Origin of the sequence: Pedobacter insulae, from assembly GCF_900113525.1 — a bacterium.
GTDB lineage: Bacteria > Bacteroidota > Bacteroidia > Sphingobacteriales > Sphingobacteriaceae > Pedobacter > Pedobacter insulae.
Genome location: NZ_FOPP01000010.1, coordinates 115,344 through 173,014, shown reverse-complemented (window position 1 = coordinate 173,014; position 57,671 = coordinate 115,344). Strand labels below are relative to the sequence as shown.

51 protein-coding genes (2 of these 51 cut by a window edge) are annotated in these 57,671 nt (G+C 36.9%); 28 read left to right on the top strand and 23 right to left on the bottom strand.

Annotated features, from left to right (window positions below; all coding sequences use genetic code 11):
* Positions 1-47: the 3' end of a M16 family metallopeptidase gene (locus tag BM207_RS16080; protein ID WP_090996666.1), read on the top strand. It extends 2,887 nt beyond the left edge of the window; only the last 47 of its 2,934 coding nucleotides appear in the window; its start codon lies off the left edge, out of view; its stop codon occupies positions 45-47.
* An 83-nt stretch (positions 48-130) separates the two neighbouring features.
* On the opposite strand, the gene BM207_RS16075 is transcribed toward BM207_RS16080, so the two are convergent.
* The gene (locus BM207_RS16075; RefSeq protein ID WP_090996663.1) at positions 131-316 is read right to left on the bottom strand and encodes a CsbD family protein; all 186 of its coding nucleotides are present in this window, start codon (positions 314-316) and stop codon (positions 131-133) included.
* A 67-nt stretch (positions 317-383) separates the two neighbouring features.
* Positions 384-2,288, bottom strand: a complete 1,905-nt coding sequence (gene acs / locus BM207_RS16070; protein ID WP_262497211.1) for an acetate--CoA ligase — start codon at positions 2,286-2,288, stop codon at positions 384-386.
* 104 nt (positions 2,289-2,392) lie between these two features.
* Between acs and BM207_RS16065 the strand changes: the two genes are divergently transcribed.
* The 8 genes from BM207_RS16065 to BM207_RS16030 all read left to right on the top strand — a co-directional run bounded on the left by BM207_RS16065 (position 2,393) and on the right by BM207_RS16030 (position 8,894).
* Positions 2,393-2,887, top strand: a complete 495-nt coding sequence (locus BM207_RS16065; RefSeq protein WP_090996660.1) for a hypothetical protein — start codon at positions 2,393-2,395, stop codon at positions 2,885-2,887.
* 90 nt (positions 2,888-2,977) lie between these two features.
* Complete coding sequence (gene rpmB / locus BM207_RS16060) at positions 2,978-3,211, top strand: 50S ribosomal protein L28 (protein ID WP_055132404.1); 234 nt, start codon at positions 2,978-2,980, stop codon at positions 3,209-3,211.
* Between the two features lie 40 nt (positions 3,212-3,251).
* On the top strand, positions 3,252-3,434 hold the full coding sequence (gene rpmG / locus BM207_RS16055; protein ID WP_015809322.1) for a 50S ribosomal protein L33: 183 nt from the start codon (positions 3,252-3,254) through the stop codon (positions 3,432-3,434).
* 40 nt (positions 3,435-3,474) lie between these two features.
* Complete coding sequence (locus BM207_RS16050; RefSeq protein ID WP_090996658.1) at positions 3,475-3,639, top strand: DUF4295 domain-containing protein; 165 nt, start codon at positions 3,475-3,477, stop codon at positions 3,637-3,639.
* A 74-nt stretch (positions 3,640-3,713) separates the two neighbouring features.
* The gene (gene ftsY / locus BM207_RS16045) at positions 3,714-4,676 is read left to right on the top strand and encodes a signal recognition particle-docking protein FtsY (protein ID WP_090996655.1); all 963 of its coding nucleotides are present in this window, start codon (positions 3,714-3,716) and stop codon (positions 4,674-4,676) included.
* Between the two features lie 24 nt (positions 4,677-4,700).
* Positions 4,701-6,035, top strand: coding sequence for a 30S ribosomal protein S12 methylthiotransferase RimO (gene rimO, locus BM207_RS16040; RefSeq protein ID WP_090996651.1), 1,335 nt, complete (start codon positions 4,701-4,703; stop codon positions 6,033-6,035).
* Positions 6,036-6,125: 90 nt separating this feature from the next.
* A complete protein-coding gene (bshC, locus tag BM207_RS16035; RefSeq protein WP_090996648.1) occupies positions 6,126-7,718 on the top strand; it encodes a bacillithiol biosynthesis cysteine-adding enzyme BshC in 1,593 nt (530 codons plus the stop codon).
* A 90-nt stretch (positions 7,719-7,808) separates the two neighbouring features.
* A complete protein-coding gene (locus BM207_RS16030; protein ID WP_090996645.1) occupies positions 7,809-8,894 on the top strand; it encodes an Ldh family oxidoreductase in 1,086 nt (361 codons plus the stop codon).
* A 51-nt stretch (positions 8,895-8,945) separates the two neighbouring features.
* On the opposite strand, the gene BM207_RS16025 is transcribed toward BM207_RS16030, so the two are convergent.
* The 8 genes from BM207_RS16025 to BM207_RS15990 form a co-directional block, all read right to left on the bottom strand.
* The gene (locus tag BM207_RS16025) at positions 8,946-10,850 is read right to left on the bottom strand and encodes a SusD/RagB family nutrient-binding outer membrane lipoprotein (protein ID WP_090996642.1); all 1,905 of its coding nucleotides are present in this window, start codon (positions 10,848-10,850) and stop codon (positions 8,946-8,948) included.
* Positions 10,851-10,868: 18 nt separating this feature from the next.
* Entirely contained in the window at positions 10,869-13,979 is a 3,111-nt protein-coding gene (locus BM207_RS16020) for a SusC/RagA family TonB-linked outer membrane protein (protein WP_090996639.1), read from the bottom strand.
* Positions 13,980-14,020: 41 nt separating this feature from the next.
* The gene (locus BM207_RS16015) at positions 14,021-15,211 is read right to left on the bottom strand and encodes an ROK family protein (RefSeq protein ID WP_090996636.1); all 1,191 of its coding nucleotides are present in this window, start codon (positions 15,209-15,211) and stop codon (positions 14,021-14,023) included.
* A 156-nt stretch (positions 15,212-15,367) separates the two neighbouring features.
* Complete coding sequence (gene lepB, locus BM207_RS16010; protein ID WP_090996633.1) at positions 15,368-16,552, bottom strand: signal peptidase I; 1,185 nt, start codon at positions 16,550-16,552, stop codon at positions 15,368-15,370.
* A gap of 27 nt (positions 16,553-16,579) precedes the next feature.
* Positions 16,580-17,320, bottom strand: a complete 741-nt coding sequence (dapB, locus tag BM207_RS16005) for a 4-hydroxy-tetrahydrodipicolinate reductase (protein WP_090996630.1) — start codon at positions 17,318-17,320, stop codon at positions 16,580-16,582.
* A complete protein-coding gene (locus BM207_RS16000; RefSeq protein ID WP_090996627.1) occupies positions 17,317-17,991 on the bottom strand; it encodes a DUF5683 domain-containing protein in 675 nt (224 codons plus the stop codon). The genes dapB and BM207_RS16000 overlap by 4 nt, the downstream gene beginning before the upstream one ends.
* Positions 17,991-18,890 (bottom strand): ParB/RepB/Spo0J family partition protein, encoded by a 900-nt coding sequence (locus BM207_RS15995; RefSeq protein ID WP_090996624.1) that lies wholly within the window; start codon positions 18,888-18,890, stop codon positions 17,991-17,993. Before BM207_RS15995 ends, BM207_RS16000 begins: the two co-directional genes overlap by 1 nt.
* A gap of 9 nt (positions 18,891-18,899) precedes the next feature.
* On the bottom strand, positions 18,900-19,703 hold the full coding sequence (locus BM207_RS15990) for a ParA family protein (RefSeq protein WP_090996621.1): 804 nt from the start codon (positions 19,701-19,703) through the stop codon (positions 18,900-18,902).
* Between the two features lie 165 nt (positions 19,704-19,868).
* Between BM207_RS15990 and BM207_RS15985 the strand changes: the two genes are divergently transcribed.
* Entirely contained in the window at positions 19,869-20,390 is a 522-nt protein-coding gene (locus tag BM207_RS15985; protein WP_090996619.1) for an NADPH-dependent FMN reductase, read from the top strand.
* An 11-nt stretch (positions 20,391-20,401) separates the two neighbouring features.
* Here BM207_RS15985 and BM207_RS15980 read toward each other — a convergent pair whose 3' ends face one another.
* Complete coding sequence (locus BM207_RS15980; protein WP_090996615.1) at positions 20,402-20,857, bottom strand: substrate-binding domain-containing protein; 456 nt, start codon at positions 20,855-20,857, stop codon at positions 20,402-20,404.
* A gap of 80 nt (positions 20,858-20,937) precedes the next feature.
* Between BM207_RS15980 and BM207_RS15975 the strand changes: the two genes are divergently transcribed.
* The gene (locus tag BM207_RS15975; protein ID WP_090996612.1) at positions 20,938-22,569 is read left to right on the top strand and encodes an ABC transporter substrate-binding protein; all 1,632 of its coding nucleotides are present in this window, start codon (positions 20,938-20,940) and stop codon (positions 22,567-22,569) included.
* A 221-nt stretch (positions 22,570-22,790) separates the two neighbouring features.
* Here the strand turns inward: BM207_RS15975 and BM207_RS15970 are convergent, their stop codons facing one another.
* The 4 genes from BM207_RS15970 to leuS form a co-directional block, all read right to left on the bottom strand.
* Positions 22,791-25,196 carry a TonB-dependent receptor gene (locus BM207_RS15970; RefSeq protein ID WP_090996609.1) on the bottom strand — a complete coding sequence of 802 codons (2,406 nt, stop codon included), beginning with the start codon at positions 25,194-25,196 and terminating at the stop codon, positions 22,791-22,793.
* Positions 25,197-25,390: 194 nt separating this feature from the next.
* On the bottom strand, positions 25,391-26,038 hold the full coding sequence (locus tag BM207_RS15965) for a hypothetical protein (protein WP_090996607.1): 648 nt from the start codon (positions 26,036-26,038) through the stop codon (positions 25,391-25,393).
* 11 nt (positions 26,039-26,049) lie between these two features.
* A complete protein-coding gene (locus tag BM207_RS15960) occupies positions 26,050-26,553 on the bottom strand; it encodes an RNA polymerase sigma factor (RefSeq protein WP_090996604.1) in 504 nt (167 codons plus the stop codon).
* Positions 26,554-26,618: 65 nt separating this feature from the next.
* Entirely contained in the window at positions 26,619-29,417 is a 2,799-nt protein-coding gene (leuS, locus tag BM207_RS15955; RefSeq protein ID WP_090996601.1) for a leucine--tRNA ligase, read from the bottom strand.
* Positions 29,418-29,714: 297 nt separating this feature from the next.
* Here leuS and BM207_RS15950 point away from each other — a divergent pair, with 297 nt between their 5' ends.
* From BM207_RS15950 to BM207_RS15910, 9 genes are all read left to right on the top strand, one after another.
* Positions 29,715-30,593, top strand: a complete 879-nt coding sequence (locus BM207_RS15950) for a cell division protein FtsX (RefSeq protein WP_090996598.1) — start codon at positions 29,715-29,717, stop codon at positions 30,591-30,593.
* On the top strand, positions 30,593-30,820 hold the full coding sequence (locus BM207_RS15945) for a DUF3098 domain-containing protein (protein WP_090996595.1): 228 nt from the start codon (positions 30,593-30,595) through the stop codon (positions 30,818-30,820). Before BM207_RS15950 ends, BM207_RS15945 begins: the two co-directional genes overlap by 1 nt.
* A gap of 6 nt (positions 30,821-30,826) precedes the next feature.
* Entirely contained in the window at positions 30,827-31,621 is a 795-nt protein-coding gene (locus BM207_RS15940) for an undecaprenyl-diphosphate phosphatase (RefSeq protein ID WP_090996592.1), read from the top strand.
* A gap of 162 nt (positions 31,622-31,783) precedes the next feature.
* Positions 31,784-32,494 (top strand): tRNA pseudouridine(55) synthase TruB, encoded by a 711-nt coding sequence (truB, locus tag BM207_RS15935; RefSeq protein ID WP_245768138.1) that lies wholly within the window; start codon positions 31,784-31,786, stop codon positions 32,492-32,494.
* The gene (locus BM207_RS15930) at positions 32,491-33,351 is read left to right on the top strand and encodes a YitT family protein (protein ID WP_090996587.1); all 861 of its coding nucleotides are present in this window, start codon (positions 32,491-32,493) and stop codon (positions 33,349-33,351) included. The genes truB and BM207_RS15930 overlap by 4 nt, the downstream gene beginning before the upstream one ends.
* Positions 33,352-33,357: 6 nt before the next feature.
* Positions 33,358-34,305 carry a bifunctional riboflavin kinase/FAD synthetase gene (locus BM207_RS15925; RefSeq protein WP_090996584.1) on the top strand — a complete coding sequence of 316 codons (948 nt, stop codon included), beginning with the start codon at positions 33,358-33,360 and terminating at the stop codon, positions 34,303-34,305.
* 51 nt (positions 34,306-34,356) lie between these two features.
* On the top strand, positions 34,357-36,570 hold the full coding sequence (locus BM207_RS15920) for a cation:proton antiporter domain-containing protein (RefSeq protein ID WP_090996581.1): 2,214 nt from the start codon (positions 34,357-34,359) through the stop codon (positions 36,568-36,570).
* Positions 36,571-36,697: 127 nt separating this feature from the next.
* Complete coding sequence (locus BM207_RS15915) at positions 36,698-37,735, top strand: DUF2157 domain-containing protein (RefSeq protein WP_090996578.1); 1,038 nt, start codon at positions 36,698-36,700, stop codon at positions 37,733-37,735.
* Between the two features lie 4 nt (positions 37,736-37,739).
* Positions 37,740-38,342, top strand: coding sequence for a YdeI/OmpD-associated family protein (locus tag BM207_RS15910; protein ID WP_090996575.1), 603 nt, complete (start codon positions 37,740-37,742; stop codon positions 38,340-38,342).
* A 36-nt stretch (positions 38,343-38,378) separates the two neighbouring features.
* Here the strand turns inward: BM207_RS15910 and BM207_RS15905 are convergent, their stop codons facing one another.
* From BM207_RS15905 to BM207_RS15890, 4 genes are all read right to left on the bottom strand, one after another.
* A complete protein-coding gene (locus BM207_RS15905; protein ID WP_090996573.1) occupies positions 38,379-39,122 on the bottom strand; it encodes a LytR/AlgR family response regulator transcription factor in 744 nt (247 codons plus the stop codon).
* A gap of 1 nt (position 39,123) precedes the next feature.
* Positions 39,124-40,938, bottom strand: a complete 1,815-nt coding sequence (locus tag BM207_RS15900; protein ID WP_090996570.1) for a sensor histidine kinase — start codon at positions 40,936-40,938, stop codon at positions 39,124-39,126.
* Between the two features lies 1 nt (position 40,939).
* A complete protein-coding gene (locus tag BM207_RS15895; protein ID WP_090996567.1) occupies positions 40,940-42,352 on the bottom strand; it encodes a TlpA disulfide reductase family protein in 1,413 nt (470 codons plus the stop codon).
* Positions 42,353-42,469: 117 nt separating this feature from the next.
* The gene (locus tag BM207_RS15890; RefSeq protein WP_090996565.1) at positions 42,470-43,021 is read right to left on the bottom strand and encodes a LytR/AlgR family response regulator transcription factor; all 552 of its coding nucleotides are present in this window, start codon (positions 43,019-43,021) and stop codon (positions 42,470-42,472) included.
* 219 nt (positions 43,022-43,240) lie between these two features.
* On the opposite strand from BM207_RS15890, the gene BM207_RS15885 reads away from it, so the two are divergent.
* Together BM207_RS15885 and BM207_RS15880 are read left to right on the top strand one after the other, a co-directional pair.
* Positions 43,241-44,962, top strand: a complete 1,722-nt coding sequence (locus BM207_RS15885; RefSeq protein ID WP_090996562.1) for an OmpA family protein — start codon at positions 43,241-43,243, stop codon at positions 44,960-44,962.
* A gap of 17 nt (positions 44,963-44,979) precedes the next feature.
* A complete protein-coding gene (locus BM207_RS15880) occupies positions 44,980-45,861 on the top strand; it encodes a vWA domain-containing protein (protein ID WP_090996559.1) in 882 nt (293 codons plus the stop codon).
* Positions 45,862-45,926: 65 nt separating this feature from the next.
* Here the strand turns inward: BM207_RS15880 and BM207_RS15875 are convergent, their stop codons facing one another.
* Positions 45,927-46,583 (bottom strand): LysE family transporter, encoded by a 657-nt coding sequence (locus BM207_RS15875; protein ID WP_090996556.1) that lies wholly within the window; start codon positions 46,581-46,583, stop codon positions 45,927-45,929.
* A gap of 14 nt (positions 46,584-46,597) precedes the next feature.
* Complete coding sequence (gene uvrA, locus BM207_RS15870; protein WP_090996553.1) at positions 46,598-49,399, bottom strand: excinuclease ABC subunit UvrA; 2,802 nt, start codon at positions 49,397-49,399, stop codon at positions 46,598-46,600.
* A gap of 258 nt (positions 49,400-49,657) precedes the next feature.
* Between uvrA and BM207_RS15865 the strand changes: the two genes are divergently transcribed.
* The 5 genes from BM207_RS15865 to recA all read left to right on the top strand — a co-directional run bounded on the left by BM207_RS15865 (position 49,658) and on the right by recA (position 53,804).
* A complete protein-coding gene (locus BM207_RS15865) occupies positions 49,658-50,245 on the top strand; it encodes an RNA polymerase sigma factor (protein WP_090996550.1) in 588 nt (195 codons plus the stop codon).
* A gap of 188 nt (positions 50,246-50,433) precedes the next feature.
* Positions 50,434-50,625: a hypothetical protein gene (locus BM207_RS15860; RefSeq protein WP_090996546.1), complete on the top strand. Its 192-nt coding sequence runs from the start codon at positions 50,434-50,436 to the stop codon at positions 50,623-50,625.
* A gap of 155 nt (positions 50,626-50,780) precedes the next feature.
* The gene (locus tag BM207_RS15855) at positions 50,781-51,962 is read left to right on the top strand and encodes an MFS transporter (RefSeq protein WP_090996544.1); all 1,182 of its coding nucleotides are present in this window, start codon (positions 50,781-50,783) and stop codon (positions 51,960-51,962) included.
* 29 nt (positions 51,963-51,991) lie between these two features.
* Positions 51,992-52,660: an endonuclease III gene (gene nth, locus BM207_RS15850; RefSeq protein WP_090996541.1), complete on the top strand. Its 669-nt coding sequence runs from the start codon at positions 51,992-51,994 to the stop codon at positions 52,658-52,660.
* A gap of 127 nt (positions 52,661-52,787) precedes the next feature.
* Complete coding sequence (gene recA / locus BM207_RS15845) at positions 52,788-53,804, top strand: recombinase RecA (RefSeq protein WP_090996719.1); 1,017 nt, start codon at positions 52,788-52,790, stop codon at positions 53,802-53,804.
* A gap of 68 nt (positions 53,805-53,872) precedes the next feature.
* On the opposite strand, the gene BM207_RS15840 is transcribed toward recA, so the two are convergent.
* Entirely contained in the window at positions 53,873-54,103 is a 231-nt protein-coding gene (locus BM207_RS15840; RefSeq protein ID WP_090996538.1) for a hypothetical protein, read from the bottom strand.
* A gap of 11 nt (positions 54,104-54,114) precedes the next feature.
* Positions 54,115-55,116, bottom strand: a complete 1,002-nt coding sequence (gene tsaD / locus BM207_RS15835; protein WP_090996535.1) for a tRNA (adenosine(37)-N6)-threonylcarbamoyltransferase complex transferase subunit TsaD — start codon at positions 55,114-55,116, stop codon at positions 54,115-54,117.
* Between the two features lie 117 nt (positions 55,117-55,233).
* On the opposite strand from tsaD, the gene BM207_RS15830 reads away from it, so the two are divergent.
* Positions 55,234-57,671: the 5' portion of a translocation/assembly module TamB domain-containing protein gene (locus tag BM207_RS15830; RefSeq protein ID WP_090996716.1), read on the top strand. Its footprint extends 1,924 nt past the window's final position; only the first 2,438 of its 4,362 coding nucleotides appear in the window; its start codon is at positions 55,234-55,236; its stop codon lies off the right edge, out of view.

The following is a 57,671-nucleotide window of genomic DNA, read 5'->3' as shown; positions in this document are numbered from 1 at the left end:
TTGGAACAGTTACTACATTAACTTTAGAACAACTGTTTGGGTATTAACAAGTTCAAAGTTGCCAAACTAACAAAATAAAAACAGCCCTTTTTGGGGCTGTTTTTATTTTAGTAATACGAGGCTTGAAAATTTACAATGAATTAATCCAATTCACTAATTCCTCTCTTCCTTTTCCTGTTTTTTGTTGAAGTTTGCCGAGCAATTCATCATCCTTGCCTTCCTCGTATTTTAAATCATCATCTGTTAAATCGCCATAAGCTTGTTTAACTTTCCCTTTCACTTCGTTCCATTTTCCTTGCCATTCTAGCTTGTCCATATTTTCTGTCTTTTAGTTTTTAAATTCGATTGATTATAAAACTAACAGCAAGAAATAAATATTGTTTTTAAATTTTACCCGACTTCTCTATGATCTCTTGTACAACGGCTGGATCTAGTAAGGTACTAATATCACCCAAATTAGTGGTATCTCCTTCGGCAACTTTACGCAAGATACGGCGCATGATTTTGCCGGACCTGGTTTTTGGCAGGCCTGAAACGAAGACAATCTTGTCAGGTTTGGCAATTGCTCCGATTACCCTTGTTACCGTTTGCAGAATATCCTTCCGGGTTAAATCTTCATCTTTACTCAAGCTCGGGTAAATAATGAAAGCGTAAATCCCCTGTCCCTTTACCTCATGAGGGTAACCTACTACCGCACTTTCAACCACCCCTGCATGCATATTAAGCGCATTTTCGACTTCCGCAGTACCAATTCTGTGTCCCGATACGTTGATTACATCATCTACCCTACCTGTAATTCGATAGTACCCATCTTCATCTCTTAAGCAGCCATCACCCGTAAAATACAAGTTCTCGTAAGTAGAAAAATAAGTGAGTTTGCAACGTTCATGATCTCCATAGGTAGTACGCAACATACCAGGCCATGGAAATTTGATGCATAAATTTCCATTTACCCCATTTCCTGAAATTTCATTACCGTTTTCATCAACCAAAATTGGCTGTATACCTGGCAATGGCAAAGTAGCAAAACTAGGTTTAGTAGGCGTAACAAAAGCAATTGGAGAGATCATAATGCCTCCAGTTTCTGTTTGCCACCAAGTATCTACAATCGGACAATTCTTTTTGCCCACTTCTTCATCTAACCAATGCCAGGCTTCCTCGTTAATAGGCTCCCCAACAGAGCCTAAAACACGCAAACTACTTAAATCAACACCGTTTAGTGGCTCTAAGCCAAAGCCCATTAAAGAACGGATCGCTGTCGGAGCTGTATATAAAATATTAACCTTATGTTTTTCTACAATTTCCCATAAACGAGATGCATCCGGATAGGTAGGTATTCCTTCGAACATCAATGTTGTAGCACCTTGCGAAAGTGGTCCGTACACAATGTAAGAATGCCCTGTGATCCACCCGATATCTGCAGTACAGAAAAAGACCTCATTAGGCTGATAATTAAATACATTAGAAAAAGTATATCCTGCATATACCATATAGCCCCCGCAAGTATGCACCACACCTTTAGGCTTCCCCGTTGACCCTGATGTATATAGAACAAATAGTACATCTTCTGCATCCATCTCTTCTGCCTGACAATTAGCATCAACTAGCTTAATCTCATCCTCCCACCAACAATCTCTGCCCTTTAGCATAGAAACGGGTGTACGCGTATGGGTTAGTACAATAACTTTCTCGATTGTCGGACAACCGATCAAAGCGTCGTCAATTACCTCTTTTAGTTGAATTTGCTTGGTCCCTCTAAAAGCGCCGTCCGCGGTGATTACCAGTTTGCAGGCAGCATCATTAATCCGATCGGCGATCGATTTGGCGGAAAAACCACCAAATACCACAGAGTGTATTGCTCCAATCCTAGCGCAAGCCAATACCGCAATTGCAAGCTCCGGAACCATCGGCATATAAATACAAATGCGATCTCCCTTCTTAGCGCCATTTTTCTTTAAGACATTAGCAAAACGACAAACACGGTCGTGAAGCACCCGATAGGTAAGCGTGATACTGTCTTTCTCAGGATCATTTGGCTCCCAAATTATGGCCGCCTTATCGCCATTTTCGATTAAATGTCTATCTAAGCAATTATCAGTAATGTTTAGTTTTGCGCCCTCGAACCATTTGATATCGGGCTCGTTGAAATTCCATGATAATACGTTATTCCATTTTTGCTTCCAAAGAAAATTCTCCGCTATTCCACTCCAAAATTCTTCTGGTTGTTCTACACTTTTCTTATATGTTTCCTGATACTGCTTGAAAGAATTGATCTGCATTTTATAAATTTGGTTTGATTGATTAGCCAAATATAGTGTTAATCGCAAAGTTTAGAAATACATATCCCGAAATAAATCACCATATTTGTTACACACATTTAAAACCTAATACGATGAAAAATTTATTATTCCTCTTCGTGCTCCTTGCGTTCACAAGTACTACAGCCTCATCCAATAATAATGTAAATGCCAACAGCCTGCCTTCAGATACCTTAAAAAAGGGTAAAAATTATTTTTTGTTTAACAAATCTAAAAATGTTGAAAGCGTCGATTTCCGTAAAAACAAAAAGTCAAAAGATAATATCATTTATTTACGATTCGGCCTAGCAAGCCCTATTCCAACCTCTAATGCGGTTAATGCAACAGTAATATCTAGTAAGCGATATAAAGAGGATGGTTCACTTCCTGTCTTTGATAAAATTGACATCTTAAAAGGAAAATATGCAGATGTAGTGATGAGCAAGCACAGTAAGATTAAAAATCTGTTTCTTTTCTCTGGAGTAGAGTTTCCTTTAAGATTGAAACTGCATAGCGATAAAGAATTTATAGATTTAGAACTTACAGAGGCAGGCGAATGGAACATCGAAATAAATTTAGAAAATAATTAACAATCAGCTTGATGTTTACAAAAATAATTCTGATATTTGCACACTCTTAAAAAAATTAAGTAGCGAAATAATCAACATAATAATAAAGTCATGTCAAGAGTTTGTGATTTAACCGGAAAAATGGCGATGTCAGGATTTAATGTTTCTCACTCAAACGTTAAAACTAAGCGCAAATTTTACCCTAACCTACAACTTCAGAAATTTTATATTCCTGAGGAAGATCGTTGGATAACCTTAAAAGTATCTACATCAGCGATTAAAACTATCAATAAAATTGGTATTTCAGAGGCGATTAATCGTTTCATGAAAAAAGGATATTTGTAAAAAGCATTTGTCGGTTAAATCGGCATAAAAAATAAATAAAATGGCAAAAAAAGGTAACAGAGTACAAGTTATTTTAGAATGTACTGAGCATAAAACTAGTGGCATGCCGGGTATGTCTAGATATATTTCTACAAAAAACCGTAAAAACACTACTGAGCGTTTAGAATTGAAGAAATTCAATCCGGTATTGAGAAAAGTAACTGTACATAAAGAAATTAAATAAGGTTGAGCCAATCACTCACTCATTTTAAAATTTAAATAACATGGCAAAGAAAGTAGTTGCAACCCTTAAAACGGGTACAGGTAAAGAGTATTCGAAAGTTATTACTATGAATAAATCACCTAAAACTGGTGCTTATTCATTCAAAGAACTTATCGTTCATAACGATCACGTTAAAGATGCTATTGCTGGTACACACAGCAAATAGTTCTATACACGACTGATATTAGAGCCGTTCCGCATTAAAAACCGGAAGGGCTTTTTTTATTTGAATACATATCTATGGGTTTATTCGATTTTTTCAAGAAAAAAGAAACTGCTCCTGAGGCTCAAGAAGCTTTAGATAAAGGTTTGGAAAAAACTAAAGAAGGTTTTTTAAGTAAAATCACCAAGGCTGTAGCAGGTAAATCTACAGTCGACGATGATGTACTTGACAACCTTGAAGAAGTTTTAGTAACTTCTGATGTAGGCGTAACAACAACGCTAAAAATCATCGATCGCATTCAGGCGCGAGTGGCTAAGGATAAATATTTATCCACCTCTGAGTTGAATCACTTATTGCGTGATGAAATTCAGCTCTTATTAGCCGAAAATAACAGCAACGATTTCCGCAACTTCGAATATGGGGACTATAAACCATACGTAATTATGGTTGTGGGTGTAAATGGAGTGGGGAAAACAACCACTATTGGTAAACTTGCATACAAATTAAAAGCAGAAGGCTTAAAAGTTGTTTTAGGTGCTGCAGATACTTTTAGAGCTGCCGCGGTAGAACAAATTAAACTTTGGGGTGAACGCGTGGGGGTTAGGGTTGTAGCACAAGCGATGGGTTCTGATCCTGCTTCAGTTGCATTTGACACTTTACAATCGGCTGTTGCCAATAAAGAGGACGTGGTTATTATTGATACGGCGGGTCGCTTGCACAATAAAATTGGTTTAATGAATGAGCTGGGCAAAATAAAAAATGTGATGCAAAAGTTAATCCCTAATGCTCCACATGAAATACTGCTAGTATTAGATGGCTCAACTGGTCAAAACGCTTTCGAGCAATGCAAGCAATTTACCGATGCTACAGATGTTAATGCATTGGCAATTACTAAATTAGATGGTACAGCCAAAGGCGGGGTAGTAATTGGAATTTCCGATCAATTTAAAATTCCAGTGAAATATATTGGTGTGGGAGAAAAAATGGACGACTTACAACTATTCGATAAAAAGGATTTTGTAAATAGTTTGTTTAACTAGGAAAAGCGCATAAGGAGAAGTACAATGAACACAAAAACCATAAAAAAAGAAACCACTATTCAAAAACCTAAGATCAACGTAATCACTTTAGGATGTTCTAAAAACACCTACGATTCTGAAGTACTGATGGGCCAATTACGAGGCAATAATTTAGCCGTGGAACATGAGTCAAACTCGATGGGTGAAAATGATGTTGTGGTCATTAATACTTGTGGTTTTATTGATAATGCAAAGCAAGAATCGATTGATACCATTCTACAATACAGTCAGTTAAAAGATGAAGGTAAAATTGGAAAAGTTATTGTTACAGGATGCTTGTCGGAACGCTATAAACCTGAACTAGAATCAGAAATTACAAATGTTGATGCTTACTTCGGCACGAACGATCTACAAAATATACTACACAGTTTAGGCGCTAATTATAAGCACGAACTAATTGGCGAGCGTCTATTAACTACACCTTCGCATTTCGCCTACTTTAAAATTGCTGAAGGCTGTAATCGTCCATGCTCTTTCTGCGCCATTCCGCTAATGCGGGGTAAACATGTTTCGAGAGACATGAATGAGCTGGTAAATGAAGCAAAAATATTAGCTGCTAATGGCACAAAGGAACTTATTTTAATTGCCCAAGATTTAACCTATTATGGACTTGATATCTATGGCAAGCGTAACTTAGATGAATTATTGCGTCGTTTATCGGATGTAAAGGGGATAGAATGGATCAGGTTACAGTATGCCTATCCATCTGGTTTTCCAATGGAAATTTTAGATGCCATGAACGAACGTGAAAATATTTGTAAATACCTCGATATGCCGTTACAGCATATTACAGACAAAATGTTAAAATCAATGCGTCGGGGAATTACTAAGCAAAAAACAATCGATATTGTAAACGAAATTCGCGCTAAAGTTCCAAATATCGCAATGCGTACAACGTTAATCTGTGGTTACCCGGGAGAAACGGAGCAGGATTTTGAAGAAATGTATAACTGGGTTGAAGAAACACGCTTCGATCGTTTAGGATGCTTTACTTATTCTCATGAAGAAAAAACACATGCCCATCAGTTGGTAGACGATGTTCCTGAAGAAATCAAGCAACAAAGAGTAGAGGCAATCATGGAATTACAACAGGGAATTTCATTCGATATTAATCAGGAGAAAGTTGGTCATACCTATAAAGTGTTAGTCGATCGTAAAGAAGGAGATTTCTTCATTGGCCGAACAGAATTCGACTCGCCTGAAGTGGACAATGAGGTATTGATTGATGCCCGTTCAGGGTATGCCGCTACCGGTAGTTTTGTAAATGTTAAAATAGACCGTGCTGAAGACTTTGACCTTTATGGACAAATTGTAAAATAATGGTAACTGACCACTTTGACAATCTTTAAAGATTGTCAAAGTGGTAATTATTTTGCAACTTGCCCACAAGTTGTCAATGCTTTGAATTAAATGAAAGCTAAATATATTTCCTATCAAGAAACTCACTCCTTTTCTAAGCTTGTGCTTGATTATGTGAATGATAAACCTTTTTTAAAATCTTTTTATAGCTTTCGGCCAGATTTAGCAGGCCTAAAACAGGCATTTGAATCGAGAAATTTTCAGGGCAACAGAAAAGAGCTGGTTGAGGTACTAACGGCTCAATATCAGCATATCAAAACAAATAGGTCTGTCAGCCATAATATTAGTTTACTGGCGGATGAAGATACCTATACAGTAACAACAGGCCACCAGCTTAACCTGTTTACAGGCCCACTCTATTTCATCTATAAAATTGTAACTACCATTAATTTGGCGATTGAGCTGAAGATCACTTATCCAGATAAAAATTTTGTACCAGTCTATTGGATGGCTACGGAAGATCATGATTTTGAGGAAATCAATCATGTAAGCGTAGATGAGAAGAATATTAGTTGGATTCAACAAACTAATGGGGCAACTGGTAGGTTAAGCACCAAAACGGTCGCGGCAGCGGTAATGGCATACAAAGGTTATCTAGGTGTCTCTAAGAACGGTAAAAAATTAGCACGGTTAGTAGAAAATGCATATCTCAACAACGACAATTTAGCCGATGCTACGCGTTCCATAGTGAATAGCCTCTTTGAACAATATGGGTTAGTTATTATTAATGCTGATGAACCTGTTCTTAAGAAGCAATTTAGCAGCATTATAGCGAAAGATATTATTGGGCAGCATAGCGCCTCTATTATTGAAAAAACAAGCAACCTTTTAGCAGAGAAAGAGTATAGAACTCAGGTAAACGGAAGAGATATAAATTTTTTCTATCTGAAAGATAATCTACGGGAACGAATTATCTTAAAAGATAATAAATATGTCATTAACCATAGTGACTTAAGCTTCAGTAAGGAAGAATTATTAAGGGAAATACAGAATTACCCAGAACGGTTTAGTCCGAATGTGATTATGCGCCCACTTTATCAAGAATTCATATTACCTAATATAGCTTACATTGGTGGCGGGGCGGAGGTATCATACTGGATGCAGTTAAAAGCGAATTTCGACTTTTATAACACAGACTTCCCTGTTTTGCTTCTTAGAAATTCGGCTTTATTAATCGATACAAGAAGTGCGAACAACCTATTTAAATTAGGGTTCAAACTTGAAGACTTCTTCCTCTCAACAGAAGAGTTGCAAAGAGTTTGGATTGAAAAAAATAGCAACGCTCAGGTAAGCCTAAAAACTGAAATAAATGCTGTTCAAACTATTTTTGAGCAAATTAAACAAAACGCGTGTAAGGTTGATAAAACGTTGGAAAACTCTGCGGACTCGACAAAAACTAAAATAAGGAACCTGCTCAATAACTTCGAGAAAAAACTCTTCAGAGCTGAAAAAAGAAAACACCATGTTTCTCTAAAACAAATAGAAAACGTAAAGAATAGATTATTTCCCAATGGCGTGCTGCAAGAGAGAGTATTAAATATTGCACCTATGTACGTAAATTATGGAGATGATTTTATTTCATCGCTCATAGAAAACTTCGAACCTCTTGGGGGGGATTTTACTTTGCTACTTCCTTCATCATAATCCGTCATTGCGAGGTACGAAGCAATCTTCTACAAAAATCTATCGCTTCAAGATTGCTTCGTACCTCGCAATGACGATAAACACTAAAAAATGAACTTTATAACTTTTCCAGAACATCAACTTAGGTCTTTTACTTACTCAGTATTCAAAAAAATGGGCTGTAGCGATGATCATGCAGAACTAGCTACGGATGTGCTTATCAAATCTGATTTACGTGGTATCGATTCTCATGGTGTAGCGCGATTAAGTGGCTACGTCAGACTATGGGAAAAGTGCAGAATAAATGCCACTCCTGATATCCGGATTGTACATGAAACACCTACTACTGCTACCGTAGATGGAGATGGAGGCTTAGGTTTGGTGGTAGCGCCATTTGCTATGAAAGTAGCGATAGAAAAAGCGGAAAAATACGGAAGTGGTTGGGTAGCCGTTAAAAATTCTAACCATTTTGGTATCGCAGGTTACCACGCTTTAATGGCGGTGGAAAAGGACATGATAGGTATCAGTATGACCAATGCTAGTCCGCTCGTAGCACCCACTTATTCAAATGAAAGGTTATTAGGCACCAATCCAATGTGTTATGCTTTTCCTGCGGGAAAGTATCCTCCTTTGATAGTGGATATGGCAACTGCGGCCGCAGCCAATGGAAAATTAGAAATTGCTCAACGTGCAAATAAGGACGTTCCCAATGGTTGGATACAAGATAAAGATGGACAAAACTCCATTAACCCTAATGAATTAAAAAAAGGTGGATCATTATTGCCATTGGGCAGTGATAAGGATCACGGTAGTCACAAAGGTTATGGGCTGGGCGCTACAGTTGACATTTTATCTGCTGTGTTGTCTGGGGCTAACTATGGTCCATGGGCACCTCCTTTTGTATCCTTCCTCGAACCCCCAAGCGACCCAGTGGGAGAGGGAATTGGTCACTTTTTAGGTGCTATGCGGGTAGATGGGTTCAGACCTGCTGTAGACTTTAAAGCACACTTAGACAATTGGATCAGCAGATTTAAGACTGCAAAAGCTGTTGAAGTTGGTAAAAAGGTTATAATCCCTGGTGAGCCTGAACATGAATTTGAAGTAGAGAGAAAGATAAATGGGATTCCAGTTATTGATGTGGTAGTGAATGATCTGAATTTGCTCGCAGAGAAAATAGGTGTCGCTAAATTAGCTTAAAAAAAAGGCCGCTAAAATGAAAATTTAGCGGCCTTAAAACTCAACTTAAAACTAATGCTTAGCCCACCACAATGGGGTTAGCACAGCATCTTCTCCCCCTAGAAAACCTACGGCCTGACTGTATCCAGTAGCGTTACTGTTTTTCAAACCGGAAGGGTATCGCAATCTTTGCGGGAAATTTTTCACACTGTTAGTCATAAAATTTGCGGCAGTTAAATTTGGTAAATTAACCAACGGATTCTCTACAGCTGGATTCTCAAAGAATGGAAGCCCAAGGCGACGATGATCACTCCATGTTTCTAATGGTAGCCAAGGTGTTTGGGCAATAAATTTCTGCGTGATAATTTTGGTTAATAGGTCGTTCTTAACTGCTCCAGCTTTATAAATTGTATTATCAGGATATTTAATCTGAACAGTTCCATCAACGTTTGTATAACCATCTTTATAACTCATAGTATGAGTAGCTGGTGGTTCAGTTATATGATCCCAACTTACCGAAGTACCTGCGTTATTATAGGAGGTAGAAGCTAAATAAGCTGTACTTTGAGCGCCCACTCCCCAGTAATCTAAATTCGCTTTAACCCCCGCCTCATAGGCTGCCTTTGCTGATAAAGGTGTTGCCCAACCTCTCACTGCGCCTTCGGCTAACAAGAAATAAGTTTCCCAATTAGCAAAAAATATTCTCGAGCTCGCACTGGTTCTAAACTCATTTGATGTACGTGGCATAGCACCATTAAAAGCCCTTACGTTGTTTTTTGAGCCAGGAACTCCCCAATCGCCACTTGTGTAGGCATTCCAAGTATATTTAGCATCGATTGTTTTAAGTACATTTGTACCATCAGTTAGGGTATTAGTCGTAGTTTTCGCCGTGTTATCCCATGATGGGTAACTATTGAAATTTGGATTAGCTACATCACCAGGTATGATAAAAGTCTTAAAAGCTCTTGGATCTATTTTGTTGGGTAACCCATCTAACCAATAGCCTGCAAAAGGATCGTTAGTTTTCATCGTGAAATGATTTTGAAGGCGTATGCCAACATAATTATCTGGTTTTATCGATGGTTGTACCTCTGCACTTACTTGTGTAGTAGTCTGTATCCCACCTAGGTTGTAGGTTAAATTACGATAAGCTGCACTCATCATTTGAGCATTCCACTCTCTGCTCATTACGCCGGTTAATGCGTCCCAACCAGCACGTTCTCCGACTTTAAAAGTTTGATCTGCGGCTGTTAATAACTCTCCACTTGCAGCTTCCTCAAATGACGATTTAGCTTTAGCCGCATCAACCTCTGATAAACGCATGGCTAATCTCAAACGCATTGAATTTGCATATCTCTTCCATTTACTATAGTCGTACTGGAAAGCTGGATCTTGTTTTTTAACATCGTCTGGATTGACAACCGCCAGATCTAATTTCGAACTAGCATCCTTCAACTCGTCAAGTAAATGGTAGTAAACATCTTTCACACTGGCAAATTGTGGATTTGACCCTTGAAAGCTGTTGATAGGAATAGGCCCAAAATTATCAGATAATTCACTCATCAGATAGGCTCTCCATATCCTTGCAACTTGTATTAAGTTTTTTGTATATAGCTTGCTTGTACCCTTAGCGATTTGCTCGTTTCCAACTTGGATAGCAGAATTAGCAGCATTTAGCCAACTAGACATATAACTGTTATAATAATCCGATGACCATCCATCATCGTAACCCCCACTTGAAATACCTCCACCCATTTGCTGGCGACCAGCTGTTTTCCAATAAAGTACAAATACCCGTTCAGCAATATGTGGATCCATTTGCGCTCCAACAATACTGTTATTGATAAAATAATCTACCTGAACTTGATCTGCATTTGCTGCAAGTGGATTGGTATTAATTTCGTCGAATTTTTTACATGACGATGCCGCTACTAAACCAGCGACAAGCATCCATATTCCTTTATATCTATTTTTCATTTCGTTTACTTTTAAATATTAAAATCCTAGTGCCAGGTTAATTAAGAAGGTCCGCATTGTTGGAAGACCTGCATTCTCGAAGCCCGTGGCATTACTATTGGTTGCATAAACCGACTCAGGGTCGATACCATTCATATGGCTTTTAATTAACCAAACATTGTTACATGAAACTCCAAACTTGGCATTTTTTATTGGCGTATTAGCCAAAAGTTTACGAGAGAAAGTATAGCTCAACTGAACATTTCTTAAACGCACATTACTCGCATCATAAATATTTGCTTCCGTAATTCCCAAATTATTAGCTGTAGCAACACCTAACCAATACTGTTGCGGTGTTACCTGTTTAGTATTGGCAACGTAGCCACCACTACCGTTGCTTACCGCACCTGGCACAACAAAACTATCTCTTGAGCCATTTGGCGCTGTAACTGCCGCTGTTCCACTTGCTTGCATAGCAACATGTGTGGCAGAAAATATCTCACCACCTATTCTTGCATCAATTAAGAAGGATAGACCTACGCCTTTATATTCAAAACTATTGGTAAAACCAATTAATGCCTTAGCTTGTTGATTTCCTAATTTAACGATTTCAGGGTCGCGGGTAGGTACGCCATCTGCATTCAATAAAATCTGATCGAAAAAAGGGCTGCTGTTATCTTTAACCCTTGAATATTTCGTGCCATAAATTTCACCATATTTCTCCCCAACGACTGCCAAAACAGATACATCATCGAAGCCTCCAAGACCGTATTTACTAACACCTTCAGATAACGCCTCTACTGTATTTTTATTACGAGAGTAATTAAAAGACGTATTCCAGTTAAACCCATTTGGTTTTCCCATCACTTTACCATCAATTACCAATTCCATACCAGTATTTTGAATGTCACCAGCATTTACTTTCTTAGCCGTGTATCCGCTCAAAGCATCCATGGGCAAGTCAATCAGCTGACGGGTAGCATTCGTTTTATAATAAGAGAAATCCAAGCCGATACGGTTCTTCAAAAATCTCATTTCAGCACCCAGTTCAAGGGATTTGATAAGCTCACTACGAACATTTGGATCCAAGAGTACAGTATTTCTTCCCGCAGTTGTATTTCCGTTTGGATCTTTACCAATGTTAAATGTGTTATACAGCTGATACGGAGCAAGATCATTACCCACTTGTGCATACGATGCTCGCAGTTTACCGAAACTAAGCCAATTAGGCAATTCAGTACCCATTGAAGTTAACATGTCTGTCAACACATACGACAAACTAACTGAAGGATAGAAGAAAGAGCGGTTCTCTTTACTTAAGGTTGATGACCAATCATTTCTAAAAGTAGCATCTAGATAAAGATAGCCATCGTAATTAATTTGGGCATTACCATATACAGAGTTAATTCTACGTCTCGAAATTCCTTCGCTAACACCTGCCGGACTTACGCCATTATTGAGGGAGAATAAGTTTGGCACCACTAACAATCCAACGCTTGAACTCAATGAAGTAAAATTAGTCTGCATCAAATTACCTCCCAGGGAAAGCATGCCACCGAACTTGCCAACAATATTATCTTTTCTAGCTGATAATAAGGCACTAAAATTGGTTTCTGAAAAAGTTTGTTTTCCCATACCATAGCGTCCTGTCGCGGCAATCGGACTCCCGCTATATACATTTGATTGTGTATTAGTGGTATATAAATCGGCTCCTCCTTTAACTTCTGCATTTAACCAATCAGTAAAATTATATTTAACCGATCCATTCATGATAAATCGATCTCTCGAATCTTCGTTTAGGTTATATTGATTACTCCAGTAAGGGTTCACCTGACTTCCAGCGCCATCAAACCATAACATATTACCAACACCATTTTTTGCAGCATTAAACTGGGTAATATCCATTGAACGAGGTAACATATAAAGTGTGTAAGCACTACTATTATCTCTACCACCAACAGGTCTGTTATTAGCCTTAGTATTACTATATTGAATCTTCGTGTCCGTTACCCAGCGATCGTCTGCACCAAATTTACTCAGCGCTCTTGCAGTAAGATTATTACGCAAGAGTTTAGTTCCCGGCACAATACCTTCGTCTTGCAAACGGTTATAAGAAGTGTAGACTGAGGTTCCTTTGAACAATTGTTGAAATGAAATACTATTGTTGATATTGATACCTTGCTGCATATAATTATCAACATTATTGTAAGTAGCAAGACCAACTTGCCTACCGTCCCAGTTAGTCACCATCTGACCTTCAACTTTTGGACCCCAGCTCGCTGTAGAAGTAGCATTATAGGTATTAGAATTACCCTGACCAAATGAATTTTGAACTTCTGGATTGGTAAAAATATTGGACATTCCATAGGAACTAGCCACGGTAATCCCTAATCCTTCTTGCGCACGCCCAGTTTTAGTGGTAATTAAAATTACTCCATTACCCGCTCTTGAGCCATACAGCGCAGCAGCAGATGGTCCCTTTAATACAGAAAGCGTCTCAATATCGTCGGGATTAATATCTGCTATCCCATTCCCCATGTCTAGCGATCTGTTCCAATATCCGTTATCCGGAGCACCGGTGAAGTTATCAATCGGCACCCCGTCTACCACGATTAAGGGCTGATTACTGCCTGTTAATGAATTACTTCCGCGAAGTAGTATTTTTGACGACCCTGCAGGCCCATCGCTAGATCTAACCACCTGCAGACCAGCAATCTTACCTGAAAGCGTATTCGCCAAATTAGGTTCCTTAGCTGAAACCAAAGTCTCTCCCTTAACTTCTTGCACTCCATAGCCTAAAGACTTTTTCTCTCGTTTAATGCCTAATGCCGTGACAACTACTTCACTTAGCTGACTTTCCGTTGAAGCAATCGTTACATTGATCGTTTGCTGGCTCCCCACTACAATCTCTTGCTTGGTGTAGCCCAACATGGTAAATACAAGTATATCTGTGGGACTAGCGGCTATTGAAAATTTTCCATCGGCACCCGTCTGGGTTGTCTTTGCTGTGCCTTTAACAGCAACGTTAACGCCAGGAACAGGCGTTGAATTTTCCTTCACCGTTCCGGTAATGGTTTTTTGTGCAAATGCGGTAATGCTCAGCAATGCGAGCAGCAACGCACTTAAACACTTTAAGTAATTTTTTTTCATCTCGTTTTAGTTTAGTTATTTGTAGTTTAGTTGTATTAGTTTTATTCAAATTGACTATTCTCTATCACCAAGCTGGCGGCTGCCAGCAACTCTGCATTATCGGCCAAAGTCGACAACACAATGCTTGTTTGATCGGCAATGCGAGGGATACAAAATTCGTTAATGGCCTGCTGTATTGCTGGGAGTAGCATTTTACCCGCTCTTGCCCCTCTCCCACTAAGTACGATCCGTTTTGGATTCAAAATATGAATCAAAGTTGCTAAACCCTTTCCCAACTGAAAACATGCATCAGACAAAATAGAGATGGCCAAAGGGTCTTGCTTTACAACCGCATCTAAAAAATGGTCTCCATAGTGCTTTGAGCTGTCTTTAAAAAGCTTCTTCATACTGGATTCATCTCCAACTGCTAAAGCTGCCTTTGCTTTTTCTACCATCACCAGTAGAGAGGTATCTACTTCTAAACAACCTCTTTTACCACATGAACATAAGTTGTCACTTTTTGAAAGGGGAATATGGCTAAATTCACCAGCATAGCCAGTACTACCTCTATATAGTTTCCCATTTATAATCATTCCCAAGCCTGTTCCCCAGCCAACATTAACCACCAATACGTCCTGCATTCCTTCTGCCTTTCCAAAATGAAGCTCGGCCAAGGTGATTAAACTCGAATCGTTATCAATAAAAATAGGCAAACCCAAAGTATCCATTAGGTAATCGCCTAAATGCTGGCCTGTTGGTGTTGGCAGATGAGAATTGTTGATGCCTTTTTCGGCATTAACAAGCCCTGGCATTCCAATTCCAATACCAATTAAAGATTTTTTGTCAAAGCCAGATTTTTGAATACTATTGTTTATAAAAGTGATGAGTTTGCTAACTGATTTTTCATCTTCGTTGATATTTAAGTCAAGCAACTGAATTGGCAGTACAACTTCGTTGGCCAAATTGTAAATAACCAAGCGCGTAATGAGTTGATCCATCGCAACAGCCACAATGTATTTTTGCTTTGCCGGATTCAATAAAAACATCAATGGCCGGCGACCTCCTGTTGAAGGAGCAAGACCTTTTTCTTTAATATACTTGTCGGCAATTAAGGAATTTACTGTCGTAGTTACTAAGGGCAAACTTCTTTGAGTAAGCTTACTCAAAGCGGCTAAAGAAAGCGTCTTCCTATAGTAAAGATGCTTAATTATATCCGCCCTTAGACGTTGACCCTTTTCAATTTTTACAGACATTTGGCTTAGTTCTTAAACAAACTTAATAAAAAAATACAAAAGAAAATAAATCTTTTTAAATTTTTTATTAAGTCCCCCGATGTCGGCACAACATGAAAAAAGCGATATAAATTAAAATTATATCGCTTTTGCAAACAAAGATGAAGTTTCTCTTTATTAATGTATCCCTTTAAAAATTCGACTCCATCTAATTTTACTAAACCATGAGCCTTCATTGTCGAAACTCATCCATATAAATAGTGCTTTACCTACAATGTGATCTTCCGGAACAAATCCCCAATAACGGGAGTCGGCCGATTGATGACGGTTATCGCCCATCATCCAGTAGTAATCCATTTTAAAAGTATATTCTGTGGCCTTTTTCCCATTGATTACCCAATCTGCACCTACTTTCTCTAATTTATTACCTTCATAGATACGAATACTTCGTTCGTACATCGGCATGGTGTTGGAATCCAATTTAACTGTCCACCCTTTTTTCGGGACAATGATTGGCCCATAATTATCTAAATTCCATCTCCTATTTGGGTCATGTGGAAAAATAGCCTGATCATATGAATCCTTCTGAGTTAACATTTCCTGCACCGATTTTACATACTCCGATTTTTTCAGTGTTGCGATCATATCTGGAGTTCCTTCAAATTGCCATCCGGTTTGACTGACCTGTGAAACCTTGAAACCCTGCTCTTGAAATAAACCTACATTAATATCATCTGATTTAAATTCTACTAAATAAGAAAAGCCTCCAGTTCCAACTAATGGTGTTTTTTTGCCATTTACAATAGCAAGCCCATCCACCATACTAATGGTATCTCCCGCAATGGCAATACAGCGCTTTATAAAATTCTCACGTTTGTCAACCGGGCGACTAACAATTGTATAACTTGCATGTACAGCCTGCCTGTTGCTCTGCATAACCATTTGATAATAATTCCCATCCTGCGCTTCTAGTGCCACCGTGTCTCCCTCTGGGAAGTTAAATACAACTACGTCATTACGCTTAATATCTTGCAATCCTGGTAATCGTCTATATTTCCATTGAACACCGTCCCAATATGCTTTTGTACCCGTTAAAGGCATCGTATGATGTGCAAAAGGAAATGCAACCGGTGTCATCGGAATACGAGCGCCATAATTTACCTTACTCACAAACAAAAAATCGCCAATTAATAAAGATCTTTCCATCGAGCCAGACGGAATGGTATAAGCTTCGATAAAAAATACCCTTATGATTGTGGCGGCTACGACAGCAAAGATAATGGCATCTGTCCATTCTCTTCCTTTACTTTTTTTCTTCTTGGGCGCAGTATCCTTTTTTTTCTGCCAGAATTTATAGTTCATTATTTATATCTTAATTTACAATATACATTATTCAAAATTAAACACGTCCGCAACATTGTAAAAACCCTGCTTATTGTTTAACCATTCAGCAGCTATAATAGCACCAAGTGCGAATCCCGCTCTATTATGTGCAGTATGCTTGATCTCTATCTCATCTACTTCAGAACTATAAAGCACAGTATGTGTTCCCGGCACATTCTCAATTCGATGTGATTCTATTAATAACTGTTCAGCTTTAAAGGCTTCTGGAACAGGTGTTCCAACAACTTCATTTACCCATTCCTGCTTGCGTTCAATCGAATCAATAATATCTTCTGCAATCGTCATCGCTGTTCCACTTGGCGCATCAAGCTTTTGCGTATGATGTATTTCCTCTACTTGCACTTCATAAGCTGGATAATTATTCATCAACCTAGCTAATACCTTGTTTAAATGGAAGAATAAATTAACACCAACACTAAAGTTAGAGCCATAAAGCAATGTATTGTTACTCTTTAAGCAATCATTTTTAATTTGTTGCAGATTTCCATACCAGCCTGTGGTGCCCACTACGATAGGAAGTTCTGCTTCAAAACATTTGTAGATATTAGATACAGCAGCGTCCGGTGCACTAAAATCAATAGCTACATCTGCCCTTCTTAAATTTTCTATCGTAAAATCTGCCAAGTTTTCGACCCCTATCCTGAGCACAATCTCATGCCCTCTTTCTATCGCAAAACGTTCAATAATCTGGCCCATTTTACCATATCCTAATAATGCTATATTCATAGTTTGAGCGTAAGTTTTAATGCAGGCGTAATGGAATTGTAGCCATACATGGTGTTTGAATTTATGATTGTAGGATTAATATTAAAACCCAACTTTTCCTCAACATTTAAATACTTTAATCGAGCGGTAACATAAGCATCAATTACATTGATACCATAGACTACACCCAACGAAATTAACACGACTTCTTTGTTATTCTTATAAATTGCCTTTCCCTTGTATAAAGCATCTGTATCTTTATAATCTTTTAAAGATCCGTCAGGATCTGGTTGATTACCATTTGCCTGACGATATTGCAACTCTTTTAAAAATAGATTATAATTTCTGTTATTCTCTATAAAAGAAAGTGTTAACATGGTTCCTGCCACATAGATACCAGCAATTTTGCCCACAATTGCCATTTTCTTACCAATTCCTTTACCAGCAATTTGCCCACTCTTTACATCATCCACAACAAGCTTGTAATTATAGGCCTGCCCCCATCCCGGAATAATAAGTGATCTTCTTATAGCTATTTTCCCAGCTATTCGCCCTTTATTAATGTAACCCGAAGGAGCAATCGTATCTGTTTTTGCCTTATCAACTTCTATTGATTTCTCTTTGACAGGATCTTGGGCTTTCGCGGTTGTGAAAGTTAAAAAAATACATAAAAAGATATATAGTAAGCGCATTACCAATCTAAAAGTTCTAAAATACGATTTAAATCATCGTTTGATACGAAAGGAATTTCAATAGCTCCCTTTCCATTTTCTTTGACTTTCAATTTTACTTTAGTCGCAAATTTCGAAGCCAAATCTCTTTGAAGCTTTTGATATTCAAAAGACACCCCACCGGGGCTAGCTTTTGGCTTTACCTGCACATGGTGAATACTTCTAACCAGTTCTTCAACCTTACGAACAGAAAGCCCTTTGTCTAAAATTTCTTGATGAATGAACAATTGCTTTTCCTGTTCTTCTACACTAATCAACGCGCGCGCATGACCCATAGAAATCCTCCCGTCTCTGATAGATGCTTGAATAGCAGGTGGCAATTTAAGTAGTCTTAAATAATTACTCACCGTAGTTCTATTCTTCCCAACACGATCTCCCAACTGCTCTGGCTTGAGTTTACACTCATCTATCATCATCTGAAAACTTAAAGCTACTTCGATTGCATTCAAATTCTCCCGCTGAATGTTTTCAATCAATGCCATCTCTAACATCTGTTGATCATCGGCAGTCCGAATGTAAGCTGGAATTTGTGTTAAACCCGCTAATTTTGAAGCTCTTAATCTACGTTCACCAGAAATTAACTGATATTTTGCTCCTTGTTTTCTTACCGTAATCGGTTGGATTAACCCTTGAACCTTAATCGAGTCAGAAAGCTCATTTAAGGCAACCTGATCAAATTCAGTTCTTGGTTGATATGGATTGGTTTCTATATCATCAATACTAACTTGGCTAATACTACCAATTTGGTTAGTGTCATTTGAGGAATCAATGCCTCCTTTTGGAGGATGAACTGAGTCAGTGTCATCTAAAAGCGCACTTAACCCTTTTCCTAAACCTGTTTTTCGCTGAAAAGATGTCATCTGAATAATTTATAGCGTCGCCGTATTAACATCTTGTTCTTCGGTTACCAAACCATTTTTACGAACAATCTCTCTGGCTAAATTTAAATAATTAATTGCCCCTTTACAGTTTGCATCATGCATAATTACCGACACACCATAACTAGGCGCTTCACTTAAACGCGTATTACGTTGAATAATCGTATCGAATACAAGATCCTGAAAATGCGTTTTCACTTCTTCAACTACTTGATTTGATAGGCGTAACCGTACATCATACATCGTTAATAAAATACCCTCAATTTGTAATTCAGGATTTAAACGGTTTTGAACAATTTTAATTGTGTTCAACAATTTCCCTAGCCCTTCTAATGCAAAATATTCACATTGAACTGGAATAATTACCGAGTCCGCAGCGGTTAAAGAGTTGATTGTAATCAAACCTAAAGACGGAGAACAGTCAATAATGATAAAATCATATTGATCTTTAACTTTCTCCAAAACAGCTTTCATCTTATACTCCCGGCTGCCTAGATTGATCATTTCAATTTCGGCGCCCACTAAATCAATATGTGCTGGCAATAGATCCAAATTAGGTGTATCTGTTTTCACAATTGCATCTAAGGGGTCAACATCATTGATGATACACTCATAAATGCTGTTCTTAATATTTCGCGGGTCGAAACCAATACCGGAAGTTGAATTTGCTTGTGGGTCAGCGTCTACCAGTAAAGTTTTATATTCTAAAACTGCTAAACTGGCTGCTAAATTTATAGAGGAAGTAGTTTTACCAACTCCTCCCTTTTGGTTTGCTAAAGCAATAATTTTACTCATCTAATTACCTTAATTGATTAGGAATGTTTTTACAATTATGTCTTGAAAAAATGCTATCATTGCATATAATTAGGCACTTTTTAACAATTAGCTAAGATACGAACTAAATCATAATATTAGTATTAAAGCGATAAGTGTTTTAAACATCTTATTAACAATTTTAGCATGGTTACTATTATATCAGGAACTAACAGACCCAATAGCAATACCTTAAAAATCGCAAAATATTATCAGCAGGAATTGGAAGCAAAGGGATTGAAAACTAACCTATTAGACCTTCAAGATCTACCTCCAAATTTGATTGGTTCAGATTTATATGGGCAACGAAGTCCTGAATTTCAAAAACTACAGCAATTGATTTCCCAAACCACTAAATTCATCTTTATTATTCCAGAGTATAATGGAAGTTTTCCAGGCGTATTAAAAGTATTTATTGACGCCTGCGCGTTTCCAGAGAGTTTTTACGATAAGAAAGCTTGCTTGGTAGGCGTATCTTCAGGTAAATATGGAAACATTAGGGGAATTGAACATTTCAATGGAGTTTGCGGCTATTTGCATCTAAATGTAATGCCCTTGAGGTTGCATATTCCCAATATTAAAAGTGAATTGAACGAGCACAATACCTTGTTCAGAGAAGATACCCTAAAATTCACAGCTGAACAGATAACAAAATTTATCGCTTATTGATTTCAACCTCTTTAAGTTACGAAATTAACCCATCTATCGCCCTCATTTCCAAAAACAAAAAAACCAGGGTGTAACATTTCAGCAATATCTTCAAGGCTGGCGACTAAATCTTTCGGTTCTTTGGCCAATACTTTACTATCATCCATTAAATAGACGTGGTTATAGCTAACAGCTGGCCAATCGGGAGATAATACTGAAGGCACTTTACTCATAAGCGTAGCAATGCCCGTTTGATACTCAAAATAAATGATCACCTTAGCTAACATCGGATCAGCAACTAACTCACCACCTGCAAGCTCAATTAAATGATCAAGGGGAGAATGAACTTCATTTTCAATAGTTAAACAAGCTACAGGAACCTTATCCATAAACTTAATTTTATGGACAACAATAGCTAAGCGTTCATGTAATTGCTCACGTAAATCTTCTTCGACTACGCTATTTATCAACTCATTTAAAAAAGACATCCAATTATTTTTAGGTTAAGCTTAAGGTGTAAAGCGTAAATTTTATTTGTTAATTTGTACAAAAATAAGATTTCTAATCGATGCGTAGAACGATAATCAATATATTTTGGATTTCCTGTGTCATTATACTAAGTGCCTGCAGTAAAAAATCTAATCAAGAAGATAAAAAAGTATTTAATATTAATCTCGATCAAAATGTAACTTCCCTTGATCCGGCTTTTGCCCGCAACCAAAATGCCATCTGGATGATCAACCAGATTTTTAATGGCTTGGTACAGGTAGACTCTGCCTTAAATACTATTCCATGCTTGGCCACCACATGGCAAGTTTCGCCTAATAACCTCACTTATACCTTTAACCTACGTACCGATGTTTATTTTCAGGACGACCCCCTATTCAAAAACGGGAAAGGAAGAAAAATGGTTGCCTCAGACTTTGTCTATAGCTTTAATCGTTTAATAGACCCCAAAGTAGCCTCCTCGGGAGGATGGATATTTAGTGACAAAGTAAAAGACCGACACAGCTTTAAGGCGCTAAATGACAGTACTTTTCAAATTACTTTATTGAAACCATTCCCTGCTTTTATGAAGTTACTGGCGGCTCAATACTGTTCCGTTGTACCTAAAGAAGTTGTCGAACATTACGGCAAAGATTTTCGGAACCATCCAGTAGGCACTGGACCATTCAAATTTAAGTATTGGAAGGAGGATGAGATTTTGGTACTTCTTAAAAACGAACACTATTGGGAAAAAGAAGGTGCTGCTCAGCTCCCTTACCTTGACGCCGTTAAAGTTACTTTTATTAGCGATAAACAAAGTGCTTTCATGAATTTCATTAAAAAAGACCTCGACTTCTTTAACAGTGTTGATGGGAGTTATAGGGATGATATCCTCACAAAAAGCGGAAAGATGACTACCAAATATAAAGACAAATTTCAGTTGATAAAAAGCCCTTATTTATGCACTGAATATGTGGGGATATTGGTAGACCCGTCAAAAAATCTTGTGAAGAACTCCCCTCTTCGATTTAAAAAAGTTAGACAAGCCATCAACTATGCGATCGACCGCCAAAAATTAATCAAGTATTTAAGGAATAGTGTTGGCACTCCGGCAACTAATGGATTTATCCCGAAAGGAATGCCTGGCTTTGATAGTATTAAAGTAAAAGGTTACAATTATAATCCCGTATTGTCGGCCAATTTATTGACTGAGGCGGGTTATCCTAATGGGAAAGGGATGCCGGCAGTAACACTGAGTACTTCTACCACCTATAAAGACTTAATTGAATTCATACAGGGAGAACTGAGTGCTATTGGAATGAATGTAAAAGTTGATGTGAGCCCAAGCGCCAGTTTGCGCGATATGATGTCGAAAAATGAAGTCAATTTTTTTAGAGGATCGTGGATTGCAGACTATCCCGATGGTGAAAACTACCTTTCTGTTTTTTACTCAAAAAACCGTGTGCCCTACGGCCCTAACTATACAGGTTATTTTAATGACGAATTTGACCGCTTATTTGAGCAGAGCTATTATGAAAGCAACGATCAAAAGCGTTTCGAGCTTTATCATAAAATGGATAACATGGTCATGGAACATTCTTCGGTAGTGCCAATTTTATATGATCAGGGTGTAATTATGCTCCAAAACAACATTAGTGGCTATCCAAGCAACGCCTTAAGTCTGATGATTTTGAAAAAGGTGAAGAAGAAGTAGCTAATGAAGAAGATACAGAGATACAATGCTGGTCAAAAAAAAACCTCTGAAACAAAAGCTCCAGAGGTTAGAATTTATATTTGGTTGTTTTAGTTCTAGTTTAATTTGCCTAACATCACAATTTTCATTGCTTTGTTTGGTGGATGATATATCAAATATATAATTTAAATTATCATAAAACGAATCAACAAACTAAATATTTATTAACATATTTTAACAAACTACTGGTTTCCTCCCATACCACCCATTTGTCCACCACCTTGTTGATCTTGTTTAACATCGTCATTTTTAATTTTTTTCTTTTCAGTAAACTTAAGCTTACCAAAATTATAGCTAAAGTTTAAGCCAAATGAACGCAATGGGTAATGAATATCCTGCACTTGGTAGCTATTTTTTGATTGGGTTACCACTTTGATATTTAAATCACGGTTAAATGGATTCAATACATTCACGCCGATAGTTCCTTTTTTCTTGAGGATTTCTTTCTTAACTGCTCCACCATAAAAGAACATCGCATCAGTTTTACCTTGGAAAGTACGTTGCGGTGAGTTAACTACACCAAATAACTCCATATTCCAGCCCTTTTTGAAACTATTTGCAGAACGCAAGAAAATATTATAATTCAAATAAGTTCCTGTATTCAAATTTTCAAGTTTATTTACAACATGGTAAGTATTCATCCCAACGTTACTCATTAAAGTCCATTTTGGCAATGGGTTATACGACCCAAACACATTAAAACCATAACTTTCTGATATACCAACATTGAGGAAAGTAGTTAGTACCTTTTGTGGATCTATTGCATCTACCTGATTGCCTCTTTCAATTACATTACCCGTACGGCGATAAAAAACCGAAGCATTGATAATCGATCCCTTGATAAATGTCGAGTAACCTATTTCATAGTTATCACTTAATTCTGGATTTAGCAAAGGGTTTCCCTGGAATACGCTAAACTGATTGCTTTCATTACGGAACGGATTCAAATAACTCAGACTCGGACGCTGAACCCTACGGTTATAGCTCACTTTAAGCGTGGTACTCCCCTTTAAAGTTTGCGAAATGATTACGCTTGGGAAAAGATTAAAGTAATCGTTTTTAAACCCGTTATTAATTTCTATACCCGTATATTCAGCCCTTAAGCCTCCTTTAAATTGAACTTTTTTGCTCAAATTAAAACTGATTGTGCTATAAGCTGCACCAACGTTTTGATTATAATCGAAATCTTGAGCTGAGTTATTACCATACTGACTTAAGATATTTCTAAAAATTCCTTTACCACCAACTTCAAAAATTACTGCTTTGCTAAAAGGATAAACATAATCGGTTTGAGCGGTATACTCTTTATTTCTTCCAATATTACTGCTTGAAGTGATTAAATCATTCAAATTTGGCATCTGTAAAGTATTAGTAAAATCGTTTGTATTTCTTCCTTCAGTTAATTGCCCTGAAATTGAAAACTCCTCTCCAGCTTTCTTACTCGTATGCTTATAATCTAAATTCCAGTCTAAATTACCATTGCTCATATCTGTTGAACCGATGTTTTTAGCCGAGACATTATTGATAGACATAATTGATGTGCCTGGACCTCCGTTATAAAAACGGTTGTATTTAGCAGTTGTACTAACATTATTGTAAAGGTTAAAATCGTAATCTAACCCTAAACTACCATTAAACATTTCTCTAGCCCAGTCTGACGACCCATTCTGGTCAACCGTACTTGTTATACCATTGCTTACAGTAGTGTTTAAAAAACCTACACTTGAAGTTTGAGGATAGGCAATCATAGTGCCTAGAGCAGTATTAACACTTAAACGACCAGTTTTTGCGGTAAGATTAAATGCACCTGTATTCTGACGTGTTCCTGCAGTTGCATTTACGCTGCCACTCACACCTTGCGCATTGCTTTTTTTAGTGATAATGTTGATGATACCACCCGAACCCTCTGCATCATATTTAGCCGAAGGACTGGTAATTACTTCAACACTTTTAATTTGATCCGCTGGTATCATTTTCAGTGCATCAGCAACACTATTGGCCATGGTACCCGATGGCTTCCCATTAATAAGTACACGAACTGCACTTCCTCGCAATTGCACGTTCCCATTAATATCAACCGAAAGCATTGGTACCTTACGCATTACATCGGTTGCGTCACCTCCTGCATTTGTTGCATCAGCCTCTGCATTGTAAACCATTCGATCAATTTTATTTTCGATCATCGCCTTTTTACCTTCAACGGTTACTTCATTTAAAGTATTTGCTGTACCAATTAAATAAATAGTTCCTAAATTTTGATCTGGTTTTTCTGGTGTTGTTTTAACTACCATGCTTTTGGTTTTATAACCTAAAAATCCAATGGATAGCCTATATTCGTCGGGTGTAATATTTTGAAGAACTACCTTGCCCTTTTCGTCAGTTACACCACCATTTACTGGTTTATTATCCTTAACTTTTGTTAGTGAAACACTTGCATAGTCGATAGGTTTTTGAGTAGCCGAATCCAGCACAGTAACTGTAATACGACCTGCAATTGTTGGTTTAGCCGGACCACCCATACCTGGAAATTGAGCCTTTACATTAACTATAAATAGTAAAGACACGCATAAAAGTAAAATTGATTTCATTTAGATTATTGTTTTGTTAGTTAACGTTAGCGGCGACTTCGCAAGTCGGCCGTAAAACGCCGACTTGCGAAGTCAATTTTTTTAATTTAGTCTTACAAAATTAGCTTTTGTTACAGCCCTCCATAGGGATTTTAGTCCGCTAGTTTAGAAAAGGCGGTGAATAGCCTGTTTAAGGCGGCGAAAAAGATGGGAAGTTAACTCTTCTCAAAGTCTTCGATTTCTTTCAGGAAATTGCCAGCACGAAGGATAGACGACCACTCTGCTCCATAAAACATCATCCTGAACCATCTTTTATCCATGTTTTTGATGTCAATATTTTTGAAAAACCAAACACCTATATAAGTAAACAAACCCAATATTGGCACTTGAATAAACCAGAAGGCCCATGGTTGTTCAGTGATTAACTCGAAACTTATGTTCCAAGTCGCAAAAACTGGAAACTGTAAAAAGCATATTCCGATAACCTTTAATGTTGAGTGCCGTAGTTTCGCCATTTTGTGCTGCATTTGTAAAACATTCTCACTGCGATCTATTTCACTGATCAGCACCAACTGCCTGATATACATTCCTATTGCGATCACAATTACAGCCAAATGAATGCCAATCGAAAGATTAACGAAAAGAGATGCGAGACTATTGAGATGATACCAAAAGTAAGCGACCGTTACCGCATAAGTTACCCCTACTGCGATCGCAATTAACTTGTAATTCCGTGCCGGTTTAAGCGCACTTTTTGCTTTCTGTTGTTGCAATTCGGCAATTAATTTATGATTAAGTGAAATTGTTTTCTCCAATTTTTCATCATATTGTTTCCAAAGGCTGATGATTTCTAAATTATCCATTTTTAAGAAGTTTACAGGGTTGAGAATTTGACTTTTAATTGTTCTTTAATCCTACCAATTTTGGTAGCCACATTGGTTGTACTAATTCCAATAATCTCGGCTATTTCCTTGTGGGATTTTTCTTCCAGATAGAGAATCATGAGTGCCCTATCCAATTCTTTGAGCTCATTGATAAATTTTTGTAGTGCATTTAAGTTATGCTCCAAGCCATCATCTAAATGTTCATCGGCAATCTCGATCAAATGATCGCCAATTAAAATAGTTTCCTTGTTTTTTTTTCCCCCGCGATAAAAGGTAATAGCTACATTTAAAGCTATTCGATACATCCAGGTAGAAAGTTTGTAGTTAGAATTGAAGCCAGCCCATGAGCGCCATAACTGATAAATTATTTCTTGCGCAAGATCTTCTCGGTCGTTTATATTTTGACAATAAGCATTGCATATTTTAAATATGATACGCTTATTAGCCTCAATCATGGTCAGGAAATCGGGTGGAGCGGTTAACTTTTCTTGCATTACTAAATTATCTTTCCCTATTATTCGCAACAAGTTGGGAAAAATCACAAGAACTGGAAAATTATTTAAATCACTATATTCACTATCTTTCCTTTAACAAATATTATTTTCTTTGCTTCCTTCCCTTCAAGGTAACCCCGAACCTGTTCATTCGATAAAACAATTTCCTTCACCGCAGCCTCATCTAAACTTAAACTTAAATTTAAGTTCATCTTCATCTTGCCATTTATCGATACTGGATAGGCAAATTCATTTTCTTCAAGATAAGCTGGATTAAAAGTTGGGTATGGGGTATTGGATAAATCTGTATGCCCTAGCAACTCCCATAACTCTTCACAAATATGGGGTGCGTATGGAGAAAGTACCACCACTAAATCAGTTAATACTGAACGGTTTTTACATTTTAGATCGGTTAATTCATTTACCGCAATCATAAAACTAGAAACTGAGGTGTTAAATGAAAAACGTTCAATATCATCCTGTACCTTTTTAATGATTTTATGTAAAGCTTTTAATTCAGTCTTAGTTGGTTCGCCATCGTTTACCCCGAAAACCCATTCTTCATTATGAAATAAACGCCAGAACTTCCGTAAAAACTTAAACACCCCTTCAATTCCATTGGTATTCCAAGGCTTGCTTTGCTCAAGCGGACCTAAAAACATTTCATACATCCTTAAAGTATCAGCGCCGTAGCCCTCAATCAAAACATCGGGGTTAACCACATTGAATTTTGATTTCGACATCTTCTCTACTTCGACGCCACAAATGTATTTTCCATTTTCTAAGATAAATTCAGCATCCGCAAATTCAGGCCTGAAAGCTTTGAATTTCTCAATATCTAAAACTTCATGCTCCACAATATTTACATCAACATGCAAAGCTGTAGTTTTATAGTCTTTTCTCAATCCGTAAGAAACTAATTTGTTTGTTCCTCTCCCCTCCTCATCAACTACACGGTACACAAAATTACTCCGCCCTTGAATCATCCCCTGGTTAATCAATTTCTTGAAAGGCTCTTCCTCATTAACAAACCCTAAATCTTTCAAAAATTTATTCCAGAAACGGCTGTATAGCAAGTGACCTGTGGCATGCTCAGACCCCCCAATATATAAATCAACATCCTTCCAATAGGAAATAGCATCCTTTGAAGCAAACGCCTCATCATTCTGGCTATCCATGTAACGATACCAGTACCAGCTACTTCCCGCCCATCCTGGCATTGTACTTAATTCATAAGTTTCACCATGGCATGGAGACCAGTCTTCGGCTCTAGCCAAAGGGGGTTCGCCGCTCTCAGTAGGCAAATATTTATCAATCTCAGGCAATACCAACGGCAATTCTTCTTCTTGAATTAAGTAAGGCAGTCCATTTTTAAAATAAACTGGAATTGGCTCTCCCCAATAACGCTGGCGACCGAAAATAGCATCTCTCATGCGATAGTTCACCTTAGCTTTTCCCACGCCTTCACGTTCTAACCAATGGTTTAAATAGGAAACCGCTTCTTTGTAACCTAAGTTATCGATAAACCCTGAGTTAATGTATCTTCCCTCCTTTGTTGCATCAGCTTCATTTTCAATGTTCTTTTGCCCATCTAATATTTGAATAATCGGCAGATTAAAATGTGTTGCAAATAACCAATCACGTTGATCACCACTTGGCACACCCATTACCGCCCCTGTACCATAACCAGCTAACACATAATCTGCAATCCAAATCGGTACTTTCTCATTATTTACGGGATTAATCACATAACTCCCTGTAAAGGCGCCCGAAACCGTCTTGGTATCTGCCATACGGTCTAATTCCGACTTCTTCTTAGTTTGGGCAATGTAATTTTCAATATCTTGCTTTTGCGCTTCGGTCGTTAATATGCTCACCAATTCATGTTCCGGGGCTAAGACGATAAACGAGACCCCAAATATGGTATCCACTCGTGTTGTGAAAACTTCGATGTAGTCTTGGGTCGCCAGCTTAATGTCTTCGGTCTCAATTTTAAACTTAACAGACGCACCAACGCTTTTTCCTATCCAATTGCGCTGCATTTCTTTAACAGGTTCAGGCCAGTCTATCGTATCTAAGCCCTGCAATAGTCGCTCTGCATAGGCCGAAATACGCATGCTCCACTGCATCATTTTCTTTTGTTCAACCGGGAACCCACCACGTTCAGAAAAACCATCCTTCACTTCATCGTTTGCTAGAACCGTTCCCAACCCTGCGCACCAATTCACGGTGCTTTCCTTTAAATAAGTTAATCGATACTTTAATAATAGGGCTTGCTTTTCTTCTTCGTTAAATGCCGACCAATCGCTTGGTAAAAAAGAAACTATGTCTTCATCACAAACAGCTTTTACCTCTGCATTGCCCGATATTTGGAATTTCTCTATCAATGTGACAATATCTTCCGCACGGTCTGTCTCCAAATTATACCATGAGTTAAACAGTTTCATAAAAATCCACTGTGTCCATTTATAATAGCCAGCATCACTTGTTCTAACCTCTCTACTCCAATCAAATGAAAAACCAATTTGATCTAACTGTCGACGGTAAGTTGCAATATTTGCCTCGGTGGTAATTGCCGGATGCTGACCAGTTTGAATAGCATACTGTTCTGCAGGCAGACCAAACGAGTCATAACCCATTGGATGGAGCACATTAAATCCTTTTAATCTTTTATATCTGGAAAAAATATCAGAAGCGATATAGCCTAGCGGATGGCCAACATGTAAACCAGCTCCCGATGGATACGGAAACATATCCAATACATAATACTTAGGTCTACTGCTGTTGGTTTCTGCCTTAAATGTTTGATTTTGAGCCCAAAAATTCTGCCACTTTTCTTCTATCGCTTTAAATTGATAATCCATTTTGCAAAAATAGGAAGAAATTTGACTAAAGCCGAATTTAAGCGTAGATAACGCAGGAATTTACCACTTCCTTCGGACCTCAGAAAGATTTCCATAAAAAGATCGACGCTATACTTATTTTGACATCGCTTTGTTGCGTAATTGTTATCACACTTTATAAATCCAATAATAGCTGAACCAGAACCTCCAACCTCAGCATACCAAACGTTAAAAAACGTTAACGTTCGCCACTCATCCTTAAAAATATTTACATTTCTGCTTATCTTTCGTTATTTTCGCACAAACAAAAACAGATACATGGAAGAATTCGAAGTAAGCGAAGCTGCTAAAAAGACAAAAACCATTTATATTTCGACAATCTTTAGTATTGCTTTAGTATTACTAATGCTGGGTATGTTGGGGCTTATTTTGGTGCACGCAAAAAACTTATCAAACTATGTTAAAGAAAACATTGTTTTGAATATTATTGTAGACGAAGGCGCAAAAGAAACCGAAATTCTCGCATTTCAAAAACAGTTAAATGGAAATGCCGCAGTTAAACAAACTCAATACATAAACAAAGAAGTTGCACAACATAACCTAACCAAAGATTTAGGAGAAGACTTCGTTAATTTCCTCGGCTACAATCCACTTTTATCTACCATTGATGTATACTTAAAAGCTGATTATGCAAACAACCAACGTATTGATGCCCTAAAAAAGAGCTTGGAAAAAGATCCTATGGTTAAAGAAGTAATCTATCAAAGTTCTTTAATCGACATGGTTAATAAGAATATTAGCACCATTAGCTTAATAGTTTTAGGTTTTGCCATCGTTTTATTGGTCATAGCAGTTGCCTTAATTAATAATACAATCCGATTGGCTATCTTTTCTCAGCGCTTTTTAATTAAAAGTATGCAACTGGTTGGTGCAACAAAAAACTTCATTAGAAAGCCATTTATCTTGGTGGCGGCACTTCATGGCTTAATTGCTTCATTTATTGCGATTATCATTCTATTAGGCATTTTATATTATGCCCAAAAAGAAATTCCAGAAATTATCATCCTAAGAAATTATACCGATTTTGGAATTGTGTTAGTTGCAATGGTAGCGATTGGAATTTTCATTACGGCAATCTCGACCTTGTTTGCGGTAAGCAGATATTTACGTTTAAAAATTTACGACCTTTATAGATAATGGCAGAAAAAAAATCAGCTCCTGTAAAACAGGAACAAAAAGTAGAGATGGTTTTTAATAAAAAGAATTATCAATTGTTAATCATCAGCATTTCAATAGTTGCTCTTGGCTTTATTTTAATGATTGGTAAGGAGGGCGACATTTACGACACCCGAAGAACGCTAATTGCTCCGATGACAGTCTTATTTGGTTTCGCATTTGGTGTTTACGCCATTTTGAAGAAGTAATAATTAATGAATTTCTTTCAAGCATTTATCCTTGCTCTTATTGAGGGTTTAACGGAGTTTTTACCGGTTTCATCCACTGGTCATATGATTATTGGCTCATCCGTAATGGGCATTCAGTCTGATCCTTTTGTAAAACTATTTACTATTTGTATCCAACTGGGTGCTATTCTTTCTATAGTAGTCTTATATTTCAAACGTTTTTTTAAAAGCGTTAATTTCTATTTTAAATTAATAGTCGCTTTTATTCCGGCGGCGATTTTCGGCTTTTTACTCAGTGATAAAATTGACCAAATGTTGGAAAGCCCACTTACAGTAGGAATTTCTTTAGTGATAGGAGGCGTTATTTTATTATTTGTTGATAAATGGTATAAAAATGCGACCATTGAAACAGAAGAAGATATTAATTATGTTACCGCATTAAAAATTGGCTTCTTTCAATGTCTTGCAATGATCCCAGGTGTATCAAGATCTGGTGCTACGATTGTGGGCGGGATGAGCCAGAACCTTACAAGAAAAGCAGCCGCTGAATTTTCTTTTTTTCTGGCTGTTCCAACGATGTTTGCAGCTACGGCAAAAAAATTATTAGACTTTTACCAGGAGGGGCATGCTATTACACCTGATCAAATGCAGGTCTTGGCGTTTGGAAATGTAGTTGCCTTCATTGTTGCCCTATTGGCTATTAAAAGCTTTATTGGCTACCTCAATAAAAATGGCTTTAAAATCTTTGGCTGGTATAGGATTATTGTCGGCGGAGTAATCATTGTATTATTGCTATCGGGCCACAGCCTCTCTATTATTTAATTTGTAGCTTTGTAAACTGAGTTTTGTCATTGCGAGGGACGAAGCAATCTCAGAGCGATTGGTCATATGCTGATTTGCCTAAGTTGTAAGATTGCTTCGTACCTCGCAATGACGACTGTTCTAATAATTGAAATCGGGTTTATAGTATAATTAATTAGCATTTTGAATAGATTTCCAGACTTTAACTTTGCGGCGGGCGAATTGCTTTTAATCAATAAGCCCTATAAGTGGACCTCCTTTGATGTTGTGGGCAAAATTAGAAATTCTCTAAAACCCCTTAAGCTAAAAGTTGGCCACGCCGGAACGCTAGATCCTCTAGCAACCGGTTTATTAATTATTTGTACTGGCAAATTAACCAAACAAATAGATACATTTCAGGCTCAGGAAAAAGAATATACTGGCACCATGATATTAGGTGCTACAACACCATCCTTCGATATGGAAACTGCCATTGACAAAGAATTTCCATTTGTTCATTTAACTGACGAGCAAATTCGGCTAGCCACCTCAACATTTAAAGGGGAAATAGAACAATATCCACCAGCACACTCTGCCGTAAAAGTAAATGGTGAACGCCTCTATGTTAAGGCTCGATTGGGTGAAGAAGTAGAGCTGCGTAAACGTCAGGTTACTGTAACAGAATTTGACATTACAAGAATCGCCTTGCCGGAAGTAGATTTCAGAATTGTTTGTAGCAAGGGCACTTACATTCGGTCTTTGGTATCAGATTTTGGTAAAATACTAAATAACGGAGCTTATTTATCGAAGCTCACCCGAACAAGAAGCGGCGACTTTTTATTGACGAATGCGTTTGAAGTAGCGGATCTGGTTCAGTATCTTCGTGAAAAAAGAGAAGAAAACGCTACCCTATGAACCATATCAAAAACAAGAACACCCGTTTTTTAAAAGAGATAGCACTTATTTCTTTTGGTGTTATATCTGCTTGTTTCGGGTTAAAGAGTTTTTTAATCCCTAATCATTTTATTGATGGTGGGGTAACCGGTATTTCACTCCTAATTAGCACGCTTACTAAATGGAATCTTTCCTATCTTATTTTAATTATCAATATTCCATTCATTTTAATGGGTTACAAGCAAATCGGAGCGAGTTTTGCGATTAAAACATCGATCGCAATTGGCGCACTTTCACTTGCTTTGATATTTTTGCCCTTCGCACCAATTACGCACGACAAGTTATTGATCGCTTTCTTTGGTGGTTTCTTTTTAGGAGGGGGAATAGGTTTAGCTATGCGTGGAGGCTGTGTAATAGATGGAACAGAAGTACTTGCCCTCTATATTAGTAGAAATAGTGTCCTCACGGTGGGCAATATCATCCTCATTTTGAACATCATTATTTTTGCATTTGCTGCTTATTTTTTAAATATCGAAACCGCATTATATGCGATTTTGACCTACCTCTCTGCCTCCAATACCATAGATTTTATTGTAAATGGATTAGAGGCATATACAGGTGTTACCATTATTTCGGAAAAAAATGAAGACATTAAGCATTTTATCATTAATGACATGAAAAGAGGCGTCACGATCTATAAGGGAGAAGGTGGTTATTTAGAAAAAAAAGATATCGATATCATTTACACAGTAGTTACCAAACTGGAAATGAGTAAATTACAATCTGAAATTAGGCAAATTGATCCTGATGCCTTTGTAGTTCAACAACAAATTGCCGACATTAAAGGCGGCGTGGTAAAACGTCAGTCACTTCATTAAATTTCAATGAACATCTACCATCATATTCTCGAATTTAAAAAATTAACCAACGCAATAGTTACCATAGGTACCTTTGATGGGGTACATTATGGGCATCAAAAAATTATCAAGCGATTATGTGAGCTTGCTAAAATGAGTGGTGGCGAAAGTGTAATCCTAACGTTCTTCCCGCATCCGCGGATGATCATTGATCCTGAAAATCAGGGTTTGAAAATGATCAACACTATTAAAGAAAAGGCTGAAATATTGGCGGATTTAGGTGTAGACCATTTAATTATTACACCTTTTACAAGAGATTTTTCCAATTTAAGTGCAGGTGATTATATTAAAAATATTTTGGTTGATACGATAGGTACCAAGCAATTAATTGTAGGTTATGACCATCGATTCGGAAAAGACCGCCAAGGGGGGATGATGGAATTAGAGACTTATTCAAAAGTTTATGATTTTAGTATAGAAGAAATACCTGAGCAAGATATCAATGATGTTGCGGTAAGCTCTACCAAAATTCGGACGGCTTTATTAGCGGGTGACGTTTCTTTAGCCGCCTCTTATTTAGGTTATCATTTTTCTATCAACGGTCCTGTAATCAAAGGTGATAAAATTGGTCGGACCATCGGTTTTCCAACTGCCAACATTTTTGTTGAGGAAACTTATAAACTTATTCCTAGCGATGGTATCTATGCGGTAACGATCGAAATGAGTTCCGAACTTACTTATAAAGGCATGGCATATATCGGCCAACGGCCCACCATTAACGGAATGACCCGTAACATTGAAGTAAACATATTTGATTTTAATCAGGAAATTTACGGTCAGACGATCAAAATGAACTTCTTAAAGTTCTTGCGTCATGATGTTAAATTCACGGGACTAGCGGCTTTAAAAGAGCAATTACATCAAGACAAACTAAATACACTCGATTTTTTTAACCAAAGTCAACAGCCAACTTAGTGCCCTAAAAGCTTTAGATAGCAATAATTTTTTACTATTTTTAAAGCAGACATGATTCATTTACCTGTATTAATTGCCGATTTAGGCCTTATTCTCGCTGCCGCTGGGGTTATTACCCTTCTGTTTAAAAAAATAAAACAACCCTTAGTGCTCGGCTATATATTAGCCGGTTTATTGGTTGGTCCACACCTCGATTTTTTCCCTACCATCACCGACTATAAAAACATCAACATTTGGGGAGAAATAGGTGTAATCTTCCTTTTATTTAGTCTAGGGTTAGAATTTAGTTTTAAAAAACTGGTAAAAGTGGGTGGTTCCGCTTCTATTACCGCGATCGTTAAAGTTGTTTTCTTAATTTTTGCCGGTTATGGCGTCGGCATGGCGATGGGCTGGAATAGCATGGATAGTTTATTTTTAGGCGGGATCCTATCCATCTCTTCTACTATGATTGCCATTAAGGCCTTTGAAGAATTAGGTATTAAACATAAAAAGTTTGCGGGCCTCGTTTTTGGAGTATTAATAGTGGAAGATTTAGTCGCTATTTTACTTCTGGTAATGTTTTCTACGTTGGCAGTAAGTCAACAGTCGGCAGGCGCCGAAATGCTTATGTCAATTCTAAAGTTAAGTTTTTTCTTAGTGCTTTGGTTTTTGGGCGGAATATTCTTAGTTCCAACATTTTTGAGAGTAACTAAAAACTTAATGAATGATGAGACCATGTTGGTTGTTTCCTTGGCTCTTTGTTTGGTGATGGTTTTATTAGCCGATCAGGTGGGTTTCTCTCCGGCTTTGGGTGCCTTTATTATGGGTTCAATCCTAGCCGAAACTACCCAAGCCGAACGCATTGAGCATTTAACCAAATCTGTTAAAGACTTATTTGCAGCAGTATTTTTTGTTTCGGTAGGCATGTTAATCGACCCTAAAATTCTCGTGGAATATGCAACACCCATTATCATTCTTTCGCTTGTTGTGATCTTAGGAAAAATTTTGTTTACACTTTTAGGAGCGCTCCTTGCAGGCCAGCCGTTAAAAACTTCGGTGCAAGCAGGAATGAGTTTAGCCCAAATTGGGGAGTTTTCTTTTATTATTGCCGCCTTAGGTGCAACCTTAAATGTAACTAGCAGTTTTCTTTACCCAATTGCTGTTGCTGTTGCGGCAATAACTACCTTCGCATCTCCTTATCTCATTAGGCTTTCTGAGCCATTCTATGACTTATTAGCGCGGGTTTTGCCACAAAAATGGATCGACGCTATTAGTAGATACAGTTCAAGTACTGCTGGGATAACTACTTTAAGTGATTGGAAAATTCTCCTACGCTCCTATATCTTCAATACGATTATTCACTCGGTTGTAATCATTTCTATCATTTTTCTTTCTTATCGATATGTGCAGCCTTTTATTGCTAACCATTTTGCAAATGAAGAAAGTGCGCTGGTTATTAGCGTCGCTGTCTCCTTTATTCTAATGTCGCCCTTTTTATGGGCATTATCTATTCGAAGAATTCAAAAAACAGCCTATTCCCACCTTTGGTTAAATAAAAAATATACCCGTGGTCCATTAGTTGCAATCGAATTTTTTAGGATTGCTTTGGGAATTTTCTTTGTCGGATTTTTAATATATGAATTTTTTGAAACTTGGGTGGCGGTGGTAATCGCACTCTCCCTGATTGTGCTCGGAATGGTGATTTTTTCTCGTAAACTTCAGGCATTTTACAATAAATTAGAGAAACGGTTCATGCTTAACTTAAATGACCGGGAGAACCAAAAACCTGATATTTTACCTTGGGATACACATTTAACGGAGTTAAAAGTTTCACCAGAATCCGAAGTGGTTGGGAAAACACTGGCAGAGTTAATGATTAGGGAAAAATATGGTGTTAATATTGCTTTGATAGAACGCGGCAGAAATACCATTCCAACCCCAGGGAGAGATGAACGGCTTTACCCGAACGATAAGCTACTTTTAATCGGGGCAGATGATCAATTAGCTTCTGTAAAAGGTTTACTAGAAGTTGAATTACCCGAGATTAACGAAACTTCTTTTCCAGATAAAGAGATGACTTTACAAAAAGTTGTGGTCAATTCCCTTTCGCCTGTGTTTGGCTTAAGCATTAGAAATGCAGGAATCAGAGAAAAAGCTCAGGCTTTGGTTGTTGGCATTGAACGAGGAGACGCTAAAATATTAAATCCATCTTCCGATTTTGTATTCGATACTGGCGATGTAATTTGGATCGTTGGAAACAATAAGAAGGTTAAAGAAGTAATTTAATTTTGAGAGGACATCATTGCGAAGCACGTCCGTCATTGCGAGGTACGAAGCAATCTAATGGAGAGATTGCTTCGTACCTCGCAATAACGATTAACATACGCCTGAAAATGTTATTTTATGATAAACGATGAAAGTAGACAAAGACAAAAGTGAATTCTTAGAGGAGATGATTGACCAATGGCAACGTGATGGCCTAATCAACAACGAAACAGGGAATAAACTGCGCAGAAGCTATGAAACAAAAAACTTCGATTGGCATCGCTTGGCACAATATGCCTTTTGGGTAGCATTGGCTTGCGGAGTAATTGCTTTGGGTTCTTTATTAATTGATAATGCTATCTTAAAATACCTTCAACGAATATATGATACTCCAAATATTGTAATTTCGGTGTTGTCGATTCTTGTAGCGTTATGGCTTTATATTTTAGGCTTTCGAAGAAAAAAATCGATACCTCATCTTAAATTTAGTAATGAAGCGGTTATACTTACTGCAATTCTGCTTACTGCCAACGGAATAGCCTATTTCGGGAAGTCTATAGACCAAGGTTCAGGTCATTTCTCTATCTTAATCCTTGTCTCGTTAATCATCTATGCAGTCTTAGGTTACATTTTTAACTCGAGGTTAATTTGGGTATTTGCGCTCTTATCTTTAGGCGCATGGTTTGGCACTGAAACAGGGTATTTAAGCCGTTGGAATTATTATTTCCTTGGGATGAATTATCCTCTACGCTTCGTCATTTTTGGACTAGGGCTAACTGGGGCATCCTTCTTAATGAAACGAAGTAAACGACTAAGCTACTTTTTTCAAGTCACTTATGTTGCAGGAATGATTTATTTATTTATCTCGCTTTGGCTACTTTCCGTGTTTGGCAACTTTGCCAATTTAGAAGAATGGTATGCGGTACGGCAATTGAGTTTATTCTATTGGGGGATTCTATCAGCTGCGTGTTGTATGTTTAGCACTTGGTATGGATTAAAAAATAGAGATGAAATAGCGCGTGAATTTGGAATTACTTTTTTGTTTATCAATCTATATACCCGTTACTTTGAATATTTTTGGGATAGTTGGCATAAAGCACTCTTCTTCTCTATTCTTGCCATATCATTTTGGTTAATTGGAAAGAAGGCAGAAAAAATTTGGAACTTGGACTTTATAAAAAAATAAAATCATGCAACAATTTGACACCCGAGTAGATGATTATATAGCTAAATCTGCACCGTTTGCCCAACCTATTTTAAAACATATTAGAGAGGTAGTTCACCAAGCATCACCAATAATTGCCGAAACTATTAAATGGGGCTTTCCTCATTTTGTTCACAAGGGAACTATCTGCTCGATGGCTTCATTTAAAGCACATTGTACTTTTGGCTTTTGGAAAGCTACCTTAATGAAAGACCCATACCAACTTTTTAACGAAAAAGAAAACGCAATGGGTACAATGGGGAGGATCGAAAGTTTACAAGATTTACCAGCTGACAAAATTTTAACAGAGTATATTTTAGAGGCCCTGAATCTTGACGAATCAGAAACTAAAATAAAAAAAGTAGTTACCCCTAAAGCCCCGATTGAGATGCCGAGTGATTTTGAAGCGGCATTATTTGATAACCCCAAAGCGAAGCAACAGTTTGAAAGCTTTAGTCCATCCCACAAAAGAGAATACTTAGAATGGATCACAACAGCTAAAGCCGAGGCTACCAGGCTAAAGCGAATGACAACAGCAATTGAATGGCTAACAGAAGGGAAATCGTTAAATTGGAAGTATCAGAAATAAGGCTTCCAAAATCTTTCAATTTTCCACTTAATTGCTTTACTTACCTAACAACGCTTTTACTTGTTCACGGTTAGCCTTAGACACTGGGACTTTATCCCCATTTTTCATGAGCAATACACCGCCATCTTCCTTTAACCAACTTTTCACGAAAGAAGGATTAATTAAATGGCTTTGATGTGTTCTTAAAAAGCCTTGCGGTTTTAAGAGATCCGAATATTCCTTAAGCGGTTTTGACGTCAAAATTTTGTCGCCACTGGTTAAAAAGAAATTGGTGTAAGTGTTATCGGCTTCACAGCGCAAAATTTCATTTATCATCACATATCTTATTTCGTTGTGTTGAGGTAAAGCTATTTTCTGAACGCTTGCATCTGGCTTTTTAATTTGTTGCAATAGAAAGTTCAATTGTTCATTCTGCAGTTTATGCTTAATCCTTTCTTTAGCTTTTGCAACAGCATCGATTAATTCATCTGGGTTTACAGGTTTTAATAGATAATCTAATGCAGCAAATTTTACCGCTTGAATGCCATATTGATCATATGCTGTTACAAAAATAACTTCAAAAGTTTTATCATTTAACCGACTGAGTAAATCAAAGCCAGAATATTCTCCCATTTGAATATCTAGGAATAATAGTTCTGGTCTGTGTAGCTTAAGTAACTCGACGCCTTCTGCAACTTGACTGGCCGTAGCAACAATTTTAATTTCAGGGCAATATTTTTCCAATAAAACTTGTAAAACTTCTAGGTTTGCCCGTTCATCATCAACTAAGATTGCCCGCATATTAAATCCATTGAGTTAAGGTAATAGTAATTTCAGATCCTTTTAAGTCAGCTGTCATTGTTAATAAGAAAGAAGTTTCAGGGTAAAGGGTATTCAATAAAGATATTCTGTTTTTACTGAGTTGCAAACCTAAACCAGTGTATTGTTGATCTATTTTAAATCCTTTTCCATTATCTTTAACCTTTAAGATCAGGTTTTGATTTTCCTTTGTAAATGAAACTGTTATTTTACCGTTTGCACCCATCGCAGAAATACCGTGTTTGACTGAGTTTTCTACAAAAGGCTGAAGCAGCATTGTGGGGATTTCAATATTCGATAAATTAAGATCATCATTAACGGTGATTTCATAAATAAAACCAAAACGGAATTGCTCCATTTGTAGATAGTCTTCCAAGAGCGTTTTTTCTTCAGCTAGGCTGATGAGCTCTTTACCATCTAACACATTTCGGGTTAAACGAGCAAATTTACCCAGATAGCGGTTGGCCTCATCAATTTTATCCGTATTCATTAAGTTTTGTATCCCCGCCAAAGCATTAAACATAAAATGAGGATTAAGTTGCGAGCGAATACTGTTGAGCTTCAGTTTGGAGAGTTCCTTTTGTTGTTGCGCTAAGATCAATTTCTTTTGGGTTCTTCTTTTTAAGAAATACCATAAACCTAAGGCCAGCCCCCCTAAAATTGGGATCATTATTATGCCTATTAATAAAGATTCCCGTTGCGAAAGCACCAACTTAGGATTTAAATCAGGTAAAACGGTAAACTTATAGGTAACTGATTTTTTGTTCAGGTAATTAACGGGCTTACCCCCAATGCTGGTCAATTTAGGTGTGAATGTTATCTCATATTTACCTGGTTTATTCCAAAATTCCTTGTAAAGCAAATAACTGCCATTCGTTTCACCTAAGTCAATTTTCTCTTCTTCACCATTAATTGTACGTTTAAAATCGATTTGGTAGTTATAGAGGGTAGGTAGGTTTTGAGATCTAAATCCTAAACGAATTAAAGAATCTCCAAGTCTAAACTTGATATCATTTAGCGTGTCTGTAGCAATAAAATTTGATTTAGTCGATTTTCTATCCTCGCCTAAAGAAGCAGATAATATGGTATTACCAAAAATTTTCTTTTGATAATCCACACTTGCCCAAAAAGATAAAGGCCTTGTCTCTCTCCAATCAAGTATAACTGCATCACGATCTTTATAATTTTTAACATTATAAATCTCAATTTGTATAAATTGATTTCTCTGATACTTTATATTCCCCAATAAACAATAGGTAGCTAAATTATCGGCCGTTTTTCTAAATGTTGAGGGGATTGTCCAACCAACCAATTCCCTATTGTCATTTTGGATAATTCGATAGCGATAATCTTTTGCGTTTTCTGGGCTGATCAAACCATCAATAACTTCAACATCAGATTTACCATCAATCAAAATAGTATTTTTATACAAAGTCCCCCACTTCCATCTAATCCCTGCATAAATCTTCGCTCCTGTATTTTGCTCAAATCTAAGTGCTAACGAGTGTCTGGGAAACCGATCTTGATAACTGTTGGCATAGAGACCCCAAAACCGATTCTTTTCTAAATTACTTATCCGTTCCCTATTTTTTATGTCTATCAATTGAACGGGGCTGGCCTTTCGAATATCTATCACCTCATATCCATCATAACGCAGATACTTAAAAGAATCTGTTTTAAATACATGCACAGGGGAGTTTGGAACTCGCGCATAACCTTCTGTATTAATAGGTTTCCCTTTTTGCCCTAAAACGCAATGATAATTCAACAATAAAACAATAAAAATTAACTTTCTCATCTCACCTATTAATTTCTCTGTTTAAAATTGTCATTAATTTTTCTGGTTCACTCGGTCTAACTGCATCACTATCTACAATTTTACCCTGTTTATCGATAATGATAAATCTAGGAATAAAATTTGCCTGATATGATTTGGCAAAACTATCATCTGTATCTTCCAATTGTAACCAGTCCATCCCATCCTTTTTGATAATGTCATATCGACGCCTCCTATTTTTCGCATCGAAAGAAGCAATGCTTATAATTTTAACTTTGTCATTATTCTTAAGCTGTTCATAAATTTTCTTTAGAAAGGGTGTCTCTTCTTTGCAGGGACCACACCAACTTGCCCAGAGGTCAATATAGACAACTTTTCCTTTCATCGCTGCTAATTGATAATATTTGCCACTTGTATCTGCTAGGTTAAATAAAGGAGAAGGTGCACCTTTTTGCAAACTCATAGCTTTTTTAATTCGTTTAGCTTCCATTGCTTTAACTGAAGTTCTCAGTTTCTGATCTCCAATTTTTTGAATGTATGGTGCTAACTTTTTAAAATCTTCGAGTTTATAGAGAGACGTTAATTTTGATTCTATCTCGTTCGACGCATAATAATCATATATTTTCCCCGCATACCATTTAGAAGCTAAAATCAACGTGTAATTACTTTGCTTCTTTAACACACTATCTGCCGGGAAGGCATTATAATTATCGCAATAGAATGGATATTGTATTAAAAGATAGGAAAAAAGACTACTTGCAAGATTCCTCTCATCCTTAAACTCCTCTAAAAGCGGCTTATATCCCGTTTTACCGATCATTTTCTGAATCTGGTCCCAACTATAATTATGTTCATATGCATAGCTATTAAAGATGCTAAGTAGCGGTCCGAATTTTTGATCTAATAAAAGTGACTCCTTGAAATAATTAGCATACGGTTCTCGATTGTCGGCTGTAAATGCTTTGTTAATTCTTGCAGTTAGCCGATCTGTCCGCATCAAATTGGCTAGATAGGTATCTTCATCTTTTTGAACCCATTTTACAGTATCGGGCGTACTGGTTGACATTACTTCTTTCCAATAAGAATTGGTTTTACTTCCAAGACCCTCATAGTTTAGTGTTGACTTTGCAATCTGATAATCCTTTACGTCTGCAGTAATTTGCAAGTCGTACCCTGGAGCTAAAAACAATTGAATTTGAATCTGCTTTCTATTGGTAAGGTTTGCTTTAAATGGAGATTGAATTGCTGTAGTTGTATAGTTAAAAGTCCCATCAGGATTAACCTTAATACTGTCTTTAAAATTCCCAGTACTGGGAACAAGTTCGAGTTTACGATCTGTACAATTTAACAGCTTACCGCTGATTGTTACTTTTTGCTGAGCAATTGCATGGAAAGCTAAAAGGCAAATTACACTTAGGATAAAGATTTTTTTCATATGTCAAACTAATTAATAATCAAAAATCACGAATTACTAAGGCATATGAAATGTACAAACAGTATTTAACTAAATCTCGTTAGTATTGATGGGTTTACCTAATGAATTTGGATTTGATTACGAATTTTCTAAAACGGCTTTCACATTTTCTCGATTGGCTTTAGATACGGGAATTTTGTCGCCATTTTTCATCAATAGTACACCTCCATCTTCCTTTAGCCAGCTTTTCACAAACAAAGGATTAATTAAGTGACTTTGATGTGTTCGCACGAACCCTTTAGGTTTCAACCTATCGGCATAATCTTTTAAAGATCTGGAGACCAAAATATTTTCTCCATTTAACACGAACTTTGTATAATTATCATCAGCTTCACACCTCATAATTTGAGAAATTTCAACATATCTTATTTCACTTTGCTGCGGTAAAGCAATTGTGGAGCTTTCTGGTTCTTTGAGCACTACATCATTTGAGATAGTGCTCTGTTCCTTAAAACCATTTACATTCACTGTATATTGGTTTAGCGGAAACCTAAAGTCTACATTATCTTTTTTTTTTGAGATCGATTTTATAATTAAAACGATACCTACAATAAACCCACCAAAAAAAAGTAGTGATAACAAAATTAAGATAATTTCAGCCGCACCCATGTTTAAGAATTCCAATAACATATGTAAATTTTAGTTAGACCAAGTTCGACATTGAAAATGGTTTGACCAAAACTATAGCTAATTAAAGGCCTTTAAAAAGCATAATGAGTATTTGTAGCAATTGGTCGAGTATTGGTGCGTTTGTTTGAACAATGGGTTAAGCAGCAAAGGGGGTAACAATTTCTAAAGTTGGTTGATATATCTTAAAAATAGCATACTTACACTTTAGAACATTGTACTATGAAAACATTCAAACTACTGATATTGCTCCTCATCGGACTATCAATTCAATTTGCAAAAGCACAGGATACAACAGCACCTGTTCACCCAAATTGGCATTTCTCGCCAAGGGTAGGTTACGACTTTCCTAAATACCAAAACAACTTACCCTATATAGATTATAAGGGCGGAATGGATTTAGGATTATCCATTGATCATTATTGGACGTGGCTTGGTTTAGGAGTAGACTTTGATTACATCAAAAACAAACCAAAAAGCACTTATCCAACCACCAATCTATCTAATTCTTTATCAGCCCCACTAACGAGTTTTTCGACCGTAGAAAATTCCATTTCTAGAACTTTTGCAGGCTTAGGCCCAGATTTTAGATACCAGAACAAGAACGGAAAGTTTTCGGCCGAGTTGAATACAAGAGTTGGTTTAGCATATATTAAAGGTGGGAGGACAGAAGTTCGAGAAACAACAACCATACTGAACCAATTACTCAACTTTCATGCTGGCTATGACACAAAAAAGTTGTTATCGGCGAAGGGTCAATTGAAAGCCAACTACTTTTTTAATGATTACCTAGGGGTAAATGTAGGTGCATATTATTTGCAACATTTTAACACACCAGAATTAGTTGATCCCGTATGGAATGCTTCAGCCAGTTATCAGCCACTTAGGAGCACGCCAACCAGCAATACCTACAATGGTTTAAGAGTAGACCGGGTAAAACCATGTAACTGCGACATAGCTTCGATAGGCGCTTTTGCGGGAATCATTGTGAGAATTCCAACAAAACCAAAAGAAAAACCCAGCCCATTAAACTATACCTTAAAAATTACCGCTAAGGATAAATATACCAAAACCCTATTGCCAGAAACCGAGGTACAAATTAAAAATAACACAGGTGCTGTTGTCTATAGTGGGATAACCAATAAGGTTGGTGAGGTAATCTTTAACAATGTGACCGCAGCCGACTATGTAGCTTTTGGAACATTATATAACAGCCCGCTAGATGCGGCTATGGTTGGCAAGACTGAGTTTAAAAATGGAGCGGTAGTGAGTAAAGATATCTTTTATGGTAATCGGAATTTTATCATCAAAGGGAAAATATTTGCCTGTAATACTGCTACTCCACTTCTTTCCACCAATGTGGTGTTGGAAAACGTAGAGAAAGCTTTCAAAAAAACAACCTTAACCGATGCGCAGGGTAGCTTTGTGTTTCAGTTACCAGAAATAGGAAAGTACACCTTATACGGTAAGAAGGATAATTATTTTTCGCAATACGAAGAAATAACCGCTTCGAATTACGATAGAGATAAACACCTATTCATTAAGCTGGAGATGTGTGCCGAGCTGATCGATTGTGATAAAGCAATCAGATTAAATAACATCCTATTCGATCTCGATAAATATGTGATTAAAGAATCGGCAAAACCCGAACTCAATCGCTTGGTGCGTTTTATGAAAGACAATTCAACAGTAAGAGTTGAGTTAAGTTCGCATACCGACTCCAGAGCTTCAAGTGAATATAATCAGATTTTATCTCAAAATCGCGCCAATGCATCTGTAGACTATATTGTTTCGCAAGGCATTGCCAGGGATAGGATAGTAGCTAAAGGGTATGGCGAATCCAAATTATTAAATGGATGTGCCGACGGGGTAAGCTGTACCGAAGCACAGCACGCCATTAACCGTAGAACTGAGATGAAAGTAATTTGTAACGATAAAAAATAATTAAGGAGACCATAATCATGAAAACAATAGCCATACATAAAAATGATACCGCTAGTATCATTAACCGAAAATATATCTGCATCATACTAATCTGTACGTTATTAGGATTAACACAAAACTCTTGTAAAAAAAGCACCTGTACTTTTGAAGATAATACTTATCCACCTGCTTGTACAAAAGGCATGGACGTTGTATTTGTGATCGACTATACTGGAAGTATGGGTGGTGCGATAGACAATATCAAAAATTCCATCAGCAATATTGTAAATACAATCGTTACCAAATCTGCTGGCGATTACAGATTGGCACTGACAATTTTTGATGAGGCCACAAAAGGGGGCACACCAACTTATATAGGACAAACACCTTATACTAGCTTACCAGCAGCAAACAAATTGGTGATCACATCTGGCCCGACAACAAATCAATATTTAACAACAATGGAGAGTTTTGGATATGCGAACAATAGCACATTTGCTACCCAGTTGGCAAAATTAAATGGACCTATGTCATTGGGTAATGGAAATGGTTTTCCAGAACCAGGAGATTTGCTACTCGATAAGATCATTAACTCATCGTTTGCTGGTGCATGGAGACCAAACATTACCAAATTAGTGATTGTCATTACCGATGCTCCTGCGAGTGGCAATGACGATAATAATAACGCAGCTGATGATGCATTTTTAACAACGCTCGCAACCAATGCCAATACAGCGGGTGTTCAATGTATTTTAATCTCAACGCTTGCTACCAGCAATTATGAAACTAAATTGATTGACAATAACGTTGGGGGACTAAAATTGATGTCGGCAAACTTTGCTAATATTGCTCCAGACATTAGCGATATGATCAATAACTTATGCGAAAATAATAGCCAAAATAAAATCGTCATGAAATAGCCCCAGGTTAAAGACTAAGATCAAGGTGGCCCTCTGTTTCTGAAAAGAAATGGGGGGTTTTTATGTTAACAACAATAGATTAAAGTTTGCTTGATAATCAAATAAAATGCCAATGCATAAAGAAACAAAGCTATTGAACGGTTTATGAGATGGCTACTTAAAGCGAATTTTTCTTGAATATATTTAGAAAAATGCGCATAGCCATATAAAGCCAAAGCCGAACCTATTCCTGATCCAAAACTAAAAATCACCAGCGACAAATAATCAGTGCTAATCCAGTCACGTAAAATCACATAGTTGCCAAAAAACAACCAAAATGGAATTTGAACCGGATTTAATACACCCAACAGCATCCCATAAAAAACACTGCCTTTTCTACTTCTATTATCTTCTGTTTTTGTTTTGGGGATCTTTTTTCTGTTAACCCAAGTAATTGTGCCCATTACCACAAAGAGCATAATCATAAACAAATCTACATAAGTCCCCAATCTTACTTCGCTGATGTGCGAATCCAAATTCACGTCGCTAGATACCCATCTAGCAAAGCGCATCATACCGAAAGTAAAAAACACCTCTACAATAGAAAACGAGAGAATAAAATACAAAGCTTGGCGCATCCCTTTATTGATGGTCAGCTGTGCAACAGTAAGGTTAATATTCCCTGGAGGGATATAACCCATGGCATTTAAGACAACGCCTATCATAAAGGTTAATAAGAGCATAGGTTACGAATATACTACTTCAAATGTGCTTTTAAAAATTGACCCGTGTAAGATTTCTTTGCAGACAGCAAGTCTTCAGGTTTACCCTCGAAAACAACATTTCCTCCCTTATCACCTCCCTCAGGTCCAATATCTATCACCCAATCCGCACATTTAATCATATCCATATTGTGTTCGATCACCAAAATAGTATTTCCCTGTTCAATTAACGTATTTAATGCTTTCAACAATTTTTTAATATCATGGAAATGCAAACCAGTAGTAGGTTCATCAAAAATGAACATTGTTTTATGTGCGTTGTTACCTTTAATTAAAAATGAAGCCAACTTAATGCGTTGAGCCTCACCCCCAGAAAGCGTGTTAGAGGATTGTCCCAAATGAACATATCCTAAACCCACATCCAATAATGGATTTAACTTTTGCAATATTTTAGGTTCCTTGGCAAAAAAATCAACAGCTTCTTCTATCGTCAGGTCTAAAATATCAGCAACATTTTTATCTTGGTAAGTAATATCCAATACCTGCTGTTTAAATCTTCTTCCTCCACAAGTTTCACATGGCAAATAGATATCTGCCATAAATTGCATTTCTATCTTAACTTCGCCTTCACCCTGGCAAGTATCGCAGCGACCACCCTCCACATTAAATGAAAATGCTGCAGGCTTTAATCCACCAGCCTTCGCAGCCGGAAGAGCCGAAAACAATGTCCTGATATCGTCCCAAGCCTTCACATAAGTTACTGGATTAGAACGCGATGAACGACCAATTGGATTTTGATCGACCATTTCAACCTGACTTACCAAGTCTATATTACCATAAATACCATCGTAAGCGCCGGTTTGTTCCCCAGCATAATTTCCAATAGCTTTTTGCAGCGCCGGATACAATATCTTTTTGATCAAACTTGTTTTCCCTGAACCAGAAACACCACTAACACAGGTAAAAACACCCAAAGGAAATTTTACATCTATGTTTTTTAAGTTATTTTCTCTAGCTCCCTTAATCAGGATATGATCTCTCCATTCTCTTCTTTTAACCGGCACATCTATTTCTTCTTTACCAGCTAAATAACGACCAGTTAAGGAGTTTCTATCTTTAACAATTTCTTTATACGTACCACTGAAAACTAAATTTCCGCCATGTGTTCCGGCTTCAGGACCTATATCAATAATATGATCTGCAGCGCGCATCATTTCTTCCTCATGTTCCACAACTAAAACAGTATTGCCTACGTTCCGAAGCGACTGCAAAACTTCTATCAGCTTGTGTGTATCACGCGGGTGCAGGCCAATGCTAGGCTCATCCAGTACATATACAGAACCTACTAAGCTACTACCAAGCGAGGTAGCTAGGTTAATCCGCTGGCTTTCTCCCCCTGAAAGTGTATTAGATAATCGGTTTAAGGTTAAATAACCTAAACCAACGTTATTCAAATATAAAACCCTATTGGTAATTTCAGCTAGAAGACGTTTGGATATTTTCTGCTCTGTATCCGAAAGTTTTAAACTTTCAAAAAATGGTAAAATAGTGGATAAAGGCATTAACACCATATCCAATATAGACTTTCCTCCAATTTTCACATAAGAGGCATCTTTGCGTAAGCGGGTACCCTTACAATCCGGACAAATCGTTTTCCCGCGATAACGGGATAACATTACACGGTATTGAATTTTATAGGTTTGTTCCTCCAATTCCTTAAAAAATTGATCTAGCCCTGCAAAATATTCATTACCTGTCCAAATTACCCTTTGTTGCGCTTCAGTTAACTCACTGTAAGAACGATGAATAGGAAAATCAAACTTATCCGCACTTTTGATAAATTTCTTTAACCATTCGCCCATTTTTTCTCCGCGCCATGGGGCGATTGCATTATCGTATAAACTTTTGCTTTTATCGGGAATCACCAGGTCTTCATCAATTCCAATTACGTTTCCATAGCCTTCACAACGCTTACAGGCACCATATGGATTATTAAAACTAAAGAAATTTGGTGTCGGCTCTTCGAATTTTACACCATCTAATTCAAAGCGATCACAGAAAAATGTTTGCGTCCCATTATGCTCAACAAAACAATCGCCTTTCCCTTCAAAAAAGGCAGTTTGTACTGAGTCAGCAATGCGGCTTACCGTTTCCTCCTCACTATTAACTACAATCCTGTCTATTAAAATTCTTATTGTGGTCGTATCAGTTAATTCTGTGTCAGCCACGTTCTGATCTTCCAAAACATCTTCAATTTTGGAGATTACTCCTTTAAAATAAACTCTTAAGAAACCCTTCTGTAATAAAACAGCCAGCTCTTCCTTAATGCTTCGATTGTTATGGGGGTGTAAGGGACAAAATATAGTGACCACACTTTCCTCACCTAGGCCACAAATAAAATCTACAACAGTTGTAACCGAATCCTTTTTTACAATTGCGTTCGAAACTGGTGAATAAGTAGTTCCGATTCTCGAGAATAATAACTTAAGGTAATCGTAAATTTCAGTAGAGGTGCCTACGGTAGATCGTGGGTTAGAGGTAATTACTTTTTGCTCAATAGCAATAGCAGGTGCGATTCCTTTGATATAATCGACGTCTGGTTTATTCATTCTACCCATAAATTGGCGTGCATACGCCGATAAGCTTTCAACATATCGTCGCTGGCCTTCTGCGTACAGGGTGTCAAATGCTAATGACGACTTGCCTGAGCCCGACATCCCAGTAATAACCACAAGCTTATTTTTGGGAATTGCTACATCAATATTTTTCAAATTGTGTACCCTTGCTCCTTTAATAATGATATGTTGATGTGGATCTTTCTCTATTTCCTTACTCATTTACCGCTTTGTAGAATGTTCCTAATATACCCCAAAATTACGATTTTGGTTTAATCCACATCAAAAATAAGACGGCTATTACAAAATTTTACATTTTTTAACATATTTTTTATTGTATTATCAAAAAAAAATCCGTCATTTGAATTTATAACTAACCGTTTTACAAACCAATATCTTAAAACATAGGAGACAAGCTATAGATTAAAGAGCTACTTATTATTTTTTTAATAAAAGAGAGATTTTAATATACGCACTCCTATGAAATTACAGCAGCACAGTGATCAGGATTTGGTGAGGTTATATCTTAGCGGAGAAGAATCTGTTATAGCAGAACTATTAAGACGCCACAAATCAAAAATTTATACGTCCATTTACCTATTGGTAAAAGACCATTACTTGGCCGAAGACATCTTTCAAGACGCTTTTATCAAAGTAATAAACACCCTCCGCAGTGGGAGATACAATGAGGAAGGCAAATTCTTGCCTTGGGTGATGCGAATTGCTCATAATTTGGTAATTGATTCATTTAGAAGAGAAAAACGTGCACCCGTAATTACAAGTGCCGATGGAACTGATGTGTTAAATCTTATTCAAATTCTTGAAGAAAGTGCGGAGGAGCGAATGCTTCGTGAACAAACCCACGCGGATTTAAGAACGATGATCCAACTCTTACCAGATGAGCAGAAAGAGGTGTTAATTATGCGACATTACGCAGATCTTAGTTTTAAAGAAATCGCAGACCTTACTGATGTAAGCATTAATACGGCATTAGGCCGAATGAGATATGCTTTAAGCAATTTGCGCAAAATGATGAAGGTTAAAGAAGTGACTTACAAAGGCGGATAAATTTCCGCTGGTATTAAAAAATTTAATTTAGAAAAATCGGCAATTAGCCTAGAATTACAGGCTTTAGGCCACCCTAAACACTTAATTTATAGAATTTTATTTGGCTTGAATAAAAAAATATGTATATTCAGTAAAATAAAACAAAATAAACTGCGTTAAGATTTAAACTTAAATTATATTTTTCGCGTATGGTTAAAACCTCTACTTCACCTAATTCTGTAAACTTCTCAAAACAAGCTACTGATAAACAGACAGCTGAACCCGCTAAAACGCAAGATGAAATGTTTTACGACAACATCAAACCGAAATTAGATCAGCTTATGGTTGAGCCTTCCAATGAAACCATTGAAAGAATCTTAGCTTACGCTAAAAAGAAGTAATTACCTAAAGGATTCCCAAGCTAATACATTGACAAAGTTTAAAATTTTGTCAATGTGTTAGCTTTTTTCATATCATAGCCCTGCAATAATTTAAAAAAGCTAGTGTGGCAACCTACAAAACACCTACTTTTGCTTAGTGTCTAAATAACACTAAGATGATCAGTAAAAAATTTCTCCCATTAACCCTTGGCGGCTTAGGAATCGGTATTACAGAGTTTGTAATGATGGGTCTGTTACCAGATATATCAAAAGATTTAGCGGTCACTATTCCACAGGCCGGTTATTTAATTTCTGCCTATGCTTTGGGGGTTGTTATCGGCGCTCCCCTATTAGTAGGCATCGCTGGCAAATATCCGCCAAAGAAAATATTATTTGCCTTAATGTTATTATTTACTGCATTTAATGCATTCTCTGCCTTTGCCCCAACATTCAATATCTTATTTATTGCACGACTGTTATCAGGTTTACCTCATGGTGCTTTTTTTGGTGTTGGATCTGTAGTTGCAAGCAAAATAGCAGAAAAAGGCAAAGCCGCACAAGCGGTATCATTAATGTTTGCCGGGTTAACTGTGGCGAACATTATTGGTGTTCCATTGGGAACATTTATTGGCCACAATTTCTCTTGGCGCTTCTCATTTGCCATTGTGGTTTTTGTTGGCTTAATTACCCTTTGGTGTCTAAAAGCGTGGCTCCCGGCACTTCCTGCTAGTGAAAATAGAAACTTAAAAAAGGAACTAAGTTTTTTTACGCAACAAAAAGCCTGGATTATCATTTTTATGATATCAATAGGCACTGGTGGATTATTTTCCTGGTATAGCTATATTTCTCCATTGATGACTACCGTTGCAGGCTTTTCAGAAAATACCGTAACCTATATTTTAATGCTTGCAGGCATGGGGATGATGGTCGGGAACTTTTTCGGGGGTTATCTTGCCGATAAATTCTCCCCAAGTAAGTCAACTTTAAGTCTTTTAATAGCGATGGTTATTACCCTAATCATTGTACACTACGTTACTTTCAATCCTATTTTGGCTTTAGTGATGACTTTTATCACAGGCGCTGTAGCTTTCTCTCTCGCTGCACCTATTCAAATGTTGATGATCAATGCCGCTAAGGGTTCGGAAATGATTGCCGCATCGGTTAGCCAAGCCAGTTTTAATATAGGAAATGCTTTGGGTGCTTTTTTTGGAGGAATCCCGATAGTATACGGTTATGACTACACTTCCCCAGCTTCAGTTGGTGCCGCAATGGCATTTTTAGGTGCATTATTTGCCTTGTGGTTAATATTGAAAAATATCGCTCTGAAGAAATATTGCCTTAATGTAAGCAAAGCTTGATAACCTTGTCCTGATACTTATATTTGTAAATGTTAAAAAAAGAGAGGTATCGTCACTTTGTAAGTCATTTTGCAACCAAACAACCGAACGCCGAAACTGAGTTACATTATAACAATCCTTACCAGTTACTAGTCGCCGTAATTCTATCTGCTCAATGCACTGATAAGCGCATTAACCAGGTTACGCCTGCACTTTTCCAACGATTTCCAAATGCAAATGCGTTAGCCGAAACAACGCCAGATATCGTTTTTGATTATATTAGAAGTGTAAGCTATCCCAATAATAAAGCTAAACATTTAGTAGGGATGGCGAATATGTTAGTTAACGAATTTAATAACGAAGTTCCCGCAAACATAGACCAGTTACAGAAAATGCCTGGTGTTGGTAGAAAAACCGCAAATGTTATTGCGTCTGTAATATATGACGCACCTGCGATGGCGGTAGACACCCATGTTTTCAGGGTAGCCAATCGCCTAGGCCTAACAAAGGGCAAAACTCCCTTAGCGGTTGAGAAAGATTTAGTGAAGAATCTACCAGAAAATACCATCGCAATGGCACATCACTGGTTAATTCTTCATGGAAGATATGTATGTGTTGCTCGTAATCCCAAATGTAGTATTTGCGAACTCACACACTTTTGTCAATATTATCAGAAACACGTTAAAACTAAAGAAATTAGCTTAACTGTTGATAAATAAAATTTATTTTCTAAAATATTTGTATTAATCAAAATAAAATTGATATGTTTGCTAAAGTTATTAGCATTACAATATTTATTAGCCGATACAATTATTTTATTAGAATCAGATGAAACAGCCTAAAGACATGAATCCAAACACAGAAAAATTAAAAGCTTTACAACTAACTTTAGATAAGTTAGAAAAATCATACGGAAAAGGATCAGTAATGAAACTTGGAGATCAAGCTGTAGAAGCCATTGAATCAATTTCAACCGGTTCTATTAGCTTAGATATTGCCTTGGGTATTGGAGGCGTTCCTAAAGGCCGTGTTATCGAAATCTATGGGCCTGAATCGTCTGGTAAAACAACCTTGGCAACTCATATTATTGCTGAAGCTCAAAAAAATGGAGGTATTGCTGCCTTTATTGATGCGGAACATGCCTTTGATAAGTTTTATGCAAAAAAACTAGGTGTTGATGTTGACAATCTATTAATTTCTCAGCCAGATAACGGTGAACAAGCATTGGAAATTGCCGATAATTTAATTCGTTCGGGTGCAATTGATGTTATTGTTATTGACTCAGTTGCAGCATTAGTGCCAAAAGCAGAAATCGAGGGTGAAATGGGCGATAGTAGAATGGGTCTACAAGCCCGCTTAATGAGCCAGGCATTACGTAAATTAACTGGTACGATTTCTAAAACAGGATGTTGCTGTATCTTCATTAACCAATTACGTGAAAAGATCGGTGTAATGTTTGGTAATCCAGAAACGACCACCGGTGGTAATGCCTTGAAATTCTATGCTTCCGTACGCTTGGACATCAGAAGAACTTCACAGATTAAAGATTCTGACGAAGTATCAGGTAACCGTATAAAAGTTAAAATCGTTAAAAATAAAGTCGCACCTCCTTTCCGTATTGCAGAATTCGATATCATGTTTGGAGAAGGTATTTCTAAAACGGGTGAAATTATCGATTTGGGTGTGGACTTTAATATTATTAAAAAGGCGGGTTCATGGTTCTCGTATGGAGAAACAAAGCTAGGACAAGGAAGAGATGCCGTAAAACAATTGTTATTAGATAATCCAGAACTTTCTGAAGAAATCGAAACAAAAATTAGAGCAGAAGTAACAGGTGATAAACTAGAAGATAAAGAAGGATAATTCCGCCCCTTTTCCAAACCTCGTAGCGTTTTCTATTAAATACACTACGAGGTTAATAAACCTCCTAGCTATTTAAAACTTGATGACTTCGGAGAAGCTTCTGTTGCAGTATTTGGGTTTTGTGGATCAAGATATTTCTTATCCAATTTAATAATAGAATAAGTAGCAATAACGATACCTATCACAAGTAATACTAAACCTATGTAGTTTCTTTTTTTATCTTGTTTAATAACCCATATTAAGAAGACAATTAAAGGAATTAACAATAATCCGAAGAATATAAAACTATTTGTGCCCATAACTCATTAATTTAAAAATTCATTCTCGCCATTGGCGAAATATCTTGCCCTACAAAATCTCCTGCTAAGAATTTGTGATAACCTGCTATCGCAATCATCGCCGCATTATCAGTACAATACTCAAATGCTGGAATATAGACGTTCCAACCCATACTATCCCGGGCCTCAATTAAGGTATTTCTTAAGCCAGAATTAGCTGAAACACCTCCAGCTATAGCTATTTCCTTACAATTATACTGCTTAGCTGCTCTCTTTAACTTATTCATTAAAATACTCACTATGCTATGTTGAACCGAAGCACAAATATCAGCTAAATTTTGCTCAATAAATAATGGATTCTCTTTTTGTTTGTCCCTTATAAAATACAGTATAGCTGTTTTAAAACCACTAAAGCTGTAATTCAAATCTTGAATTTGAGGGACTGGAAATTTAAACGCTACAGGGTTTCCGCTTTGAGCATGTTTATCAATAAGTGGTCCTCCTGGATATGGGAGATTTAAGAGTTTTGCTGTCTTATCAAAAGCTTCGCCAGCCGCATCATCCAAAGTCTCCCCAACAATTTCCATGTCGAAATAGCTTTTTACCAAAACAATTTGAGTATGTCCTCCAGAAACCGTTAAACATAAAAACGGAAAAGCTGGCTTCGGTTCATCTATAAAATGAGCCAAAATATGTGCCTGCATATGATTAACAGCTATTAACGGCAAATTCAACGCAAGCGCAAACGATTTGGCAAATGAAACACCAACCAATAAAGCACCTAATAAACCCGGACCTTGTGTAAAAGCAACCGCATTGACATCCTTTTTATTAACTTTGGCATTTATAAGTGCTTGTTGAATTGTTGGAACAATATTTTGTTGATGAACCCTTGATGCTAATTCTGGAATTACCCCTCCATAATTTTCATGAATTGTTTGATTTGCGATAACATTGGCAGTAATTTTGCCGTTGTTACATATAGCAACCGAGGTTTCATCACAGGAAGATTCAATAGCAAGTATTACGGACATGATGATTATTAATTAAGAGACAAAAATATTAAAAAACTATTAAAAATACTGCTTTGGACTGTTGCATCAATTGTAATATTGCTCGCAATCGTTATATTCTCGCTTCAATTTAAGCCTGTGCAAACTTATGCAGCAAAAAAAGCAGCTGCCTATCTTTCCAAAGAACTAAAAACAACAATTACCATAGGGAGCCTCTACATTAAGCCCTTTAAATCTTTAGTATTGGAGAACCTTGTCGTTTTCGACCTTCAAAAAGATACTTTAGCGAATTTCCCAAAATTTAGTGTTGATTTAAATAGACTATCTTTAAAAGAAAGAATACTGGATGTTAATACAGTACAAGTTAACAATGGCTCCTTCTATTTAAAAGACTTTCAGAATAAATCATCCAATTTAGACTTTATCATTGATTACTTTGATTCTGGTACTGCTCCGAAAAAGAAAAAGAAAAAATTCGAATTCCTTATTGACAGAATTATTTTAAATAACATCAGCTTTAAATATAAGGATTTCAGCAAAAATAGAGCTGTTAAAGGGATTAATTTCGAAGATATAAGTTTAACTAGGCTTAATGGCATTTTTGAAAAATTAAACACTAAAGAACACCTTATTCAAGCAAATATTAAAAACCTCACTTTCAAGGAAAAAAGTGGGTTCTACCTCAAAAATCTAACTGCACTTACCACAGTAGATACTAATGCTATTGAACTACAGAAATTATTACTGGTCACCAATCAAACACATCTTACTGATTATTTTCAAATGAAATTTTCGAGGTTCAAGGACTTCAATGATTTTGAAAATAAAGTTCGCATGAAAGCGAATTTTAAAGCAAGCCATGTGTCATCAACAGACATCAGTTACTTCACTCCTGCGCTAAAAGAGATAAAATTAGCTATCGATATAGATGGACAAATTACTGGTTTGGTAAATAATCTAAAAGCTAAAAAACTTTCTATTAAGGCAGGGAAAGCTACCCACATCAAAGGGGACTTCACTATAAAAGGCCTGCCAGACTGGAAACAAACTTTTATGGACCTGAAGATTGAAATGGCAGGAACTAATAAAAAAGACTTGGACGAAATATTGATCAATTTAACCGGTAAACCCTTAGACACCAGTTTAAAGATCATCAATAAATTTGGCAATATAAATTTCAACGGATCCTTTACAGGTTTTCAAAATGACTTTATAGCCTATGGTGAGTTTAAAACTAAATTAGGCCGGATAAAATCCGACGTGAACCTAAAAATCGATAAAAGCGGAAACCCTTCCTATACTGGGAATGTAAAAACATTTGACTTCAACTTAGGAGAATTGATTGATGAAAAAAGCTTGGGCAAACTTTCGTCAGAGTTATATGTAAAAGGTAAAGGGACAGAAATTAAAGAGCTAAGCGAACAGCTAAAAGGCAATATTTCTTATATTGATTTTAATAAATATCGATATAGAAACGTAAAAATAAATGGGACTTTCGAGAAGAAACTCTTTGATGGGAGTATCTCAATTAATGATCGAAATGTTCAGCTAGTATTTGACGGTAGCGTAAATTTAAACCCTAAACTACCTGAATTCAGGTTTGATGCAAACATTAAAAATGCAAGGTTGAAAACCCTCAATCTTTTGAAAGATTCCATGCTTGTAGATGCAACTTTCAGCACTAATTTCTCAGGCAACAACTTAAACAACATTCAAGGCAATTTATTAATAGAGAAAATTAATTTAACCAATAAACAAGGCGTTTACAATGTTGATTCAGTTCACCTTAATGCAATGGGATTAGGGATCGATAGAAGCCTAACCATTAATTCCGACATTCTTGATGCAAGCATTAAAGGACAATATGACTTAAATACAATTGTTTCTTACTATAAGGCAATCGCCAAAACTTACATTCCATCATTAGACGCTCAAATCATAAATTACAACACTCAAATTTTCAGCTTCAATTTAAAGATAAAAAGATTTGAACCCATTGCTGAACTAATTGTTCCAGGTTTAAAAATAGAGGATCAAGCCTTGCTGGTAGGTAATTTTGACTCCCGAAACAATACTGCAACGCTTAATGGATTTATTAAAAAATTAACTTATAAAGGAATCATCGCCAACAATATAATTATCGATGAAAACACTACTAATAAACAAATACAAGCAATTATTACCTCCGATCGTGTAGATCTGAATGACAGTTTATTTATTAAAAACGTCAACATTGTAAACCTGTTAAGAAATGATAGCTTATCGTTGAACATTAAACTTTCCAATGCAGATGATGCCAACCAGCTGGATCTAAACGGTTTGGTAGAATTTGCAACCGACACCACAGCAAGGATTAGCATTTTACCCTCAAACCTAAAAATTAATAATGAAGATTGGACTATACAAGAAAAAGTTAAGATAAGCTTTAATGAAGGAAAAACTCAAATTACAAACTTTGATCTTAGTAATGGCAAACAATTGCTTACTGTAGATGGAATTTTGTCTGATGACCCCAAAGACATGCTACTCATAGGATTTGAGAATTTTAGCCTAACAACACTCAATCCATTTGTTAG

Excerpts from the sequence above, each read along its gene's own strand:
- BM207_RS16075 (WP_090996663.1), bottom strand. The coding sequence starts at position 316 with ATGGACAAGCTAGAATGGCAAGGAAAATGGAACGAAGTGAAAGGGAAA.
- BM207_RS16065 (WP_090996660.1), top strand. The coding sequence starts at position 2,393 with ATGAAAAATTTATTATTCCTCTTCGTGCTCCTTGCGTTCACAAGTACT.
- rpmB (WP_055132404.1), top strand. The coding sequence starts at position 2,978 with ATGTCAAGAGTTTGTGATTTAACCGGAAAAATGGCGATGTCAGGATTT.
- rpmG (WP_015809322.1), top strand. The coding sequence starts at position 3,252 with ATGGCAAAAAAAGGTAACAGAGTACAAGTTATTTTAGAATGTACTGAG.
- BM207_RS16050 (WP_090996658.1), top strand. The coding sequence starts at position 3,475 with ATGGCAAAGAAAGTAGTTGCAACCCTTAAAACGGGTACAGGTAAAGAG.
- ftsY (WP_090996655.1), top strand. The coding sequence starts at position 3,714 with ATGGGTTTATTCGATTTTTTCAAGAAAAAAGAAACTGCTCCTGAGGCT.
- rimO (WP_090996651.1), top strand. The coding sequence starts at position 4,701 with ATGAACACAAAAACCATAAAAAAAGAAACCACTATTCAAAAACCTAAG.
- bshC (WP_090996648.1), top strand. The coding sequence starts at position 6,126 with ATGAAAGCTAAATATATTTCCTATCAAGAAACTCACTCCTTTTCTAAG.
- BM207_RS16030 (WP_090996645.1), top strand. The coding sequence starts at position 7,809 with ATGAACTTTATAACTTTTCCAGAACATCAACTTAGGTCTTTTACTTAC.
- BM207_RS16025 (WP_090996642.1), bottom strand. The coding sequence starts at position 10,850 with ATGAAAAATAGATATAAAGGAATATGGATGCTTGTCGCTGGTTTAGTA.
- BM207_RS16020 (WP_090996639.1), bottom strand. The coding sequence starts at position 13,979 with ATGAAAAAAAATTACTTAAAGTGTTTAAGTGCGTTGCTGCTCGCATTG.
- BM207_RS16015 (WP_090996636.1), bottom strand. The coding sequence starts at position 15,211 with ATGTCTGTAAAAATTGAAAAGGGTCAACGTCTAAGGGCGGATATAATT.
- lepB (WP_090996633.1), bottom strand. The coding sequence starts at position 16,552 with ATGAACTATAAATTCTGGCAGAAAAAAAAGGATACTGCGCCCAAGAAG.
- dapB (WP_090996630.1), bottom strand. The coding sequence starts at position 17,320 with ATGAATATAGCATTATTAGGATATGGTAAAATGGGCCAGATTATTGAA.
- BM207_RS16000 (WP_090996627.1), bottom strand. The coding sequence starts at position 17,991 with ATGCGCTTACTATATATCTTTTTATGTATTTTTTTAACTTTCACAACC.
- BM207_RS15995 (WP_090996624.1), bottom strand. The coding sequence starts at position 18,890 with ATGACATCTTTTCAGCGAAAAACAGGTTTAGGAAAAGGGTTAAGTGCG.
- BM207_RS15990 (WP_090996621.1), bottom strand. The coding sequence starts at position 19,703 with ATGAGTAAAATTATTGCTTTAGCAAACCAAAAGGGAGGAGTTGGTAAA.
- BM207_RS15985 (WP_090996619.1), top strand. The coding sequence starts at position 19,869 with ATGGTTACTATTATATCAGGAACTAACAGACCCAATAGCAATACCTTA.
- BM207_RS15980 (WP_090996615.1), bottom strand. The coding sequence starts at position 20,857 with ATGTCTTTTTTAAATGAGTTGATAAATAGCGTAGTCGAAGAAGATTTA.
- BM207_RS15975 (WP_090996612.1), top strand. The coding sequence starts at position 20,938 with ATGCGTAGAACGATAATCAATATATTTTGGATTTCCTGTGTCATTATA.
- BM207_RS15970 (WP_090996609.1), bottom strand. The coding sequence starts at position 25,196 with ATGAAATCAATTTTACTTTTATGCGTGTCTTTACTATTTATAGTTAAT.
- BM207_RS15965 (WP_090996607.1), bottom strand. The coding sequence starts at position 26,038 with ATGGATAATTTAGAAATCATCAGCCTTTGGAAACAATATGATGAAAAA.
- BM207_RS15960 (WP_090996604.1), bottom strand. The coding sequence starts at position 26,553 with ATGCAAGAAAAGTTAACCGCTCCACCCGATTTCCTGACCATGATTGAG.
- leuS (WP_090996601.1), bottom strand. The coding sequence starts at position 29,417 with ATGGATTATCAATTTAAAGCGATAGAAGAAAAGTGGCAGAATTTTTGG.
- BM207_RS15950 (WP_090996598.1), top strand. The coding sequence starts at position 29,715 with ATGGAAGAATTCGAAGTAAGCGAAGCTGCTAAAAAGACAAAAACCATT.
- BM207_RS15945 (WP_090996595.1), top strand. The coding sequence starts at position 30,593 with ATGGCAGAAAAAAAATCAGCTCCTGTAAAACAGGAACAAAAAGTAGAG.
- BM207_RS15940 (WP_090996592.1), top strand. The coding sequence starts at position 30,827 with ATGAATTTCTTTCAAGCATTTATCCTTGCTCTTATTGAGGGTTTAACG.
- BM207_RS15930 (WP_090996587.1), top strand. The coding sequence starts at position 32,491 with ATGAACCATATCAAAAACAAGAACACCCGTTTTTTAAAAGAGATAGCA.
- BM207_RS15925 (WP_090996584.1), top strand. The coding sequence starts at position 33,358 with ATGAACATCTACCATCATATTCTCGAATTTAAAAAATTAACCAACGCA.
- BM207_RS15920 (WP_090996581.1), top strand. The coding sequence starts at position 34,357 with ATGATTCATTTACCTGTATTAATTGCCGATTTAGGCCTTATTCTCGCT.
- BM207_RS15915 (WP_090996578.1), top strand. The coding sequence starts at position 36,698 with ATGAAAGTAGACAAAGACAAAAGTGAATTCTTAGAGGAGATGATTGAC.
- BM207_RS15910 (WP_090996575.1), top strand. The coding sequence starts at position 37,740 with ATGCAACAATTTGACACCCGAGTAGATGATTATATAGCTAAATCTGCA.
- BM207_RS15905 (WP_090996573.1), bottom strand. The coding sequence starts at position 39,122 with ATGCGGGCAATCTTAGTTGATGATGAACGGGCAAACCTAGAAGTTTTA.
- BM207_RS15900 (WP_090996570.1), bottom strand. The coding sequence starts at position 40,938 with ATGAGAAAGTTAATTTTTATTGTTTTATTGTTGAATTATCATTGCGTT.
- BM207_RS15895 (WP_090996567.1), bottom strand. The coding sequence starts at position 42,352 with ATGAAAAAAATCTTTATCCTAAGTGTAATTTGCCTTTTAGCTTTCCAT.
- BM207_RS15890 (WP_090996565.1), bottom strand. The coding sequence starts at position 43,021 with ATGTTATTGGAATTCTTAAACATGGGTGCGGCTGAAATTATCTTAATT.
- BM207_RS15885 (WP_090996562.1), top strand. The coding sequence starts at position 43,241 with ATGAAAACATTCAAACTACTGATATTGCTCCTCATCGGACTATCAATT.
- BM207_RS15880 (WP_090996559.1), top strand. The coding sequence starts at position 44,980 with ATGAAAACAATAGCCATACATAAAAATGATACCGCTAGTATCATTAAC.
- BM207_RS15875 (WP_090996556.1), bottom strand. The coding sequence starts at position 46,583 with ATGCTCTTATTAACCTTTATGATAGGCGTTGTCTTAAATGCCATGGGT.
- uvrA (WP_090996553.1), bottom strand. The coding sequence starts at position 49,399 with ATGAGTAAGGAAATAGAGAAAGATCCACATCAACATATCATTATTAAA.
- BM207_RS15865 (WP_090996550.1), top strand. The coding sequence starts at position 49,658 with ATGAAATTACAGCAGCACAGTGATCAGGATTTGGTGAGGTTATATCTT.
- BM207_RS15860 (WP_090996546.1), top strand. The coding sequence starts at position 50,434 with ATGGTTAAAACCTCTACTTCACCTAATTCTGTAAACTTCTCAAAACAA.
- BM207_RS15855 (WP_090996544.1), top strand. The coding sequence starts at position 50,781 with ATGATCAGTAAAAAATTTCTCCCATTAACCCTTGGCGGCTTAGGAATC.
- nth (WP_090996541.1), top strand. The coding sequence starts at position 51,992 with ATGTTAAAAAAAGAGAGGTATCGTCACTTTGTAAGTCATTTTGCAACC.
- recA (WP_090996719.1), top strand. The coding sequence starts at position 52,788 with ATGAATCCAAACACAGAAAAATTAAAAGCTTTACAACTAACTTTAGAT.
- BM207_RS15840 (WP_090996538.1), bottom strand. The coding sequence starts at position 54,103 with ATGGGCACAAATAGTTTTATATTCTTCGGATTATTGTTAATTCCTTTA.
- tsaD (WP_090996535.1), bottom strand. The coding sequence starts at position 55,116 with ATGTCCGTAATACTTGCTATTGAATCTTCCTGTGATGAAACCTCGGTT.